This window comes from Streptomyces sp. NPDC002698, from assembly GCF_042888945.1.
Lineage (GTDB): Bacteria > Actinomycetota > Actinomycetes > Streptomycetales > Streptomycetaceae > Streptomyces.
On the sequence record NZ_JBIAQM010000018.1, the window covers coordinates 1 to 56,574 of the forward strand.

The following is a 56,574-nucleotide window of genomic DNA, read 5'->3' on the forward strand; positions in this document are numbered from 1 at the left end:
TACCGCAGCTCACGTGTCTCCACCCCGCCAGCCTAACCGGGACGACCAGGAGCGATACCCGGACGGTATCGCCGTCCACCCAGTCGGTCTTGGACGCCCTGCCCGGCGGGGGAGAAGTATCGATGTCATGAGTGAGACGAACACCGTGAACCATCACAAGGTCGCGCTGGTGACCGGGGCCAACAAGGGCATCGGGTACGAGATCGCCGCCGGGCTCGGCGCCCTCGGCTGGTCCGTCGGAATCGGCGCGCGGAACGAGGAGCGGCGCGAGGCCGCTGTGGACAAGCTGCGCGCGGCCGGAGCCGACGCGTTCGGCGTGCCGCTGGATGTGACCGACGACGCTGGCGTGACAGCGGCGGCTCGGCTGATGGAGGAGCGGGCCGGGCGGCTCGACGCGCTCGTCAACAACGCGGGGATCACCGGCGGCGGACCGCAGGAGCCCACCACGGTCGACGTGAACCGGGTACGGGCGGCCGTGGAGACCAACGTGATCGGCGTCATCCGCGTCACCAACGCCCTGCTCCCCCTGCTGCGCCGCTCGCCGTCGCCGCGGATCGTGAACGTCTCCAGCAGCGTCGGCTCCCTCACGCTCCAGACCACGCCCGGCGCCGAGATGGGCCCCATCGCCATCGCCTACGCTCCGTCGAAGACGTTCCTCAACGCCGTCACCGTGCAGTACGCCAGGGAACTGGCCGGCACCCACATCCTGATCAACGCCGTCTGCCCCGGCTACGTCGCGACCGACCTCAACGGCTTCCGGGGAGTGCGCACCCCCCAGCAGGGCGCAGCCGCCGCGATCCGGCTGGCCACCGTATCGGCCGACGGGCCGACGGGCCGCTTCTTCGACGACGAGGGAGAGGTGCCCTGGTGACGCGTGTGACCAGGATCGATAGTTGGCATTTTGGTACAGCGCAGGTCACAAGGAGTGCCACCACACTTGGGCATCCAATCCAACTAGGGGGTGTCCGGCGGATCAAGGTCGGAGCCATAAGGCGTTGGACTGCGACCCCCCGCTGGCCGCTCTGCACCGCCGGGTGTGGGAGGCGGTCGCCTCGGACAGCCCGCCAGAGACCCTCCATCCCTTTCACGCCCCGGGGCGGTGGAGCCCGCACGTCACTCTCGGCCGGACGCGGCGTGCCGGTGCCTTCGCCGGTCGGCGGGTGCCCGAACTGCTGCCGCCACCGCCGCTGTCGGCCCAGCTCACCACTCTGCGCAGCTATGACACCGAGTCGGGCGTAGTGGAGATGCTGGAGCCCCGTCGCTGAAAGGTGCCGTCCCGGCGTGGGTGGCGGATCCCGCCGTGCCTGGCGTGCACCTGTCTGCTGACAATGACTGGGGGCGTCCGCCGGCACACGTCGTCGTCGCCGTACTCAACGAATGAACGGAGGACACCTTGGCCACCGCCACACGTCTCCTGGGCCGGTTCGACGGGACCGGTCGCCCATGAACCGTGTCCTCGGCTCCGGGAGACGGCCGTCGCGGCTGCGTTTCGACGGCTGGATCGCAGGCCTCGGCACGGCCTCCGGGACGCGCGTCGTGCTGGGGCACTGGCCCCGGTCGCCGTTCGGTCCTTTCAGCGACGTGATGCTCGAGCGGCCCGACGGGGAACGGCTCCTGCTGGCCCCCACCCGTGAGACGGCGGACTTCATCAGCGGGACCTACACCTTCGACACCGTGCTGGTCGTTCCCGTCGACGTACGGGCCGAGGGCGACATCTGGACCGTCGCCGCGGGCTCCCTCCACCTGCGCTTCACCACCGGGCGGCGTGGACTCCTGGGCCTCCTGCTGCGCGCGGTGCCCGGCGTGATCAGCCGCCGTCCGGCGTGGAGCGCGCTGACCGACCTGCCCGCGCGTGCACTGTTGCGCGGTGTACGCACGCGTGGCAGCGCGGGCGGTGGCCGCAGGGAGTGGTACGGCGCCCGTGATCTGCGGCCCATCCGCACGGTGTCGGCAGTCTTCGAGGACACGGACCTTGGCACGATCGCACCGGTCGCAACGCCCGTACGGTTCGGTTTCGGCTCGGTGCCACGGTCTCCCGCGCTCACGCGGGTCACGACGACAGTCGAGGTCGGTCCGGAATGAGGACGCTCGGTCAGGGAAGGGGGCGTGCTCCCTCGGGGGTGCTGCCAGAGTTGTTGAGACCGTCTGCCGGACAGGTAGCGGAGCGGTGGATGCATGGGCGGACTCAGGCATGCAGGGGGCCTGTCAATGAGTTCTTGGATGCGGCCGTCGAACGTCCGGCTTTTAGATCAGCTCGACATCGAAATCGTCCGCTTCCTGGAAGGCGGGGCGCCCGGAGGCGGGGGCTGTTCCGGCCCGACACCGTGCGCACCTGGATGCGCGGCGGGGGCACGCCCCACCAACTCGCGCCACGGCGCGAGCAGCCGCTCGGCGAGGTCGGGTCGGCCGACAGACAGCGCCCGCACCGGCTCAGCGGCTGGACCCAGCAGCCCGACCAGGTCCTCGTCCGCGTACGCGTGCAGCGTCGGCCACGACACCACCGGCAGGCATCCCCGGCCTCCCCGTGCGCGGCGGACACCAGGCGGCACAGCCGCGCCCGCCCCTACAGACTCTGCGCCAGCAGCGGCGGCCCCTGCACGTGCGCGCCGCCGCTGCGGGTGACGTTGCCGGCGTCCGTGAACGACCAGCAGCGGGAAGTAGGCGTTCGTGACGCCGACCTCGGCGTCGCCCCGCTCCCGGCGTCACCCGGCTCCTGGTGGTGGAGTCAGTCCGAACCGCTCGACGATGCCGGGGAGCCAGGCGGGCCGGCCCAGCTCCACTCCGTACTTCTCGGCAAGTCCGGCGACCGCGTCGGGCTCCGGCGGGCCGGCGGACACCAGTTCCGCCAGTTCGCGGAAGAAGTGCTCGAACCCGGCCGGAGTGATGATCTCGATCATCCGGGCCGGGACGGGCCCGGCGTTCCACATCGTGTGCAGCTCGCCGCGTGGCTTCGTGATGTACCCGCCGGGGCCGAGGACGGTCTCGCGGTCTCCGGAGCGGAAGCCAATTTCGCCCTCCGTGACGATCGAGTACTCGTCCTCGCGCGTGTGCAGGTGCGGCGGCACGAGTGCGCCGACAGGGAACGGGTGTTCCACGACCGACAGCGCGCCGTCGGTGTCGGCGCCCCAGAGTTTGAAGACCACCCCGATCGCTCCGATGTCGACCTCGGTACCCTCCCCGGGTCGCACGACGGTGAGCGGAGGAACCTGCGGTTCGGCCATGGCGATCACTCCTCGGCGCGAGCGCTCTCGCATGTCGAGTCACACCCCTGTCCTCCGAACGAGTGTCCAACGCCGCTCGCGGGCCCGCAACAATTGATCGGACGCAGAAACGCCGACGGGCCGCGGGGCAGGGTTTCCCCATCGCCCGGCAGCCCGTCAGACCGCGGTCATCACGCGCGGACGTACGACCCCGACACGGTGATGATCTGCCGCCTCGGTAGCACCCTCGGCGTCGCCGTAGACGCGGCCGACGTTCGACAGCGCGGCACCGTTCGAGCCGGTCGTCACCCGCAGGCGGTCGATCTGCGTGCCGTCACCGCTCGCGCAGCTAGGTTCTGTTCGGCGGATCATGTGATCGCCTCGCGTGGACCATTGTGCTGGTCGTGGGGCGGGGCGATCTTACGAACGACGAGTGGGTGCAGCTTGCCCCACATCTGCCGAAGTCCGGGCGCCGGGGTGGACGTTGGATTGATCACCGGACGGTGATCAACGGGATCCTGTTCCGGGTCCGCACGGGTGTCCCGTGGCGGGACCTGCCGGAGCGGTTCGGGAGCTGGAAAACCGTGTACGAACGCCACCGCCGGTGGTCGGCGGACGGCACCTGGGAAAGGATCCTCCAGGCCGTCCAGGCCGAGGCCGACTCGCAGGGGCGCATCGACTGGAGCATGGTGAGCGTGGACTCCACCTCGTGCCGGGCCCACCAGCACGCTGCCGGTGCACCGCGCAGAACACCCCGTATCCCGAAACGGAGATCAACGCCCCGGCAGCACCGCCCCGACGAAGGACTCGGCCGGTCCCGTGGCGGTCTGACCTCCAAGATCCACCTTGCCGGGGAGGGCAGCCGCCGTCCGCTGGCCTTCCTGATCACGCCGGGTCAGTGGGGCGACAGCCCGCAGCTGGTACCCGTCCTCGAACGGATCCGGGTCAAGCACCCCGGCGGTGACCATCCGCGCACCCGCCCCGACCACCTGGGCGGCGATAAGGCGTACAGCTCTCGCCGCAACCGCCGGTACCTGCGCAGACGGCAGATCAAACACACCATCCCGGAACCGAAGGACCAGCGGGCCCACCGCCGACGCCGCGGCAGCCGAGGAGGCCGGCCCGCTGGCTTCGGCAAAGAGATGTACAAGCGCAGGAACGAGGTCGAGCGCACGATCAACCGACTCAAGCACTCCCGGGCTGTGGCAGCGCGGTATGACAAGCGCGCCTACGTCTTCCATGGCACCGTCACCGTTGCGTCGATCCGCCTTTGGCTCAGGCCGTGATCAGTCGGATTCCAGAGCGTCGGCCCGCTTCTTGAGGTCCTCTGCAATGTGGTCCCAGTCCGGGCCGTGCATCCACAGATTCTCAGCAGCCTCCCGCAGCAGTGCCGGTTCGTCCGGCCGTTGCAAGAGCACCAGTCGATAGGCCAGATTCCGGATCCAGACCGGCAGGTAGCCGTCCGCCACGTGCGGGCAGAGTTCACGAAGCATGGCAAGGATCGAATCCGCGTCGGCGAACGTCAGCTCCTCGACGAAGTAGTGCTCCCCGTGTTCGAGCCCGCACTCCGGCGTGGGTCGGTACTCGTCTCTGTAGAGACATCGGGCGTGCTCCGTCAGGGTGCTGTGCATGGCCTGGAGCCTATGCCGCCATGATCCGCCGGACAGAACCTAGGCCGTGTATCGAAAGTGGATCAAGGTGAGGGTGTGGTCGTGGTTCGGGGCCAGGGTGCCCTGGCTGCGGCCGTAGCGGCAGGGCGCACGCCGCAGTAGCCCGTCGTCCTCCGGCGTCGCGTTCCCAGTAGGCGGACGTTTTTGTGGGGGCCAACGGCAGGAGGCGGATGCCTGCGGCTCCGTCGAGGAGCATGGCGGTGCCCGCTGCTGCGGTCAGGGCCTTGCGGTATTCGGCGGCCCGGCTGGAGAGCACGAGCGGCTGCCTGGTCGGTAGTACCTGGTTGATGGAGTGCAAGGCTTGGGCGCGCAGGCTTTCGGGAAGTTCGTCCAGGCCGTCGAGGATGGGCGGACCGTTCCGCCCGTCGCCCGGACGGAACGGTCCTGCTCGATCGCTCGAAGTCCGGAGGTCGTTCCTCCGTCTGGACCGCCGTTCAGTCACCCCCGGCGCCAGTGAGGATCCGGAACTCCGCTTCCGCGTAGCCGGGTTCGCCCTGCCCGTCATCAGCCCTGCGCCCGCGTGCGACGACGCTGCCCACCCAGCCGAGAAGGAAAGCCGTCGGTATCGACACCACACCAGGAGTTTGCATCGGATACCAGTGGAAGTCGTTGTGCGGGAAGAGCGCGAAGGGCGTGCCGGAGACCGCCGGTGAGAACACATTCAGTCCGATGGAGGTCGCGAGGCCGCCGTAGACGGTCCACAACAGCCCGGTGCGGTTGTACCGCTGCCAGAAGAGGGTGTAAATGACGGCGGGCAGCACCGAGGAGGCCGCGACGGCGAGTGCGAGGGAGGAGAGGAAGTTCACGTTGTAGCCCTGCGAGAGGGTGGCGAGGACGATGCTGAGGATGCCGACTCCCGTCCCGGACCAGCGAGCCGACCGGATCTCGCGCACTTCCGTGAGCCGGCCGCGGCGTAGTGCGTGCGCGTGCACGTCGTGGGCCAGCGCAGCGGCCGCCGAGAGCACGACACCGGCGACCACTCCGAGGACCGCGACGAACACCGCGCACGCCACAGCTGTGAACAGAGCGCCCCCCGCAGCGTTCGTGGTGCCCCCTTCCAGCCCGCCGGCCAGCAGCAGCAGTGACATCTGGCCCTTCGGGTCGACCGCGGTGATGGTGCGGTCGCCGACCAGAGCGGCCGCGCCCAGCCCGGCGATCGCTACGAGCAGGCAGAAGACGCTGATCGCAGTGAGGGCGTACCGGGAGGCACGGCGCGCGGCCGCGCCGTCGGCAACGGAGTTGATCTGCGTGATCATGTGCGGCATCACGGCAAGGCCCAGCACGACGGTCAGTTGGGTGCCGAAGAAGTCGAGCCGTCCGGCGGGGTCTTGGCCCAACTGAAGCCCGGAGTGCAGATAGACGTCTGGGCGCCCGCTGCCGCGCGCAGCGGCCGCGAGCAGTGCGTTCACGTTCCAGTGGAAGCGGTGCAGTACGAGGACGGCGACCGTGGCCACCGCGCCGAAGACGATGACGACCTTGAGGATCTGCACGACGCTGGTGCCCCGCATGCCGCCCAGCACGGGGTAGCAGATCATCAGCGTGCCGACGAAGACGATGCAGGCCTTCTGCGCGCCAGGGTTTTCCAAGCCGATGAGCAGGGCGGTTGCGCTCCCCACACCCGACAGCTGCACCACCAGGAAGGGCAGCGAGACGGCGAGGGTGGCCACCGCGGCCGCGATCCGCGGCGCCGCCCCGGGCATCCGCAGTGCGAGGATGTCGCCGATGGTGAAGCGACCGGCATTGCGCAGCGGCCCGGCGAGTATCAACAGCACACCGAGGGCGAGGCTGGTGCTCAGCACGAGGACCAGGCCGTCATAGCCGACGACGGCGACGAGTCCGGTGGTGCTCAGCAGAGTTGCCGCCGATATGTAGCCACCCACCAGGGCGATGGCGGCCTGAAACGGCGTCAGTGATCGATGGGCGGCGTAGAAGTCGGCGACCTCGTCCCGCTCGGGTGCGGCCAGCACGCACAACAGCAGCGAAAGCCCGGCGAACGCCAGAAACGAGACTAGAACGGCCGTTTGCGCGCCGGAGGCGAGGAAGCCGGCGCCGGGCCCCTCGAGAAGCGTGACCTCGCTCATCACCACGTCATCCCCGCCCGTCCCGTCGGATCGACCGGCCGGCTGCGGCCTCGCGCGTGGAGACCGCCTTGCCCTCGTGCCGTGTCTGCGCGGGCCCGCAGGAACTTCGCGCGTGTGTCGCAGCGCCGAGTGGAGAACCGGTCGTACCGCCAGGCGGTCACCAGCAGCAGCACTGCCTGCAGAAGGCCGAGGCCCATGCCGGGAGTGAGCGTGCCCGCGATCTGCCACGCCGGAAGTCCGTCTGACGAGCAGTCGATAAGTAGGGCGAGAGCGAATACGGCTCCGTTGGCGATCACGAAGCGTCGCCGCGATCGTGCGGCCAGGCGGCGGAGCCTGCCGAGTTCCGGACCGTCAGCCGTCAGGTGCTCCTCCGAAGGGAACGCCGCGGACGGGTTGACGGGGTGGTGCGAGAAGGACATACGGGTGTCCCTTCACGTGAGGAGTCTGTTCGGTTGTTGTCTGCAATGTGGAGCCGGCTCAGGGTCGACAGCCGGACGGAAGCCGCGATCGTTCGTCCGGGCGGGAACGGATCGTGAAGCCGGCACGCAGCAGCCGCAGTGGATCAGCCGCTTGTCGAGGAACCGTTGAAAGAGGGCAGGAGTTTTCGCGCGGCCCTCGGCGCCCACACCGAGAATCGTTACGTTGAGTATCGATATCTGGAGGTGGAGGGACAAGGCTCTGGCAGGAGATTTCCGAAGAGACTGGCGGGACCCGTGAGGCGTGAGCTGTCAGGCGTGTCGGCCCGCAGAGATGATCAAGGATCCACAGGTCAGGGCAAGGGCTGGCAAGCGCAGCCACGCCAGGTGCGCCCCTCGAGGCTGGGACGAGGCGGAACCCGGTACGGCACGGAGCAGCAGGTCCTGCGCATCCTGCCCTGGGAGGCTCATGTACCGGCCCACGCGTACGGCCCGTCCGCCGTCAGCCTCACGGAGAAGGCGCACGTACCGGCTGTCGAGCGCCGCTTGTACGGTCATCTCGGCGGCGGCCGGTGGCGCGGGTGACGTCTTCGTCCGGCGCTTCGGCGTTTCCGGGATCGGCGGGTGTCCGGCGTCGCCAGAGCCCTCGTGGGGACGGGCACCAGCGCGGTCTCGGGCATGTGCCACGCTCGGCCGCAGAACCGGCCGTGCCCCCTACCTCGGACTGCTGGCCGCCACGGCCTTGCGGGAGCGAGGTGGCGAGGTGACGAGGTGACGAGGTGACGAGGTGACGAGGTGGCTCAGCATGTCGCACGCCTTGTTCATCTGCCACCAGGTCCGACCCGCGGGCCGGCGGTTCACCGCGCCTCCGCTCGGAGGAGCTCGAGAGCGCAGTCCGGCTCCATCTGGCTTCCGGCTCCGCCGCCTGGCTCGTCGACCCCCTCCTCGGCAAACCTGGTCGGCGTCGTCGGGCCAGGGCGGCCGACTGGGCCCTGCGCGCGTTTCGAACACATCGTGATCGCCAGTTCAGCGCGTACGTACGCCTCGTCGCCATGGCCCTCATCGCCCACACACCGCCAGAGGAAAAGAGCGGGGTCTCTGACACAGGCCAACTGGCCCGCCGGTGCGGGACGCCACCGACGACGCTGATCACCGCAATCCAGCTGCCGGTTGAGCACTGCGCGCTCGCGGCATGGACGCTTGCCCCCCCCCAACGGGCGACCTCGCGTGGATCACAACTCCGGCAAGCGAACAGATCAGACGGCTTGAGGACGAGTCTGTCCCCGAGCACTTCGGACTTCCCATCCTGAACTGGAGGCTGCCCGAGCCGCGAACCGTAACCGGACCCGATCCCTGGACCGGCGCGGGCGTCCTGCTGCAGCAAGGTCCATCACGCCGCCCGGAACCGTGTGATCGGGGTGGGTGCTTGCCGTCACGTCAGTCGGCTTCTCATTGTGTCGGGCCAAGTACTTCGTCGGAGCTTCGGGACTCTGTGCGCGGCTGTTGGTTGAGCCTGTGGCGTTCGACGGAGGATCGTCGGTTGACCTCCTTGCGGGCCCGCATGATGTTGCCCAGGGGCGCGTGCTCGGCGGTGACCCGCCAGGGCGTGAAGGACAGCGCGTCCATCTTCTCCAGCCCCGAGGCCGGGTCGAGGTCGCGCCGGACCACCGCGGCGGCGAAGGGCGGGTCGGGGGTGATCCGCACCTTGGTGATGTAGTCCCCGTGCCGGACCGCGCCCATCGTCCAGTAGCTCGACAGCAGCAGGTTATCGCCGTGATGGCGGTCCTGTGCTTCGTCCTCGGACTGAAACTGCTCGGAGACGGCATCGGCATCCTCACCTCCTGACAGGCCTATCGGGTGGGGCGTGGCCACTACCGCTTCAGCTCGCTCCGAGCAGATCCGCGGCCCTTTCTCCGATGACGATGGCGGGGGCGTTGGTGTGGCCGCGGATGATCGTCGGCATGATCGATGCGTCCGCAATCCGCAAGCCCTCTGTCCCTCGTACGCGAAGTTGCGGATCCACGACCGAGGCATCGTCGCTGCCCATCCGGGCTGTTCCGACCGGGTGGTAGAGAGTATGGGCGTGATCGGCCAGCGCGAGGGCGTCACGCCGGTGACGGGACAGGAGCTCGCCCCCCGGGGGCATGAGGAAGCGGCCCGAGGACAGCCCCCGGGCAGTGAGCCGCTCGATGATCTGCTCGCAGACGTCCAGCCCGGCCGTCATGGCCGCACGGTCGGTCCCGCCCGCGTCCGTGAGGTAGCGCGGGTCGATAACCGGCTTGTCGAGAGGATCCGGTGAGGCAAGTTTGATCGATCCGGTGCTCTGGGGCCGGAGGAGGATCGCACCCACCGTGACACCGTGTCCGGAGGGCTTGACGAGACCTTCACCGATGAACGGCACCGGGGCGAAGATGATTTCGAGGTCGGGGAGTTCGAGTTCGGGGCGGCTGCGGACGAAGCCGTATGCCTCGCCGACGTTCGAGGTGAGCATTCCTCGGCGGCGGACGAGGTAGTTCAGGAGTTCGCGGGGCCGCTCGGCGGAGAACAGTGTCCTGTCCGGCACGTCGACGGCGAGTCCGGAGATGAGGTGGTCGGTGAGGTTGGCGCCGACCTCAGGGGAGTCCACGAGGACGTCGATTCCCCGTTCGCGCAGGTGAGTGGCGTCGCCGATCCCGGAGAGCATGAGCAGTTGCGGGGTGTTGACCGCGCCCCCACTGAGTACGACCTCGCGGTGTGCCAGCACCTTGCGTGCGACACCGCCGGTGACGTACTCGACTCCGACGGCGCGGCGGCCCTCGAAGAGGACGCGGGTGACCTGCGCGTCTGTGATGACGTGCAGGTTCGAGCGGCTGCGGGCCGGCTTGAGGTAGCCGTCCGCGGTGCTGAACCGGGCTCCGCGTCGCTGGCTCACCATCGTCTGCGAGAAGCCGTTGGGCGTCGCTGTGTTGGCGGGCTCGACGGTATGGCCGAGCTCCTTGGCGGCGTCGAGGAAGGCGGCCGTGTGCGGGTTCGGGTTGCGCTGCGGCTCGATGTTCATAGGACCGGAGCGTCCATGGTCCGGGTCGGTGGCGCCTGCGGTCCTTTCCAGGCGGCGGAAGTAGGGCAGCAGGCCCTGCCACGACCAGTCCGGCCCGCAGAGGTCGCCCCACTCGTCGTAGTCGGCGGCGAACCCGCGCACCCACATCATGGCGTTGATCGATGAGGATCCGCCGAGCATCCGGCCCCGGGGCCAGTAGACGGGGCGCCTGGAGAGTTGGGTCTGCGGAACCGTCGTGTAGTCCCAGTCGAGTTCGGTCTTGAAGAGCTGGGAGAAGGCGGCGGGTATGTGAATGGCCGCCTTCCTGTCCGGGCCGCCCGCCTCCAGGAGTGCCACCGAAACCGTGCTCTTCTCGGTCAGCCGGCCGGCGAGAGCGGCTCCGGACGATCCGGCTCCGACGACGACGTAGTCGACGCTGTCGAGCGAGGTGCTCATCGGTCCCCCTCGATCGTGCGGGCATCCGCCGTACCTGCGTCCCCTGTCTGCGTCACCGGTCGGCTGAGGGGGTCCCCGTGCGTGTCCCGGAGCTCGCGCTTGAGGATCTTGCCGGTGGCGTTGGTGGGCAGGATATCGAGGAACTCCACCAGGCGGGGGTACTTGTAACCGGCCATCTCTTCCTTGCACCAGGCGGTCAGTTCCTCCTCGGAGAGCACCGCTCCAGGGGTGAGGACCACGCAGGCCTTGATCTCCTCGCCGTGCCGCTCGTGGGGTACGCCGATGACGGCCACCATGGACACGGCGGGATGCGTGAGCAGCACTTCCTCGATCTCCCGGGGGTACACGTTGAAGCCACCGCGGATGATCAGGTCCTTGGCACGGTCGACGATGTAGTACCAGCCTTCGGTGTCCCGGCGTGCGAGGTCGCCGGTGCGGAACCAGCCGTTGCGCATGACCTCGGCGGTCGCCTCGGGCCGGTTGTAGTAGCCCTTCATGATGTTGTGCCCGCGGATGACGAGCTCGCCGACCGCGTCGGGCCCTGTGACCGGGGTCCAGTCCTCGGCGACCAGGTCCACCTCCACGCCCCAGACCGGACGTCCGATGGAGCCTGGCCGCACCTCCTCGCCGGGGGCCGAGAAGGTGGCGGCCGGGCTGGTCTCCGACAGGCCGTAACCCTCGCGGATCGTGACCGAGAACCGCTCGCCGAACCGCCGGTGGATCTCGACCGGCAGCGCCGAGCCTCCCGAGCCGGCTATCCGCAGGTTCTTGGCTATCTGTGGCAGGTCCACATCGGGCGCGTCCGCTTCGAGCAGGGCCCAGTACATGGTGGGGACGCCCGCGAAGAAGGTGACGGCATGGCGCTGCATCAGGGCCAGGGCCGATCGTGCGTCGAAGCGTGGCAGCAGCACCAGAGTCGCACGTGAGGCGAGGCCGGCGTTCATCTGCACGACCTGGCCGAAGGAGTGGAACAGCGGAAGGGCGATCAGATGTACGTCGTGCTCGACCTCGCCGAACAGCTTGTGACAGGTCAGCACATTGAGCGTCACGTTGGAGTGGGTGAGCTCGGCGCCCTTGGGCAGGCCGGTGGTGCCGGAGGTGTACAGGATGACCGCCGTGTCACCGGGTTCGGTGGCGACCGTCTCGAAGGTGGTGCTCTGGCCCGTCAGCGCGGCCGTCAGCGTCTGGGCGCCCGTGATCGGGGACTCCAAAGCGGGGGCCGCGGTCATGACGAAGAAGTGCTCGCAGCTCTCGGTGTTGCCGAAGCCGGTCCAACCCTCCTGGCCCAGTGGGAGCCCGGGGGTGCCTTCGAAGCAGAAGTAGGCCTTGGCTTGCGAATCCTTCAGGTGATACGTGATCTCCCGGCTCTTGAGCAGCACGTTGAGCGGGACGGCCACCGCACCGGCCTTGAGGATGCCGTAGTAGACGACGGGGAACCAGGGAACGTTCGGGCAGGACAGTGCGACCTTGTCGCCGGGCTCGATGCCGCGCGAGCGCAGCAGGTTGGCCACACGGCAGGCGGCGGCGTCGAGTTCGGCGTAGGTCAGCTGCTGGTCGCCCAGGACCACCGCGGCGCGGTCGGGCACGGCACGGGCGCTGCTTTCGAGCATGGCGGCGAGATTGAGCATCGGATCTCCGTAGGGGGGTGGTGGGGCGGGGTCAGCCGCGCAGCGCAGAGGCGAAGATGGCGGGCAGTTTCAGGAGGCCGGGCGCGGCGGTGAAGCGGGTGACGAGTTCCACCGTGGCCAGCGCCGTCCGGTTGGTGACGAAGTACGGCGGGCGGGGGGACAGCGACGGGTCGCCCGTGACCAGACCGCGCGGGGCGGGCGTGAAGGGTGCGCGCAGCACGGTCTTCTCGATGTCCTCGAGCATGAAGGCGTTGTGCACGAAGCCGATGCCGCTGCCGATGTCCTGGGGGGTGTGGCCGGGGAACGCGCCCCAGGGAGTGAAGCCGAGGAGGAAGCCCACCGCCGACCAGCAGTTGACGCCCAGGGTGCCGTACCGCAGTCCGGCGACGGCCTTGTCGACCGCTGCCCGGTGGGTCTTCTCTGTCCCGGGGTGGACGATCAGGGTGGCGCCGAGGGTCCCGGGGAGGCTGTCGTTGGCGAAGTCGACGGCGTGGCCGAGAAATTCGGCCGGGGTGTCGCCGGGCAGTCGTACGACGCCGAGGGCGCTGCCGAAGACTTCTCCGGTGATCAGGACGTCGTCGTGGTCGGTGATGTCGGGGACGAGGACCCGGCAGCTGTCGCCGTGGGTCTCGGCCTTCGGATGGGCCGCCAGCACAGCGGACAGGCGCTGCTCGGCGCCCGGGTAGTAGTCGGTGCGCGGCGGCAGTGCGCGCAGCACCCGCCGGATCTCGTCCAGCAGTCGCTCGGTGCCGTCCCACTCGCGGGGCAGGACCAGGATCTGGCTGGCGATGCAGTTGTGGCCGGAGTTGTTCATCTTGCTGGTGACGATGTGCTCGGCCTGGTAGCGGAAGTCCGCCGCGCTCCAGGGGCCGGGGGTCACGATGCAGGGGCTGACGCCGCCCAGCTCGCTGGTGAACGGCTTGCCGATCAGCGGCGTGTCGTCGCGGCGGCGCTCGCCCGCCTGCTCGTCGGTGCCCCACACGATGGCGTCGTGGGTGCGGTCGCTGCCGGTGACGTGGATGGCGTCGACGCCCTCGTGCGCGGCGAGGTATCCGCCCTCGGCCGCACCTCCGTCGACGAAGCGCACCCAGCCGCGCGCGACGAACTCGGCGAAGACGTGCTCGAAGTGCGGGCGGAGATAGGCGTTGACCGGGTTCATCTTCGCGACGACGACCTGGCCCTCGGCGTAGAGCTTGTGCAGGATGTCGAGCGCGGTGATGGCGGCGACGTTCCCTGCACCGAGTACCAGGGCCACCGCGGGACGACCCGGCCGGCCCCGGTACTCCCCTGCGGCGCGGCTGCGCGCCTGCTCCACGGTGATGCCGGGCCGAAGCCACACCTGAGCCGTGAAGCCGTTGAGCAGCAGCCTGTCCCAGCCGGTGGCGGGGAAGACGTCGACGTGGGTACGGCCGTCGCGGGCTCGCACGGCCTTGGCGTCGACCGGGTCCTTTCCCGCGGCGATGCGCCGTAGTACGTGCAGATATGCTGCGGCGTTCTGGACCAGGGCCCACGGCCCGCCGATCCAGTCCTCGGCGGCCCATGGGGAGGCGGGGTCGTAGCCCTTGGCGCGGGCGCCGGCAGCGGCCAGGTCGGCGGCGCCGGAGGTCAGGCGGGGGAGCAGGCGCTCCAGCAGGGCGATGCGTTCGGTGAGCGGGGTGGCGGACCAGGACACGGCGCCGATGCGCAGTTCGGCAACGGCCTGGTCGAGGCAAGAGGTGTCGAGGGCGCTGGGGTTCACGTCATTCCTCGTGGAAGGTGGATTGATGGCGGGCGGGGGCCGTGCGCTGTGCGAGGGGCGGCGGACCCCGCCCGGGGGACACGACGGTGTCGCGTCGTCAGGCCGGGAGCAGGCGCGCGTCGCGGTCCGGGTCGATCAACGTGACGGCGGCGCTGCCGCCCAGCAGGAGCAGAGCACCGGTGATCATGACCGCGTACCGGTAGCCCCCGGCTCCATGCGCGTCCACGAGGTGCCCGATCAGCGTCGGGGCGATCAGACCGGCGGTGGTCACCACGGCGTTCATGATGCCGAGTGAGCCGCCGCGGCGGTCGGCCGGCACCAGTTCCACGACGGTCGTGGCGGCGACGCTGCCCATCGCTCCGGAGAGTGCGACTCCGGTGACGAAGAGCACGACGGTCACGGCACCGGCCGGGGCCCACGGCAGGGCCAGGCATGCCGCCGCGCCGATGAGCATGAGGATGCCGCCGACCTTGCCGCGGGCCCACCGGCTTGCGGTCCCGCGGCGCAGCAGCCATCCGGTCAGGCCCGCCTGTCCGAGCACCACGATGCCGCTCATGCCCCACACCAGCATCAGCAGTTGGGCGGAGGTGGTCGAGGAGTAGCCCAGACCGTCTTGGAGGTAGGACGGGAGCCAGACCAGGGCGAAGGCGATGACCCAGTAGGTGCCGAAGTAGGCGATCGTGGCACCGATCCAGGTACGGGTCGCGAGGATCCGGCGGTACGGCGTCCTGCAGGCTGCCGGGCCGGTTGCGGTTTCGGCGCCCTGAGCAAGGGCGGGTGAGTCGGTCCCGTACCGTCCCTCTCCGCCGAAGGGGATCCACAGCAGAGCCCACACCACGCCGGCGACCGCCACCACGGCGACGGCCGAGCGCCATCCGTGGTGGTGGATCACCCAGGTCAGTACGGGAGCGGCGACGAGGACCCCCAGGGTGATTCCCAGCACGATGAGTGCCCCGGGCAGGTTGCGCCGGTGGTTGGGGAACCAGGACAGGGTGGCCTGCTGGGCCACGGGGAAGGCGGGCCCCTCGGCGGCGCCGAGGAGGACGCGAGAGGCGATGAGCACCGCGAGCCCTCCGCCCAGGGCCAGTGGTGCCTGGGAGACGGACCACAGGAGGGCCATCGCCAGCAGCAGCCACTTGGGCCGTATGCGGTCGGCGAGCAGTCCCACCGCGGCGCCGCAGATCGAGAACAGCAGGAAGAAGGCGCTGCTGGCGAGCCCGAAGGCGGATGCGGACAGGCCGAGATCCTTGCGGATCGGGTCGGCCGCCAGGCCGAGCACGGACTTGTCGGCGAAGTTGATCATCATGAGGACCACGAGCAGAGCGGTGACGACCCATGCGCGGAGTCGTGGGTCGCTCGCGGTCTTCGCAGGATCGGCGGGCACAGCTGGTACGACGTCGGTGTCGGTCACAAGGGCTCCGCGGGAGACGAGCGGGACGGGGAGGGCGGGCGAGGGGCCCTGCAGCCCCTCGCCCGTGGGCGTACGGTCCGGCGCCGCTCAGGAAAGCGGGACGCCGGCGATCGCGATGCGCTCCATGACGCGGCGCTGCGGGTAGTAGTCGTTGATCGCGTAGTGCTGGGTGGCGATGTTGTCCCAGATCGCGACGGAGCCCGGCTGCCAGCGGAAGCGCACCTGGTACTCGGGGATACGGGCCTGCAGGACGAGCTCGTCGAGCAGGTCGCGGCTCTCGTTGTCGGACAGGCCGACGATCCGGGTGGTGAAGGGCTCGTTGACGTAGAGCAGCTTGCGGCCGGTGCGCGGGTGGCGGACGACCACCGGGTGCTCGACGGGCGGCAGGGCGTCCCGGAAGGCGGCGATCTGGCTCTCCGTCATCATCGCTCCCCAGCTGGGCACCCAGTCGTGCACAGCGGTGAGCCCCTCGATACGGGCCTGCGTCTTTGCTGAGAGGTTGTCGTACGCGGCAGCCATGTCGGCCCACTGGGTGTCGCCGCCCGCGGGCGGGACCTCGACGGCACGCAGGATCGAGCCCAGGGCGGGCGCGGCCATGAAGGAGTGGTCGCTGTGCCAGATGTTCTCGGTGCCGATGGCCATGGCGTCCTTGGCCAGACGGGAGACGCCGGCGGTGTCTCCCTTGGGGAAGAAGGGGTTCACCTCCGGCTCGCCCCACAGGCCGGAGAGTGCGAGCTGGGACTGCGGGTCGAAGGCGTGCTGGTCACGGAAGAAGATCACCTTCCACTCCAGCAGGGCCTGCTTGAGCTCCTGGGCGAGGTCCTCACCGATCGGCCGGGACAGATCGACGCCGTCGATCTCGGCACCGATGTGAGGGGTGAGCGGACGGATACCCAGGTGCTGGTACTCGACCTGGGCCCAGCCCGGCGCGGTGCGCTCCAGCACACGCTTTCCGTAGTGCATCAGGGGCTTGTCGAGGGCGGGGGCGGGGGCGGTGACGACGCTGTCCATGGGCACTCCGAGGCGACGATCGGCATTTCGTTCCTGGGAGTATCGTTATTCGGGCATGGTCTGGCAAGGGCTTGACAGCACCGATGCGAAACGAGAGTGTCCGGTGTGGTCGACGCGGTCAGGACGCCGAACCGACGGCGCGCGCCACAAGATCCACCAGGGCGTCCACGAGCCTGGAGTCGGGCATCTCCTGCTCGCCGATCAGCCGGAACAGCAGCGGTGCCGCCACCAAGGTGGCCGCGGCCCGGACATCGGTGCCGGGCTGCACGTCGCCGCGGGCGATCCCGCGCTCGAGGACGCGCCTCGTCTCGCTCGTGATCCGCTCGGTGTACTCCGCGTACTGACCCCGTATCGCGCCCGTCTCGGCCGCCGCTCCGATCAGGCCCGCGATCAGCCGGTCCGACCCCGGCAGCCGGTAGGCCTCCAGGCGAGCGGTGAGCACGAAGTGCAGCTCGGCACGGAAGCTGCCCAGATCGGGCACTGCCAGGACGCCGATGCGGGTCTCCGCAGCGGCGATGATGAGGTCCTGTTTGGTGGGCCATCGCCGGTAGATGGCGGGCTTGCTCACCCCGGCCCGTGCCGCAACGGCATCCATCGTCACCGCCCCGATCCCCTGCTCGGTGACCAGGTCGACGACCGCGTCGAGGACGGCCCCGGTGGCCCGCTCCTCCCTCGGTCGCCCCGGTCCCCTTACTCTCCCGCGCGGTTGCATACCCACCATGCACAGAGCCTACGATCTCGCGGACATCATCTCCTCCGTATCGCCCTCGCACGCCGCCCGGTCCCGGAGACCAAGCAGTGCGGAACGACGGGCATTGGATCGCAACCACTGCTCGCGGAGGCCATCACCGAGCCCTATTTCGCCAGGGCGACACCGCCCGCGCAGGCCTTCGCGTCGATTTGCGGGACGTCGAACACCTCGACATCCCGTTCGAGCCGAGGGGAATTCCCGACTGTCATAAACCTGTCCAAAGGCAATGCTGTTGCCTTTGCTGTAGGCGTACTGTGCTTGGCAGTGGGTCCCGGGGGTGGTTCGGGTGGCTGCGAGCGTGTCCGACTTATCGGGTCTTGGCCTGTTGACCTAGGTGTATCCGCCCGGTTTGGTGGATCGGGTGGCGGCGTGCGGTCGCGCCGAGCGACGTCAGCGGCTGCTTCCGGCACGGCTGGTGGTGTATTTCGTGCCGGCGTTGGCCCTGTTCTCGCCTGTCCCGTATCTGGAAGTGATGCGCCACCTCGTCGAGGGCCTGCGGGGCTTGGGGCTGTTGGGCAACTGGCGTGTTCCGGCGAAGTCCTCCCTGTTCAGGGCCCGGCAGCGGCTGGGCTCCGAACCGCTCGGGTGCTGTTCGCCACGACCGCGAAGCCGATGGCGACCGAGGCGACACCCGGCGCGTTCTGGCGGGGCCTGCGGCTGCTGGCCGTCAACGGCACCTGCTGGGACGCCGCGGACAGCGAGGCCAACGAAGCTGCTTTCGGGCGTCCGGGCAGTGGCCGCGGGTCGGGCCGGAGTGCGTTTCCGCAGGTGCGGATGGCCGCGTTGGTGGAGATCGGCAGTCATGCGGTGCTGGACGCGGAACTGGCCGACTGCCGCACAGGGGAAGTCACCCTGGTGAGTCGCCTGCCGCGTTCGGCCGGCCCGGGTCAGCTCGTCCTGGCCGACCGTGAGTTCCTCGGGGCCCTGTTGTGGCGGGCGTTCACCGCCACCGGCGCTGACCTGCTGTGGCGGGTGCCCGCCAACCATGTCCTGCCGGTGATCAAGCAGTTCCGCGACGGGTCATGGCTCTCCCACATCAGAGCGAGCAGTGGGCCGGCCCGCCAGGAACCGGTCGTGGTCCGTGTCCTGGCCTACCGGCTCAAGGATCAGGCCGGTAAGGGCGAAAGCGACGATTATCGCCTGCTCACCACCCTGCTGGACGCCCGCCGGTATCCGGCCCGGCAACTGGCCGCGCTCTACCGCGAACGCTGGGAGATCGAGTCCGTCTTCGCCGAGATCAAAACCCATCAGCGTGGTGCACACGCGTCGTGCTCAGCAGCAAAACACCCGACGGCGTTTGCCAGCAGATCTGGGCACACCTGCTGGTCCACCACGCCCTGCGTGAACTCATGCTGAGAACAGCCGCCACCCGTGGCCTGGACCCCGACCGCATCTCCTTCACCGAGACCCTGCGCTCCGCCCGGCGCAGCGTGACCGTCACGCCGGGCAGTTTTTCCCCTGACCTGCTGGTCAGGGCACTGGTGATGCTGGAGCAGGACCTCCTGGAACGGCTCCTGCCCGTCAGACGGCTCCGCGACCAGCCCCGCGCCGTGAGACGCAAGATGTCCAACTACCACCTCAAACGACCTGAACACCGTGCCTGGCCACAGCCGACCCGCACCGGACCTCAAGCCGTCCTCATCACAAGACCCCCACCCACAAACCCGTAACGCAACGGCATTGGGGTTAACCTCGCGCTTTCGCGAGCGGGGCTGCACGAGGGGTGATCAGGGGAGCGAGAATAGCCGCTGACCTGGAACGATGAGATTTTCCTAAGGTCCGTTTCGTCGTCAAGAGAACTGCACTCCTCAGGTGAAGACGCGTAGAGGGTCTTGTACCCGCATGCCCCGCCGGGGGCGGTGGGTCGCGGGATAGTCCCCCAGCCCGGTGCCGTACTGCTGGTTGAGACCGCGCGCAAGGCAGGCTGGACGCGGCGCCGTCGGCGGCGCTTCAGGGCCCCTATGTCCGCTGGGTCCGGGTGCGCAACTGGTCAATCTCGGCGAGTACACGGTCCACATGCGGGCGCACCTGTGCCTGCAACGTCTCGCTCCATCTCTCGTCGGAATAGCCGCAGTTGAGGTAGAGCTGCCTTGCGTACTCAAGGGCGGGGCGGTACTCGGGCGGGAGTTGGGCCAAGGCCCAGTCGGCGGCGGCGTCCTTCGATCTGATCTGGCCGGTGGCGAGTGTGGTCCAAATGCGGGCGAAGGTCAGCAGGACGTTGCGGGTGTCGTCGTCCAGGCTGTCGACCAGGCCAGGGATGCCCGCCACGCTCGCGTGGACCAGGTCGGCGTGCGAGACGGGGTCGAGGACCTGCGCCGGGCGCGGGCCGGTGAGGGGGTGGTCGCCGGCAACCGCCATGGTGATCAGCAGAGCCAGATCGGCCATCGGCTCCGGCCGGGGGACCTTCCCAGCCTCGTACTCGGCGCGCAGCCATTCGCCGTACAGGAAGTCGCAAGTCGGCGGGTACCGCCACGGCCGGACCTCGGACTGGACGACCACGGTGAGCTCGACCGGGCGGACCTTGTTCCGTGAGCCGGAGATCCCGAGCAGTCCACCAAGGAGCGCCCGTCGCTCCTGCTCGTCCATCCGCCGCCGGGAGACGACCAGGACGTCCACGTCGCTGGCCGGCTTGAGGCCGCCGAGCACAGCGGAACCGTTGAGATAGGTGCCGATGACCTCCGAACCGAGCACACCGCCGACCAGCCCGACAATCTCCTGAATCTGGTCCACTGCACCAGTGTCTCTGGTCGTCCGGGCCGACCGCACACCATTAACCGCGGGCTGTCGCGGAGGGAGTTCGTGCAGGTCTTGACCAAATAAGGGGAGAGTGCTTCTGAACTGCAACGATGGGACTTCTCTAGGGTCCTGTCGGCTGCAACGAAAGAAGCACTCTCCAGTTGAGCAAGCGTATCGGCTCCTACCCGCCTGTCCGCGTCCATGGCAACGGTGGCGGGGTGGTCTCACAGGCCGGTGGGGTGCCGCTGGTGGAGACCGTCCGCAAGACCGGTCTGGACACGGCGATATCAGCGGCGCTGATGCCCTGGCGCAAGCCGCGGACGGTGCATGATCCTGGCAAGGTGCTACTGGATCTCGCGCTGGCGATGGCGCTGGGCGGGACTGTTGGTCGGACGTGGCCGTGCTTCGGGCCGAGCCCGCACTATTCGGGCCGGTAGCCTCCGACCCCACCGTCTCGCGCCTGGTGGACGCCCTGGCCGGGTGTGACCAAGCTCGGTAGTTGGCACCATGCGACGTTCGCAACCTGCGCTGATGCCAACCGGCTTCAGCAACCAGAGGTCCGGAATCAGCGAGATAGTTGGCACTTTGGTACAGCGCAGGTCACAAGGGGTGCCGCCCTCCACTCGTGAGGCTGAGCGTAGGTATGTCCCCTCCTCAGGTGGCCGAGGACAAGCGCATCGGCTCCGTCACCGACCCCGTTCAGTGACCGGCGGCTATCCACTCCTCCAGATGGGGAGCTTCCGTCCGGACGCTCGTATCGCTGCCGTGCCCGGTGCGGACCTGTGTGCCGGGCGGCAGGGTGAGGAGTCGGTCGCGGATCGAGCGGATGATGGTGGGAAAGTCCGAGTACGAGCGCCCAGTGGCTCCGGGACCGCCCGCGAACAGAGTGTCGCCGGTGAATACGGTGCCGAGAGTCGATGCGTACAGGCAGATCGATCCCGGTGTGTGGCCGGGGGTGTGTACCACCCGCAACTCCGTTCCCGCGACGTCGATGCGCTGGTCATGGGACAGGTAGCCGTCAGGGCTGTGCTCGGGATGGGTGTGCTTCCACAGCAGTCGGTCGTCGAGGTGCAGGAGGATGGGAGCTCCGGTGGCTTCGGCGAGCGCCGGGGCCGCGTTGACGTGGTCGTTGTGGGCGTGGGTGCACACGATGGCGGTCAGGCGCCGGTCGCCTACGGATGCCGCGATGGCATCGGCATCGTGGGCAGCGTCGATCACGATCGCCTCGTGGTCGTCACCGACGATCCAGACGTTGTTCTCGACGTCCCAGAGGCCGCCGTCCAGGCTGAAGGTGCCTGAGGTTGTGAGGCGTTCGATGCGGACCCCGGTCATCAGAAGATCACCACCGAACGGAGGACATCGCCCTTGTGCATGCGGGCGAAGGCGTCTTCGACCTCGTCCAAGGTGATCGTCTCGGTGACGAAGGAGTCGAGGTCCAGGCGGCCTTGGAGGTAGAGGTCGGTGAGCATGGGGAAGTCGCGGGACGGCAGGCAGTCGCCGTACCAGGAGGACTTGAGCGCGCCGCCTCGTCCGAAGACGTCCAGCAGCGGCAGGTCGAGTTGCATGTCGGGGGTCGGGACGCCCACGAGGACGACGGTGCCGGCCAGGTCACGGGCGTAGAACGCCTGTCGGTAGGTTTCCGGCCGCCCGACGGCTTCGATGACGATGTCGGCGCCGAATCCGCTGGTGAGCTGGCGGATGGCCTCCACCGGATCGGTGTCGAGCGCGTTCACGGTGTCCGTGGCGCCCATCGTCCGAGCCGTCTCGAGCTTGCGCTCGTCGATGTCCACGGCGATGATCTTCGCGGCGCCGGCCAGTCGGGCACCGACGACGGCTGCGTTGCCGACGCCGCCGCAGCCGATGACGGCGACGGTGTCGCCTCGGCCCACTCCTCCTGTGTTGATTGCCGCGCCAATGCCTGCCATGACCCCGCAGCCGAGCAGCCCGGCGGCGGCCGGTGAGGCGGCCGGATCAACCTTCGTGCACTGGCCGACAGCTACAAGGGTCTTTTCGGCGAAAGCGCCGATGCCGAGGGCAGGTGACAGTTCGGTGCCGTCGGTGAGGGTCATCTTCTGGCGCGCGGTGTGCGTATCGAAGCAGTACTGCGGGCGTCCGCGTCGGCATGCGCGGCAACGGCCGCAGACCGCCCGCCAGTTCAGGACGACGAAGTCGCCCGGCGCCACGTCGGTGACTCCGGTGCCGACCGCCTCCACGATGCCCGCCGCCTCGTGTCCGAGAAGGAACGGGAAGTCATCGTTGATGCCGCCTTCGCGGTAGTGCAGGTCGGTGTGGCAGACGCCGCAGGCCTGCACGCTTACCACCGCCTCGTCCGGCCCTGGATCGGGCACGACGATCGTCTCGACGCGCACCGGCTCGCCTTTGCCGCGGGCGACGACGCCGCGTACGTGCTGAGGCATGGATGGATCCTCTCGACTGTCTGTCTGTGTGGGAGGTGATGCTCGGGTTTGCGACGGACGGTGGTCAGCTCACGGGGCGCACGCGTACGGGGAGCGCTGCGAAGGAGCGCAGGGTGTTGTTGAGGTGTCGGCGCGGTTCGCCTGCGAGCTCGACGCGTTCCACCCGTCGAGCCAGGGCCGTGAGGAGTGCTTCGGCTTCCAGGCGGGCTACGTGCTGGCCTACGCATTGGTGGATGCCCATGCCGAAGCCGACGTGTCCGGATGGATCGCGGGTGAGGTCGAAGCGGTCCGGGTCGTTCCAGCGGGCCGGGTCACGGTTCGCCGCGCCGAGGAACATGAGGATCTTGGATCCCTCGGGGACGAGGGATCCCGCGATCTCGACGTCGGTCGTGGCGGTGCGGAAGAAGGTCTGGACGGGTGACTGCCAGCGCACCGCCTCATCGAACGCCACGCGGGCCAGTTCGGGGCGTTCGCGGAGCCGCTGCCATTCGTCAGGGTGGCTGGCGAGGGCGTAGAGGGTGGCGGCCAGGCCATGCACCGTCGTGTCGACTCCGGCGGTGAGAAGGGAGCGTACGACCAGCGGTGCCTGCTCGTGGGTGAGGTCGCCGCGGTCGGCAGCGGCCCAGATGCGGGCGCCGAATCCGTCGTCGGTGAGGGCTTGGCGGGCGCACTGGGCGTTCACCCAGGCGGACAGGTCGGCGGCCCTGCGAGCATCTGCCTGCACGAGGGCGTTGACGGGGCCGAAGGCATTGAAAGCCATGTTGCCGTAGGGCAGGAGGTTGTCGCGGCCGTCGGGTCCCAGTCCCACGGCATCCGGGAAGACGCGCAGCGGGAATGCTTTGGCTAGCGCTTCAAACGCGTCGAAGTCGGTTCCCTGGGTGTCCAGGACGGTGTCGACGAGGTCGTCGGCTATCGGCTGCCATGCCGCACGCAGTCGGCGCAGTGCTGGTGGGGCGAGTATCTCGCGCAGGACGCGGCGCGGTGCGTCGTGGTGCGGTGGGTCGGCCTCCAGCAGCAGGCTCGGAGGCCGCCAGGGCTTCGCATGGCGGAAGTTGGCCAGTCCCACGCCGGCGGCGGACTGGAACGTCTGCCAGTCGACGAGGGCCGCGTGCACTTCACGGTATCGGGCGAGCGCGTAGACGTCGTAGCGGGACAGCCGCACGACGGGACCTGCTTCCCGGAGGGCGTGGTGCAGGGGTTCGGGCGTCGTGAGGTGTTCGGTGGCGAACGGGTCGGCGTCGCTCGTGGGCGGTTCGACGGCGACGGCGGGTGCTTCGGTCATGGCGGCTCCAGCGAATGCGGCTCGGGAAGGGACGGGTCGTGGCTCAGAGGTCCAGGACCAGGCGGGCCGAACGGGAACGTGAGACGCAGGGCAGCATGCAGTCGTTGGCGGCGCGTTCGTGTTCGGCCAGCACCGAGTCCCGGTGGTCCGGGGTGCCTTCCACGACCGGGGTGAGGCAGGTGCCGCAGGTGCCGTGCTCGCAGGAAGACAAGACGTCCGCACCTGCCCGCCGCACGGCTTGGAGGACGGTGACGTCGGGGGTGACGGTCACCGTCCGCCCGCTGCGGCGCAGTTCGACCTCGAAGGGCCCGTGGTGCACCGGCTCTGTCAGGGCCTTGGCTGTGAATCGCTCGGTCCGCAGGCTGTACGTGGGCCAATGGGAACACGCTGTCTCAACGGCAGTGAGCAAGGGCCCAGGTCCGCAGCAGTACACCTTGGTTCCCTCATCCGGTTCGCTCAGCCAGGCCTCCAGGTCGAGGAGTCCGACCTCGTCTTGGGGGCTGATGTGGACGCGGTCGCCCCAGGAGGATGTGAGTTCCTCGAGGAAGGCCATGGACGCTCGGCTGCGGCCTCCGTACAGCAGTTGCCAGTCGGCTCCGGTCACGTCGGCTTGGTGGATCATCGGCAGCAGAGGAGTGATGCCGATGCCGCCCGCGATGAACAGGTAACGCTCGGCGGGCGCCAGGGGGAAGTGGTTGCGCGGCCCTCCGACTTCCACGAGGTTCCCGGGCATGAGCTGATCGTGGATGTAGGCGGAACCGCCCCTGCCGGGGGCTTCACGGAGGACCGCGATGCGGTAGGCGCGCGGGTCCCATCGGTCGCCGCACAGGGAGTACTGGCGAGTCGCACCGGTCGGGAGAATGAGGTCGATGTGCGAGCCGGGCGTCCAGTCCGGTAGCCGTGTGCCCTCGGGATGCGCGAGGGTGAGTGACACGACGCCGTCGGCGACAGGTTCCTTGTCCTGCACCCGCAGCGTCACGGTGGAGAGGTTCTGCTGCAGCGGAGCGGTGGGCAGCAGGTTGTGTACGACCACGTTGTCGCCTCCCGTCTGTGGAATGCAGGAAGCATGCGCGGGGGCACCGTCGGACCGCGACGGCATTCTCGTTCAGTGAGAGACCGACTTCGCGGAGATGTCATGCGGCCGTCGCATCGCCGTCACATGCCTATGGAGCGTCCTGTGTCCCGCGTCCGGCCAGCGCGCGGGAGATGCCTCGGGCGGCGGTCCGTACGACGGGGACAACGGCCTGGGCACCGGCCTCATTGGGCACGATGACCGACAGCGCCGCGATCACCGTGCCGTCCGCACCGCGGACGGGCGCGGCTACGCCGAGGGCCTCCGCGTGGACGTAGCCGGGGCAGTACGCGTAACCCTGCTGCCGGATCTCGGCAAGAACCGCGCGCAGCTGTGCCGGTGTGGCTGGTGTGACCGGTGTGTACGCGATCAACGGGCTGTCCAGGATCCTTTGTTTGAGGTCACTGGGGCCGTGGGCGAGGAGCACCAGACCGCTGGAGGAGGCGTACAGAGGAAGGCGCCCGGCGATCCGGGTGTAGTTGATCACCGCGTGTGGTGCGGAGAGCCGTTCGAGGAAGAGCACGTCGTCGCCGTCGAGGACGCCGATCTGCACGTGGTGGCCGACGACGTCGTGGACGCCTTCCATGAACGGCATTGCGTGATCGCGCAGGGAGAGAGTGGGGGAAGCACGCGTTACCAGCTCCCACAGCCGCACGCCGATGCGTACTTTGCGGTCGGAGTCCCGGCTCAGGAAACCGTGCGCCACGAGCTCGGCCACGAGGCGGGAGACCGTGGCCACGTGCAGGCCGGTTCGACGGGCGATCTCGGAGACCGTCAGCGCCGGCTCGTCCTGGCTGAACGCTTCGAGAATGCGAGCTGCCCTGGACAGCACCGACTCCTGATGAGGTGTGTTCATGGCGAACCGTCCTGGTGGTCTCCCGGCCGGGGGTGTCCGTTTCTGCGTCTACTCGTACGCACGGTCCATGGCAGCCAGTGCGTGAGCGATGTCCGTGGTGCCTGCGAAGAGGGCGTGCACCTGCTCGAAGTGTGTCTGCTGCACCTCTGAGTTGGGCCATCGCTGATCCATGAACGGTACCGTCGTTCCGTCCTTCTGCCGCCGTGCCACCTCCGCGACGGCGGGATCGACGGAGAAGGAGTTGTTGGGCAGAGCAGGCAGCGTCGCTCCGGACCGGTTGTACAGGTTCTGGCCCCGTTCTGATCCCAGGAAGTCCACGAACACCAGTGCCGCTTTGCGGTGGGGGGTCTTGGCGTTGAGCCCGTAGGCGGCGGAGACGGCGCCAGGTATCCGGGTTTCATCCGGCTGATCCGTGGCGGGCAGGGCCGTCATCCGAAAGTGCATGTCCGGGGCCGCGGAACGCAGAGTGGCAAGAGTGCTGGCGACCTGGACCACTCCCACTGCTTTCCCGTCGGCTACTTGGTCGAGGGCATTCTCGTAGCTGGTTTTGAGCGGAGCGGGGCTGAAGCAGCCACGATCGCGCATCTCCAGGTACTTGGCCATGGCCTGGCGCCATCCCGACCGGGCGAAGGTCTCCTTGCCGGACTCCATCTGCGTGTCGAAGTCGGGGTCGTGGGCGTACACCGTGGTGGCGACCAGTGTGTAGTCGACGAGCTGGGTGACCCATGGGGTCTGGTTGCCCAGTGCGAAGAGCACCTTCCCGTGCCGGCGGGCGGTTTCGCACAGGGCGAGGAGGCCGCTGTAGGTGGTGGGCCGGGTTCCGCCGATGGCCTTGAGCGTTTCCGCCGAGTAGATCGCGCCGATGGCGCTGAAGGTGACAGGTACCAGGTATGTACCGACGTTGCCGTCGGTTACAGGTCGCATGCTGTCCGGGATCCGGCCGGCGAAGAAGCGCAGGCTGAGTGCTTCCAGGAAGTCGTCCTCTTCCAAGGCCAGGACGGAGGCAGGATTGCCGCTGCCGGGCCAGACGGTGAAGACATCCGGCGCGTTGCCTGCCCGAAGCTGCTGCGGAAGCTCCTTTTGCAGGGTGTTGGTGTCGGCGTAGCTGACGCTGACGTGGATGCTGGGGTGGCTCCGGTGGAAGGCCGCGACGACGGCCTGCATCGAAGCCTTGTCGGTGATGTTGGCCCTGACGGACACCTCGGTGTCCGAGGTGTCACTGCCGGCTCCGATGACGGAGCAGCTGGTCAAAAGTGCCATGCTCAACGTCAGGGATGCGGCGAAGCAAAAGGGTCTCGGTCTGCGGGACACGGGCGGGCTCCATGTAGTTGTGGAGGCGGAGTTCGACGAGCCGGAATGACAAAGGCGCGTCACGCCGTGGCGAGGAGGCGGACGGCGTGACGCGCCGGCTGGGACTGCGTCAGCTGATGGGCACGGCTCGCTGCGCGGTCAGGTCGCGGGAACTGTGCGCAGTGGCGAAGGTGTACGTGCCGGGGACAAGCGCCCAGGCGCCTGCCTTCCAGATGGTGAGGTTGTCCAAGGGAATGGTGACCGTGAGCCGCTGGGAGCCAGCCGGGGCCAGGCTGATTTTGCGGAACGCGACGAGCCGCTTCGGCTCGGCGGCGGCAGCACTCGGCAGTGCGGCATAGACCTGCACGAGTTCCGTGCCCTTGCGTGAGCTGGTGTTGGTGACGGTCACGCCCACCGTCACTGTCTTGGCGCTCTTGTCGTAGGTTGCCTCGAGGGAGCCGTGGGCGAAGGTGGCGTATGACAGGCCGTGGCCGAAGGGGAAGCGCGGCTGCTGCCCCTTGCTGTCGTAGTAGCGGTAGCCGATGGCGATGCCCTCGTCGTAGGAGACGGCTCCGTTGCTGCCGGGGTAGGCCGCGGGTGTGGTGCCCGGCCCTTGGGTGGCGTCGGCGGGGAAGGTGACGGGCAGGCGGCCGGAGGGGTCGCTGTCTCCGAAGAGGACCGCGGCCAGCGCCGTGCCCATGCCGCGGCCTCCGTACCAGGCTTGGAGCACGGCCTCGACGTCGCCGAGCCAGGGCATGGAAACGGGACCGTCGGTGTTGAGGACGACCGTGGTGCGCGGGTTGACCGCTGCCACGGCGGCGATGAGCTGTTCCTGATCACCGGGCAGGCCGAGTGCCAGGTGGTCCATGTCCTCTCCGGCGACCCGGTTGACGAAGACGACGGCCGCATCCGCGGCGCGCGCCGCGTCGACTGCGGCGGGTATCAGGGAATCGGGCTGCCAGCCCAGCGTGAGCCCGCAGGTACCGGCGTCTGTGGTGGCGTTGGTGTAGGTCACCTCGATGGTGACGGCCTTTCCGGCGGTCAGCGCGGCGGTGCCCTGGAGGGGGTAGTCGTAGGGGCCGAGGAAGAATCGGCGGCTGTGCCGGGCGCCGGTGGCGACCGTGGTGCCGTTGATCTTCAAGGTGGCGGTTCCCGCGGCGAGCAGGGAGAAGCGGTGCAAGCCCGTGGTCGTTGGAACCAGGGTGCCGGTCCACTTCGCGGACCACACGTCGGGCAGGTTGTCCACGGGAGCGGAGGTGAAGTCGATACCGGTGTCCGTGCGGGTGGTGAGCGGGGTGCCGGAGGCGTCTGCTCCCGAGTAGTAGGTGGCGGACAGGCCCGGGGTCCCGGCGCCGTTGCGCAGCACGGTGGAGGGCACCGCGGTCAGGGGGAGATCTCCCTTGGTGCCCTGTGCGTGCGTGACGGTGACGGCGCTGCCCGCGCGGGCGCGGATGGCGTCCAGGGGGGTCGTCCATGATCCCGGATCGACGTAGGTGGAGCCGCCCACGCCGGTGAAGACGTCCCTGCCGGCCGGACCGATGACGGCCAGGGATTTCAGAGTGGTCGGCAACGGCAGTGCGGCGGAGCGGTTGGCCAGAAGCACCAAGGAGGCGACGGCGCTCTCGTGGGCGAGGTCCTGGTGGTCCTGGGTACTGACGTCGGCCGCCGGAGTGGGCACGGGATGATCGAAGAGGCCGTTCGCGTACATCGTGACCAGGATGCGTCGGGCTGCGTCGTCCAGCCGAGTGCTCGGTATCGCACCGCCGGTGAGTCCTCCGGCGGGGATCTTGACCGCGTAGGGGCCGAGTCCGGCGAGGTCCATGCCGGCTCGCGCGGCGGCGACTTGGTCGTCTCCCGCCCAGAAGTCCGGCACGGTGTAGCCCTGCAGTCCGATGGTCTTCTTCACGTCGTCGAAGAGGGCGGGGCTCTGTGTCGCGAAGGTCCCGTTGATCTTGGGGTAGGCCATCATGACCGAGGTGGTCGGGGCGGCTGTGACAACGCGGCGGAACGGCGCCTCGTACAGTTCGTGCAGTGCGCGGTCGGAGACCTTGGTGTCTGTGGAGAAGCGGTTGGTCTCTTGCGTGTAGGCGGCGAAGTGCTTGACCGTGGCTGCGACGTTCTGGCTCTGTATGCCGGTGGTGAGAGCCGCGCCCAACTGGCCGGCCAGCAAGGGGTCCTCGCCCATGCCTTCGGACTGCCGGCCGGAATGCCAGGTCCGGGTGAGGTCGATGGTGGGGCCGAGGAGGTTGTTGTAGCCCTTGGCCCGGCCCTCCGCGCCGATCGCCGTGCCGATGCGTGCCGCCAGGTTGGCGTCGAAGGTCGCCGCCTGCGCGACCGGAACCGGAAATGCGGTCACGCCCTGCTCGCCGCGCAGACCGGCCGAGGCATCCACCATGGTCAGAGCCGGAATGCCGAGGTGGGCGACGGTCGCGAAGTCGCACCGGACGAGCGCTTCCTTCTCGGCTGCTGTCATGCGGGCGAGCATCGCGTCCGCCTGGTCCTGCGGTGTCGCGGAGGGCGCTGCGGCGGCCGCGTCGGTCATCAGGGGAGCCATGCTCAGCCCTATTGCGGTGAGGGTGGCGGCAGACAGAAACGTTCTTCTTTTCACGGCGGCTCTCCGAAGGGGGGACGGATATACGCACACAGAAAAAGAGGGGGCCGGCCGATTGGGTCAGGTTCACGGCCGGCCCCGGTTCGGGGAAGGGAGACGGATCCCTGCGATGTTCCCAGAATCGCCTGCTTGCCTACCGAGTCCCGCGGCAGCAGTAGCGGCGATGGAGTGGGGATTTCTGTGTTGCGTACGCTTGTTGAACGGACAAACTAGAGGGCCCACCCAGAAGGGTCAACCCTTTTGGCAACCACACAACAGAAATGTCACTGACCAGCACACTTAACGCTCAAATTGAAATGCGCATGTGAAATTTCAATGTGAAACGAGCGGTCGACTCGAGTCACCATAAGGCGTATCGATGGACGCCATCGACCAGGCGAATGATGAAGCCCCAATGAATGCCAAAGAGAAACAGTCCGGCGCCGCAAGCGGCGCCGGACTGTTTGGAATCGATGAATGTCTTTCAGGCTGTTTCCTGCAGGAGTTCCCAGGAGTCGAGGTCATGCTTCCCTGGCCCGACGTGGACTGGCGGACACCCTGGTAGCCGCACGACGCCCGAGCAGCCGTCCGGCACGACGGCATGGACGTGCATCCGGCCTTCGGCGGTCGTCTCCCACGACAATGCCGCAGCGCCGTAGGGCGTTTCGTGGCGTGTCCGCGCCCAGGTGATACCGCCGCCGGGCCGCGGTTGGAAGACGAGCTGCCGGTAGCCGGGCCCGGCCTCGGCTATGCCTCCGACGACGCGGTGGAGCCAGTCGGCGACGGCTCCAAGGGCGTAGTGGTTGAAGGAGGTCATTCCGCCGGGATTGAGGGTGCCGTCGGGGCGAAGGCTGTCCCAGCGCTCCCAGATGGTGGTCGCGCCTTGCGTGACCGGATAGAGCCAGGATGGGCATTCGGTCTGGGTCAGCAGGCGGTAGGCGACGTCGAGGTGACCGGTGTCTGTGAGTGCGTCACAGATCACCGGCGTCCCCACGAATCCCGTGGCGATTCGGGCTTCATCGGCGAGGACCAGCTCTGCCAGCCGTGCGCCGGCTGCGCGGCGTTGCGGCTCGGTGAGGAGGTCGAAGGCGATACCGAGTGCGTAGGCGGTGGGGCTGTCGCTGGTCATGCTGCCGCCGGGCAGTACGTACCGGTGGCGGAAGGCGGCCGCTACCTCTTCGGCCAGTGCGGCGTATCGCTCGGTGTCCCGCTTCATGCCCAGTTCGGCTGCGGCCAGGGACAGGTGACGGGCGGAATACGCGAAGTAGGCCGTGGCCACCAGGTAGCGGTCCGTGCAACCTGCTGCCGGGTCATCCGGCGGAGCGGCGGGGTCGAGCCAGTCACCCAGCTGGAATCCGGTGTCCCAGAGGCGAGCGGGGCCGGCAAGCCGTTCGACGAGGTCCACCCATGCCTTGGCCATGGCGTAGTTGCGGCTCAGGATCTGAAGGTCGCCGAAGCGCCGGTACAGGGTCCAGGGGGTGAGCGTGGCGACGTCTCCCCAGGCGGCGCCGGGCTGGATCGGTGTCCACATCGGCTTGCCGGGGATGACGGGAACGTACCAGGGGATGGTGCCGTCGGGAAGCTGCTCGAGCTCGACGTCGGTGAGCCACGAGTCCAGCATGCCGGCGCAGTCGTAGAGGAAGCTCGCGGTCGGGGCGAAGACCTGAAGGTCGCCCGTCCAACCCAGGCGTTCGTCGCGCTGGGGACAGTCGGTGGGGATGTCGACGAAATTGCCGCGCATGCTCCATACGACATTTTCGTGGAGCCGGTTGATCAGCGGATCGCTGCATTCGAACCAGCCCGTACGGCGCATGTCTGTGTGATAGACACGGGCCGTCACCGACTCCTGGGTCAACTCTCCTGGCCAGCCGCTGATTTCGGCGTAGCGGAAGCCGTGCAGGGTGAACCGGGGCTCCCACGTGTACGGACCATGCCCGGAAAGAATCAGGGTGTCGGTGGAGTACGCCTCGCGCAGGGGCTGAGTGGCCAGTTCTCCGTCCTGGAGCACCTCGGCGTGGCGGATGGTGATGGTGGTGCCGGCGGGTCCGTCGGCGGTGAGGCGGAGACGGCCGACGAGGTTCTGGCCGAAGTCGAGAAGGTGTCGGCCGTCGGCGGTTCGTGTGATGGCGGTGGGGGCCATCTCCTGGGTGCAGCGAACGGGTGGGCCCTGGGGGGCGACGAGTGTGCGCGGGTTCCGGTTGCCGAGCCGTACGGGGGTCCACTCATCGTGCCGCTCAGGCGTGATGGTCGCCCAATGGGGGTCGTCGAGCCGGGCGTCGAAGTGCTCGCCCTCATAGAGGCCGCTGCTGGCGATGGGGCCGGTGGCCGCCGTCCAGGTGGCGTCCGTGGCGATCACCGCTGTGGTGCCGTCGTCGTAGGTCACTTCCAACTGAGCGATGAGAGCTTGGTCATCGCCGTAGATGTTTCGGGTACCGCCGTCGAATCCGTATTTGCCGCGGTACCAGCCATCGCCGAGCCAGGCTCCGATCACGTTGGCGCCGGTGCCGAGGTGGGCGGTGACGTCGTGGGTGCGGTAGCGCAGGCGGTGGGGGTAGACCGTCCAGCCTGGGGCGAGGGTCTCGCTGCCCACCCGGAGTCCGTTGATCTCCACCTCGTACAGGCCGTGCGCGGTGACGTAGAGACGGGCTCGGGTGATCGGGCGATCGAGGTGGAAGTCTTTGCGGACCCGGGCCGGACGGCGTTCGGCGGCCGGATCCTCGGTCCATCCGCAGCCGACGGGGACGGCACGCCAGTCCGCTGGATCGAGCAGGCCGGCTTCCACAGCACTGGGCTCGCTCCAGGCGGAAGGAGCCACGGCTCCATCCGTCCAGACCCGGACTCGGACGATCACGTTCTCACGTGAGGTCAGCGGTTCATCGGGCCAGGGCACCAGTACCTGGTCGCTGCCTTCGATCCGACCGGTGCCGCGCTGACGGCCGGCCCGTTCGAGCCGGACCTCGTACGCCTGCTGGCTGCCGGAGCCGGGGGGAAGCTTCCAGGTCAGTCGCGGGGTGGCCGTACCGATGCCGAGGCCGTCCGGGAGGTGTTCGAAGGAGACCGGGGCGGGTTGGGGGGTCGACAAGGGGAACCTTTCTTCACGTGCGGGAGCGGGTGGGCTTCGGAGGTCAGCCCTTGAGCGCTCCGGAAGTGAGGCCCTTCATGACCTTCTGGTTGAGGAAGAGGTAGATCAGGAGGGTGCCGAAAACGTTGAGACAGATGGCGGCGAACAGGGGGCCGTACTGGGTGGCGCCGAAGTCGCCGGTGAAGTTGAGCAGGCCGACCTGGACGGTGCGCAGGTCCTGGCTGTTGGTGAAGGTGAGGGCGATCAGCAGGTCGTTCCAGATGAAGAAGAACTCGACCAGGCCGACGGTCAGGAGTGCGTTGCGGACCATCGGGACGCTGATGGTCCAAAAGGAGCGCAGGATCCCGGCGCCGTCGATCGTGGCGGCCTCGAAGAGTTCACGGGGAACGGACTTGTAGTAGGTGGCCATCATGAAGACGGTCAGGGGCAGGCCGGTGCCGGTGTAGGTGAGAATCAGCGGCCACAGAGTGCCGGACAGGCCGGTCTGGAAGTACACCGTGAACAGGGGAAGCAGGATCATCTGCGGTGGCACCATCATGCCGGCCAGGAAGACCAGCAGGGTCAGGTTGCGTCCCTTCCACACCATGACCTGGAGTGCGAAGCCGGCGGCCGCTCCCAGCAGCAGGATCAGGGCCAGCGCCGGGACGACGGCGAGCAGGCTGTTGCGGACATAGAGGCCGATGTGGCCCGTGGTCCACGCTTCGGTGTAGTTGCCCCACTCCCACGTGGTGGGCAGGCTCCAGGTGGAGTGGTTGAGGTAGTCGTTGTTGGACTTCAGTGAGGTCAGGAACATCCAGACGAGCGGGTAGATCTCGATGACCAGCAGCAGGGTGACGACGATCTTCACCCACACCTTGCTGAGCTGGACGCGCCGCCGGGGCCGTCCGGAGGCGGCGGACGGTTCGCGGTTTGCCCGATGCGCGTTGGCCTTCACAGGGGTGTCGATGGCCATGGTTGTCAGCTTTCCGTGAGGTCGCGCCGTGAGACGCGGAAGACGACCAGGCTCACCAGCAGGCACACCACGGTGAGCAGCACGGCGATGGTGCTGCCGTAGCCGTAGTCGCCGTAGGAGAACGACGTCTGGAACATGTACAGGGTCAGTGGCGTCGTGCTGTTGCCCGGGCCGCCGTTGGTGAGCGCGACGATGGAGTCGAAGGCTTTCAGCGTCCCGTTGATGCTGAAGATCAGAGATGACATGAGCACGGGCAGGGACAGCGGCAGCACGATGTGGCGTACCAGTCGCAGACCGGTCGCTCCGTCGAGGCGGGCGGACTCGAGGACTTCCTCGGGGATGTCGACGAGACCGGCGAAGAGCAGTACGGCGTAGAAGCCCATGGAGCGCCAGATGTCCATGACGATGAGGACCCAGAAGGCGCTCGAGGAGCTTCCGAAGAAGTCGATGGAGTCGATGCCCACCGCGTTCAGCAGCGAGTTGACGGGGCCGGTCTGTGGCGCGACCTGGAAGAACTTCTGGAAGAGCAGGCCGACGGCGACCGTGGGCAGCACGACCGGGAAGAACACGAGGGTTCGCACGAGCGCGGAGGCGCGCTTGAGGAAGAAGACGTAGAGCAGGGCCAGGAGGTAGCCCGCGACCACCTGGCCGGCGGTGACGACGACGGCGTACTTGAGGGTGAACCACAAAGCCTGGCGGACGGCCGGATCATCGAGAAGACGGGAGAAGTTGGCGACACCGTTGCCGGTGAAGCCGTCGATGGAGTTGCCCTTGGTGAAGGAGTAGCCGAGCGACCACACCATCGGGACGAGCATGATCAGGGAATAGACGACAAGCGCGGGACCGAGCAGGATCGCGACCGCCCTGCGGTCACCGAGTACGCGGTGCATGAGTGGTATCCACTTCGATGACGATGAGGAGTTGTGCCCAGTGGGCGCGGGGGCGGCGCGCTGTTGGCGCGTGCGGCGTCAGGCACGCCGCCCCGGTCGGCTCACTGAGCGGACAGCGCGTCCTGGACGGTCTGCATGAACTGCTTGGGGCTCATGCTTCCGCTGACCAGGCCCGCGGCGTTGGTCTGGCTGACCGTGGTGGCCTTGGTGCCGAACAGGGCCTCGAACCACAGCACGTTCTGCTTGGAGGCGCTGATGGTGTCGCGTACCTGGGTGGTGACCTCGTTGGCGTCGGTGACCGGGGTGTTGACCTTGAAGCCGGAGATCGAGCCGTGGTCCTTGAGGGCCTTGCTGCCGTAGTTCTTGGCGATGCAGGAGACCCAGGCGCCGGTGTTCTTGTCGAAGGACTTGGCGCCCAGGGTGATACCGAGGCCGACGTTGGACGGGTACTGGTCGATGGAGCCCTTGCCGCCGGACACGGCCGGGAAGGGCATGAAGCCGACGTTGCCCGCGCCGATCTTGTCCTGCTTGGCGTCCGCGATGTTCGCCAGCGCCCAGCTGCCCATGTAGAACATGGCGGCCTTGCCGGTGAGGAACTGGTTCATGGCGGTGTCGTAGTCGATGGAGCCGACGCCCTTGCCGAAGTAGCCCTTCTTGCCGAGTGCGGCGATCTCGGTGGCGGCCTTGACGTACTGCGGGTCGGTCAGCTTGGCCTTGCCGTCGGCGACGTCCTTGAGTGCGTCCGGGCCAAGACTGCGGTAGAGGTAGCCGCTGATGAGGCGGGTGAGCGGCCAGCCCTGCTGCCCGGAGGCGGAGAAGGGCTGGATGCCCTTGGCCTGGAGCTTGGCGGCTGAAGCGACCAGCTGGTCCCAGGTCCCGGGGACCTTCAGGCCGTTGGCCTCGAAGATCTTCTTGTTGTAGAAGACGCCCTCGATGTTGTACTCGTACGGCAGGACCTCCAGCTTGCCGCCGTACAGTGCCTTGATCGTCGACACGGCGGCCGGCTCCAGCTGGTCGTCGACTCCCAGCTCCTTCAGCTTGGCTTCCAGGTCGGCGATCTTCCCCGACTTGGCGAGCTTCTGGGTGAGCGCGGGGGCGTTGCCCGCAGCGAACTGCACCGGCAGGGCGCCCTGCCCGGCCAGCAGCTGCAGCTTCTGGTCGAGGCTTGCCTGGGGGACGGTCTCCACCTTCAGAGGCAGCGCGTCGTTCGCGGACTTGCACGAACCCTCGGAGAGGCTGGTCAGGGCCGTCTTGACGGTGGTGTTCTCGGTGACACTGAGGTAGCTGAAGTTCTTCGGCGCCGCCGCGGTGCCACTCCCGCTGCCGCCGCATGCGGTGGCGAGCAGCGCCATGGAGGCCGCGCCGGCCGTGAACAGGCTCAGACGTGTGCGCCGAGCGCGGATCGTGCGAAGGGACACGGGTGACTCCCAGAGGTTGGAGAAGAAGCGAGATGTGAGGCGGAAGGCGCGAGGACGGCGCCGAGAGCGACAGGCGGCCGCGCCGCGGTGGAGTTCGTAAAACGTTCTCCATATCGAGTGGGCAACACCCTGCACCTGTCACCCGACTCCGTCAAGACACGGAGCTGTAACACCAGGGATTTCAGTAAGAGACTTGACGCTGGGCGTGTGACATCCTGTAAACCGTTACACCAACGACCACGAGAACCGGAGTGCGGGCGATGGACGGCGCTGCAGAACCCAGGCAGAACAAGCGCGTGACGATCACCGATGTCGCCCGGCACGCAGGCGTGTCCACCGCGGCCGTGTCCAAGGTGCTCAACAACGCCTACGGGGTGAGCCCGGCCATGCACGAGAAGGTGCAGGCCGCGATCACCGCGCTCAACTACCGCCCACACGCGGCCGCCCGTGGCATGCGCGGGCGGACCTACACGATCGGTGTCCTGCTGGACAACGTCCGCAACGCCTTCTTCGCCGACATCCTGGACGGCATCCGGGATGAGCTGCGCCATTCCGATTACACCGTGCTGATCGGAGCGGCCGGGTTCGACGGCCAGGACCAGGCACGCACCATCCGTTCCATGGTGGACCGCCAGATGGACGGCCTGATCCTCATCGCGCCGAGCACGCCCCGTCCGGAGGTCCTCGCCACCGCTGCGTCGACGCCCACGGTCGTGATCGGCCATGACGACGCCGCGGACAGCCACGACTCGGTCGTGGACGCGGACGATGTCGGCGCCGGCCTGGTGGTGGACCATCTGGTCTCCCTCGGCCACCGCGACATCGCCCTTGTCTCGGCGTCCGGAGCCAAGACGGGCCAGTGGAAGAGGACACCCGAGATCGTGCTCGCCTCCGGCTACATGGAGGCCATGCAGCGGCATGGTCTCGCCGACCACGCCCAGGTGCACCATGCCGCGTACTCCGACGACGGCGGTTTCAAGGCCGGCATGACCTTGTTGACCGCGGAACGCGCCCCCACGGCCATCATGACCGGTGCAGACGTCGCGGCCCTGGGCATCTACCGCGCCGCCCACGAACTCGGCCTGCGCATCCCCGAGGATCTTTCCCTCGTCGGCTACAACAACACGGCCCTCGCGGCCCTGGCCCCTGTCCAGCTGACCAGCGTCGACCAGGCCGGACACACCATGGGCTCGACAGCCGCGCGCCTTCTCATCGAGCGAGTCGAAGGCCGCCGAGACCGGGCGATCCGCACCACCATGACCCCGCGTCTGGTCGTGCGGAAGAGCACGGCAACGCCAGGAGGCCGGTAGACCGTGGAACGGACGATGCCCACCGTGCCCGCGGCCCGGCGCGAGCCACCGCGACGCCACACCACAACCTCCCGGGAAGCCGCAGCCCGACGCAGAGTGGGCATCAAGGACGTGGCTCGGGAAGCCGGCGTCTCGCTCGGCACGGTGTCCAATGTCCTCAACCGCCCCGACATCGTGGCCTCTCCGACCCGGCAGCGGGTCCTGGACGTCATAGACGCCCTGGGATACGTGCGTTCGGACGGAGCGCGCCAGTTGCGCGGCTTCACCTCTAGGCTCGTGGCCGTCCTTGTCCTCGATCTGGCCAATCCCTTCTTCACCGCGCTGGCCGCCGGTGTCGAGCAGGCCGCGCTCGAGGCGGACCTCGGTGTCATGGTGTGCACGACTGGTCGAGGACCGGCCGACGAGGCCCGTCACCTTTCGCTGATCACCTCGCACCGGGTCCGCGGCGCGGTACTGGCCTCCGGAGACGGCACGGGACGCAGGGTGGCGGGCTTCCGTCGCAACGGGGTGCCGTACGTCATCGCGGACCAGAACGCCCCTCAACCGGGGGCATGTTCGGTCGGCATCGACGACGTCGCGGGAGGACAGGCCGCTGTACGCCACCTGATCCAGCAGGGACACCGGTCGATCGGCTACGTCAGTGGACCCGACCGTCTCCAGCAGGTTCGGGACCGGCGCAGGGGGGCCGCCATCGCGGTCAACATGGCCGGTCTTCCGGCGGAGTCGCTTCGGGACCTGCCGTGCCCGGCGCTCACCGTGAGCGCCGGCAGAGACGCCGGGCACAGGATCCTCGGCCTCAGAAAGCGCCCCACCGCTGTCTTCTGCGCCAACGATCTGCTGGCGCTTGGCGTGATGCAGGCACTGTACGAGGCTGGTCTGCGCGTGCCGGAAGACATCGGAGTGGTCGGGTACGACGACATCGAGTTCGCCGCGTCCGCTGTTGTTCCGCTCACCTCTGTGCGACGACCGGCCCTCACGTTGGGCCGGGAGGCGGGCCGGCTGCTCCTTGAGGACACCGCCGAACCCGCCGCGCACGAGCACACCCACGTCGTGCTGCAGCCGGAACTGGTCGTGCGCCGGTCGACCATGCGGACGCCGGCGCGGTGACCCGTCAGGGTCAGATGCTTTCGGGAACATGCTGAGGCAGCGTCTTCGGTGATCGGCGCGTCAAGGGAAGCAGAGCGGCCGAGACCAGCATCGTGAGCAGGCCGAGCAGCACGACGGCCGAGGCCAGCGTTCCCAGCACATCCTTGGCGGCCAACAGGGCAAGCGGGCAGGCGAATTCGCCGAGGAAGAAGGCCGCGGTCCACAGGCCGGTGCCGCGGCCGCGGTCGGCGAAGTCGAGCCGGGACAGTGCCATGGTCAGCAGGGAGGGAAGAAGCAGCCCCGTTCCGACGCAGTTGACGACGGCGCCGACGATGAGAAGGGCGACGTGGTCCGTCGCTCCCATCAGCACGAAGCCGAGGGCGCACAGGAGGAAGAGGACCGGCATGCGGCGGCGGGGCCGATCGGTGAGCCGGGTGAAGATCACCGAGCCCGCGACGGTGGCAGCGCTGGCCAGCGCCGTGACCGCGCCCACCACGCCGGTGGACCGCACACCCAGGTCGTCCATGAGATAGGACATCTCCACGGGCACGGTGTAGAAGACCACCGCGCCGAAGACGGTCAGCAGGCAGATCCCCGCCATGCGCCGCAGCGGGAAGGGGTGTGGGTCGGCTGCTGTCGGCTCAGCCGTCGCAGTTGGAGCGGGCAGCACCCTGGCCATCACCGGAGCGAGCAGCACGCCGACGACGTACAGCCAGAAGGGTGCTCGCCAGCCGATCGAGCCGAGGGCCCCGCCAAGGACGAAGAAGAGTGTGGCGGACGCCGATGCGCACATGGTCTGCAGGGCGAGGTACCGGTCGCGGGTGCGTCCGCTGTAGTAGTCGCCGATCAGCGTGGTGCAGCAGGTCATGATGGCCGCCTCGGCGACGCCCACCAGGACACGGCTGATCACGATGCCGTAGAGCGAGCCCAGCCACAGGGGGACGGTGCCGAACAGTGCGTACAGCACGGTGGATATGACCAGCAGGCGCTTGCGGCCGAGCCGATCGACGAGAACACCGGCGAACGGGGCGAGCACGGCCAGGGAGAGGGCCGGGACGGTGAGCACGAGCGGGACGAGGGCTGCACTGCCCGGGACGTGCCGGAAGGCGTCCTGCATGCGTGGCAGGACCGGAGCGATCAGGACAGCTCCCAGGATCGGCAGGCAGCTGCCGGCCATCAGCAGCACGGCGGGAAGCCTGCCTCTGACGGCCGGATCCCCCGCGTGTTCGGAAGCGGGCAGGGCAGCGGAAGCGGGCATGGCGACACTCCGTGGGACGTTAGGGAGGGAAGAGCGCCGTGTCGCGGACCGGGCCGGATGCGTGCGCTGGCGGCCCGGCGGTCGGCTGATGGGCGCGGTGGTGTCCCACGACTATGCGTTCCGGGTCTCGGCCTGCCCACCCCTCACGTCATCCAAGTTGCTGATGCCCTCGATCCATCGTGTGGATGGTGATGTCGCGTCGGGCTTCAGCGACTTCCCGCCCGGTGGGCCGGTTACAGCCGGTGATTCAGAAGTCCCGTTCAGCCCCGGGGCGCCAGACGGGCTCCGACACGCGCGGCGGTCTCACGCAGCCAGATGTGTGCCGCGTCATGTGTGTGCACCGGGTGCCACCACAGCGCCTCTCTCAGCGGTACGGCTTCGTAGGGCGGCTCCACCACACGGACGGCGGCGATGGGTTCCATCATCCGGGCCATACGCTCCTGGACCAGCGCGATGCGCCGGGTACCTGCGACCAGCAGCGGCAGCGACTGGAAGCTGTCGACGGAGACCTCGACCCGCGGTTCGATCCCGAGCATGCCGAGCTGGCGTACTGCTGGGGCGTCATACGTTCGCTGGTAGGTCACCCAGGGAAGCCGGGCTAGGTCTTTGCGGGTGAGGTGGTCGTCGACGCTGGGGTGGTCCCGCGCGACGAGAAAGACCCAGCGGTCGTCGTAGAGGTCGGTGGCGGGGAAGTCGCTGATGACACCGTGCGGCATGAACAGCCCGTCGCTGGCGCTCAGCAGGGTGGCGGTGTCGTCCACCACGGTCGTCGGGGTCTGGGAGAAGCGCAGCCGAATCCCGGGAGCCTCCTCATGGATCACACGAGCCAGCTCGGTGCCGAAGATCGCCACGGCGTAGTCGGACGCCACCAGCTTGAATTCCCTGTTCTCCTTGGCCGGGTCGAAGTCGGCCTGGCTGGCGAAGAGACGTTCCAGCACGTCATAGGCGGTCGAGGTCCGGTCCAGTAGGACCTGCCCCAGCGCGGTCAGCTCGTAGTGGCCGCCGACCCGAGCGAGCAGGTCGTCGTCGAAGTGCCGGCGCAACCGGGAGAGGGCAGCGCTCATCGCGGGCTGGCTGAGGCCGACACGCTGCCCGGCACGGGTGACGTTGCGCTCCTCCAGCAGGGCGCGCAGAGCGACGACGAGATTGAGATCCAAGCGGGCCAGGTTCATGAAAGTCCCTCTAGAGAGCGATGCCGATCCGGAGCCATCCACTAGATGGATGAATATCATCCACAGAATCGATTTCCCTGATCGGTGCTGCGGGGTCCAGATTAGTCGCACTGCAATCAGGAGGACATGTCCGTGAAACCTGAATCCGCGTCCGCACTCTTCGCCGGACCTTTCGCCCTCGCGACTCTCTCGGCCCCGGACGGGCCCCGCTTCCCCGCTCTCGTCATGCCGGACGGCAACGCTCTCGACCTTCGGGCCGCACTGGGTGACGAACAGCTGACCGTGCTGAGCCTGCTGGATCGCTGGGACAAGACCCTGCCGCAGTTGCGCGCCCTGGCCGCCGACACCGGCGTCCGCCGCACGCCGATCACGGACCTTCACGTCCATGCCCCGGTCGAACCGCGCCAGGTCTTCCAGTCCGGTGCGAACTACCGGCAGCACGTGATCGACCTGCACGTCGCCCACCGTGCCCCCGGCGATGACCGGTCCGAGGCCGAACGACGCGCGGAAGCGGCCGAGATCATGGACCGGCGGGCTACCGAGGACCTGCCGTACGTGTTCATCGGCCTGCCCAGTGCGATCACGGGACCCTACGACGACGTCGTGCTGCCCGCCTGGGCCGAGAAGCCGGACTGGGAGCTGGAACTGGCGGTCGTGATCGGTCGCCCCGCGTACCAGGTGTCCGTCGCGGAGGCATCCGCGCACATCGCGGGCTACACGATCGCCAACGATCTGACCGACCGGTCGACCGTCTTCCGCAGGGACATGCCGCAGATCGGCACGGACTGGCTGCGCAGCAAGAACGCGCCCGGCTTCACGCCGCTCGGCCCGTGGATCGTGCCCGCAGAGTCGATCGCCCATCCTGACGACCTGCGCGTGACGCTGAAGCTCAACGGCGAAACCATGCAGGACGAATCGACCAAGGACATGATCTTCAAGGTCGCGCGGATGGTGTCGTACGCCTCGCAGACAGCGCACCTCCTCCCGGGTGATCTTGTGCTCACGGGCAGCCCGGCCGGCAACGGCATGCACTGGGGCCGCCTCCTGCGCGACGGCGATGTGATGGAGGGCTCGGTCACCGGGCTCGGCGTCCAGAGCACCCGCTGTGTGGCGGAGGCGAAGGCATGACGGCCGTCGATCCCCGCGATCCGGAAGGCGCGATCGCGCTGGCGGCCAAGACATACTCCAACTGGGGCCGCTGGGGCGAGGACGACCGGCTCGGCACACTGAATTTCCTGGACGAGGCAAAGCGCCGCGAGGGTGCCGGGCTCGTCCGGCGCGGGGTCAGCTTCTCCCTGTCGCAGTCCTTCGACATGAACGGCCCGCAGAAGGGCTGGCGGCGGCGCACCAACCCGGTGCACACCATGCTGGACACCGGCACCGATGCCGCGCTCGGGCACCAGGGGTTCCCGCACGGCATCGGCGGTGCCGACGACGTGATCGCCATGCCGCTCCAGTGTTCCACGCAGTGGGACGGGCTCGGGCACATCTTCGATCACGGCAAGGCGTGGAACGGTCGTGCGGCCGAGAAGGTCGTCACCTCCGACGGTGACCTGGTCACCGGTATCGAGCACATGGCGCCCCATGTCGCCGGACGCGGTGTGCTCCTGGACGTGGGACGGATCGTGGGCACCGCGGGCGAGTTGCCCGACGGATTCGCCATCACCGAGGAGCACCTGGCCGCCACCGCGGAAGCACACGGTGTGCGCGTGGGACGCGGCGACATCGTGCTGGTGCGCACCGGTCAACTCGCGCGCGCACGCCGCGACGGGTGGGGCGAGTACGCGGGCGGCCCCGCGCCTGGCCTGTCTTTCACCACGGCGGGCTGGCTCCACGGCACCGAGATCGCGGCGATCGCCACGGACACCTGGGGCTTCGAGGTCCGTCCCAACGAGTTCGAGAACGCCTTCCAGCCCCTGCACCAGGTCGCGATACCCAACATCGGCCTCCTCATCGGGGAGATGTGGGACCTGGAAGCCCTGGCCGAGGACTGCGCCGCGGACGGGGTGTACGAGTTCCTGCTCACCGCCGCACCCCTGCGCATCACCGGCGCCGTCGGTTCCCCCGTCAACCCGATCGCGATCAAGTGACGCGCTCAGCAAGGGAGTCCTCCATGAGCACAGCCCGCACGGTCCTGGTGATCGGAGGTGGCGCCGCCGGGAACGCCGTGACCATCCTGCTGCGCCGCGCCGGTCTGAGCGTTGACCTGATCGAGGCGAAGGACGACTGGAACGCCACCGCCGGTTCGGGCATCACTCTGCAGGGCAACGCCTTGCGCGTGCTGCGCGAACTGGGCGTGTGGAAGGAGGTCAGCGCATCCGGATTCGGTTTCGGATCGGTTGGCATCACCGCTCCCGACGGAACGGTCCTGCACGTCGCACGTGACATTCGGACCGGTGGCGACGACCTGCCCGCCACCGTCGGCATGCAGCGTCCCCAGCTGCAGCGCATCCTGATCGACGCCGTCCGTGCCAGCGGCGCCTCGGTGCGCCTCGGCATCCGGGTCGAACATCTGGAGCAGGACGACACCGGTGTGAGCGTTCGCTTCACCGACGGCACCGAGGGCCGCTACGACCTGGTGATCGCCGCCGACGGGATGGGCTCCACCACCCGTACGGCCATCGGCATCACCGCCAAGCCGGAACCCACCGGTATGGCCATCTGGCGTGTCGCCGTCCCGCGGCCTGCCGGCGTGACCCGCACGGATCTCGCCTACGGCGGCCCCGCCTACATCGCCGGCTACTGTCCGACGAGCGACACCACGATCTACGCCTACGTGGTCGAGGCCAATCGCGATCGGGCGTCGATCCCGCCGGAGTCCTACGCCGACGAAATGCGTGGCCTCGCCGCCGCTTACGGGGGATTCTGGCCGGAGATCACCGAGCACATCACCGATCCGGCGAAGGTCAACTACACCTGGTTCGACCGGATGCTGGTCGAAGGCTCCTGGCACCGGGGCCGTGTGGTCCTGGTCGGTGACGCCGCCCACTGCTGTCCGCCCACTCTCGCGCAGGGCGCCGCCCTGTCCCTGGAAGACGCGTGGGTGCTCTCGCAGCTGCTGACCAGCGCCGAGGTCTGGGACGACGCGCTCTTCCAGGCGTACTACGACCGGCGGATCGCCCGCGTCCGTCCGGTGGTCGAGGCGTCCGTGCAGATCGGACAGTGGCAGCTCGACGGCGTACGCGACGCGGACGTACCCGGTCTGATGGGCCGCACGATGACGATGCTCAGGGAACTGCCGTGACCTCACCGACCGTCGACGTCCATGCTCACGTACTGCTGCCCGAGGTCGAATCCCTCGTCGACGGCCTGCCCGGACTGGCGACGGCGAGAGCGCTGGATGCCCGGCGCAACGGCCCCGCGGCGCTCGCGGTCAGCGGCCCCATGGTGCGCGAGCGCATCCCGCAGCTCACCGACCCGGCCGCACGGCTGGCCGCGATGGACGCCCAGGGCGTGGACGTCCAACTCGTCAGCCCCTCACCCTCGCACTACCACTACTGGACGGACGAGGAGACGGCCGAGAAGCTGTACCGGCTGGCCAACGAGGCAACGGCCAGGCACTGTTCAGCCGCTCCGCACAGACTGCGCGGCCTCGGGCTGGTGCCGCTCCAGCACCCGGACCGCACAGTGGGGGCGCTCGATCACGCGCTGGAGCAGGGCCTGGCCGGGGTGGAGATCTCCAGCCACGCTCCGGGCCTGGAACTGTCCGACCCGGCCTACGAACCTTTCTGGTCGCGAGCGGAGGAGACCGGCGCCGTCATCTTCCTGCACCCCTTCGGATGCACGCTGGATGAGCGCCTGGACCAGTGGTACCTGTCCAACACCGTCGGCCAGCCCACGGAGAACGCCGTGGCCCTGTCGCACCTGATCTTCTCGGGAGTGCTCGACCGTCACCCGGGGCTGAAGGTGATCGCCGCCCACGGCGGTGGCTACCTGCCGACGCACATCGGCCGCTCCGACCACGCCTGGTCCGCCCGCACCGATGCGGCCGCCGGCTGCGCCCATCCGCCCAGCAGCTATCTGAAACGGCTGTACTTCGACTCGCTCGTGCACGACCCCTCCGTCCTGCGAGAGCTGGTCCGGGTCGCCGGGCCCGACCGTGTCCTGCTCGGCTCCGACTTCCCCTTCGACATGGGCACGAAGGACCCCGTGGGTGCGCTGCGCGCCGCACGTGTCTCCGAGGCCGACTTCGAGGCCATCCGGGGCGGAACCGCCTCCGCCCTGCTCAACCTGACCCTGTCCTGAGGAGGAACCCTCATGAGCGCACGACTGCTCACCCATCTGCGGCACGTCGACCTGGCCGTGCCCGACTACGACAAGCAGCTCGACTTCTACGCGGGTGTCTGGGGCCTGACCAAGGTCGCCGAGGACTCCGGGATCTCCTTCCTCGCCGCCGAGGGCTCCCCCGAGCAGTACGTCATCAGGCTGCGCAAGGCCGAGGAGAAGCGCCTCGACCTCGTCTCCTACGGCGCCGCCACATCGGCTGACGTGGACACTCTCGCCGAGCAGCTCCTGTCCGGTGGCGTGCAGTTGATCACGCAGCCGGGCAAGGTGGACACGCCCGGCGGCGGTTACGGCTTCCGCTTCTTCGACGTGGACGGCCGGACCATCGAGGTCTCGGCCGACGTGGCGGTACGGCAGCACCGCAGGATCGAGGAGAAGGAGTCGATCCCGGTCAAGCTGTCCCACGTCGTGCTCAACTCCCCGGATCTGGAACGCACGAGGGAGTGGTACGAGCAGCACCTCGGCTTCCGGCTCTCCGATTCACTCAGCTCGCCGCACATGGGCGAGGTCATGCACTTCATGCGGATCTCCAACCAGCACCATTCGATGGCGCTGGCGAAGGGACCGCACGCTTCTCTGCACCACGTCTCGTTCGAGATGCGTGGCATCGACGAGTACATGCGCGGCTCCGGCCGGGTGATCCGCGCCGGGTTCAAGAAGATCTGGGGCCCCGGCCGCCACATGGCCGGCGACAACACCTTCACGTACTTCCTCGACCCGCACGGCAACACCGTCGAGTACACGACCGAGCTGGAATGCCTGGACGAGGACACCTGGCATCCACACGTCTACGACTTCTCCCAGCCCGAGGTCACCGACCAGTGGGGCACCGCCAACCCGATGAACGAACTGGTCGCCAAGGAGTCCTTCAACGACCCCGACCGCGGCTGCTTCGTCGCCCCGCCGGTCTGATCCCTCTCCGAACTCCCGGGGCGCGGCAGCCTGTCACCTGCCCTGACACACGGCGCCGCGCCTCGGGCCCAGCCCAGCCAGGAGCTGCTCATGCGCTTCGCCTCCTACGAACACCGGCATCAGCCCCGCGTTGCCGTCCTCGACGACGACGGCGTGCTCTATCCCGTGCCCGGCGTCCGTTCGTTGACCGAGATCATCAGCGCCGGGGACGGTCTCCCGGCGCTCCTCGATCTCGGTGCCGCCACCCTCGACGTCCCGGCCGGCCCGCACGTCTCCCAGGTACGCCTGTTGCCACCGCTTCGGCCCGCCTCCGTACGGGACTTCGTCACGTTCGAGGAACATGTCGAGGGCGTACGCCGCTCGGTGGAGGGAACAGGCGGCGTGCCCGAACAGTGGTACGCCGCGCCCACCTTCTACTTCACCAACCCGCACGCCATCTACGCGTCCGGCGACGACATTCCGATGCCGCCGGGCTCCGCGGTCCTCGACTTCGAACTGGAGGTCGCCGCGGTCATCGGCCGCCAGGGCCGCGACCTCACACCCGACCGGGCACGCGATCACATCATCGGTTACACGGTCTTCAACGACTGGTCCGCACGGGACCTGCAGTCGGCCGAGATGAAGGTGGGACTCGGCCCGTGCAAGGGCAAGGACACCGCCACCACCCTCGGCCCGTACCTGGTCACCGCCGACGAGCTCGAGCGGTATCGGGACGAGGAGGGCTTCCTGAGGCTGGCTCTCACCGCTGAGGTCAACGGCGAGGTCGTCGGCAGGGATCTGCTGTCCAACATGAGCTGGACGTTCGAGGAAATGGTCGCTTACGCCTCCCGCGGCACCCGGGTCGTCCCGGGCGACGTACTCGGATCCGGCACCTGCGGAAACGGCGGCTGCCTCGCCGAACTGTGGGGCCTACGCGGAGAACAGACCCCGCCCCCGCTCAAGCCGGGCGACACCGTCACGCTCACGGTCGAGGGCATCGGCACCGTGTCCAACACCGTCGCCCCCGGCCCTGAACTCATCGCCCTTCCCTTCGGCCGACACCGCTCCCGGGAGAGGCCGTGAGCGACCTGCACCCCAAAAGGCTGCTCGGCAAGGTCGTCGTGGTCACCGGAGCGGCCCGCGGCCAGGGAGCCGCCGAGGCCGAGGCACTGGTGCGGGAGGGCGCCCGCGTCATCGCCACCGACGTCGCATCCGCCGAGGGCTGTCGTCGCCTCGATGTCACCAACGAGAAGGACTGGGCGGAACTGGCCGCCGAGCTCGAGGAGGCGTACGGGCAGGTACACGGCCTGGTGAACAACGCCGGCATCACCTGGCGCGCCCGCATCGGCGACGTGCGCCCAGACGACCTGGCACGGGTCCACGCGGTCAACGTGACCGGCCCGCTGCTCGGCATCCAGCACCTCGCCCCGCTCATGCCGCCCGGCGCATCCATCGTGAACGTCGGATCCTCGGCGGCTCTCACCGCTCATTACCCGGTCGCCTACACGACCAGCAAATGGGCCCTGCGCGGCCTGTCGAAGACCGCGGCCACGGAACTCGGCCCACGCGGCATCCGCGTCAACACGATCCACCCCGGCTACATCGAGACCGAGATGACCGCCTCCGCCGCACCGGCCTTCCGCGCCGCCAATATCCGCGAGACCCCACTCGGGCGCACCGGCACCGCAGCCGAGGTGGCCCCGCTGGTCGTGTTCCTCCTGTCGAACGAATCGTCCTTCATCACCGGCACGGAGATCGCCGTCGATGGCGGCCTGACCGCGCACGGCGGCGTGAAGTCCGTGTCGGACGCACTCCGTGGGGAGGCCGACGCGTGAAGCGGCTTGACGGCAAGGTGGCCTTGATCTCCGGGACCGGCAGCGGTCAGGGCCGGGCCGCAGCACTGCGTTTCGCGGCCGAGGGCGCGCTCGTCGTGGGAGGCGACCTGCTGCACGAGCAGGCACTCGAGACACGGCAGCTCATCGCCCGCGAAGGCGGGACCGCCCTGGCCACCGGCCCCTTGGACGTCACCGACGAGCAGTCCGTCTCGTCCTGGGTCCACGAAGCCGTGGACGCATTCGGCGGCATCGACATCGTCTACGCCAACGCAGGCGCCGTCCGCTTCGGACCGGTCGACAGCCAGCCCTACCAGGACTTCGCCTTCACCATGCGAGCCGAACTGGACTCGGTGTGGTTGACCGTCCAAGCTGCCTGGCCGCACCTGCGGCGCAGCCACGGCTGCATTCTCACCGTCGGCTCCACCGCGGGACTCACCGGCTCACTCACCAACCAGCGAACCGCGCACTCCGCTTCCAAAGGGGCCGTCATCGCGCTGACCCGCCAACTCGCCGCCGAAGGCGCTCCGCACGGAATCCGCGCCAACTGTGTCAGCTCCGGCGTGATCGACACCGCCGGTTCCCGCGCCACCCTCCTCGCCGACGACCACCCGATGCGCGCCATCGCCCGCCACATCCCGCTCGGCCGCGTCGGACGTCCCGACGACGTCGTCAACGCCGCCGTCTTCCTCGCCTCCGACGAAGCCGCCTACATCACGGGGGCCAACCTCGTCATCGACGGTGGCTGGTCCGCCGTCCTGCCCGGCGCGAGCCCAGAAGGGACTCCCTCAGCATGAACAAGGTCCGAGCGAGCGCCACCGAAGCGGTCGCCGACGTCCCCGACGGCGCCTCGATTGCCGTCGGCGGCTTCGGCCTCAGCGGCGTACCCGATGTCCTCATCCGCGCCCTGTACATACACGGCGCCAGCGACCTGAAGGTCATCTCGAACAACTGTGGCGTCGACGACCGCGGCCTCGGCATCCTCCTCGCCGCGAGCCGCATCAGCCGGGTCACCGGCTCTTACGTTGGCGAGAACAAGGAGTTCGCCCGGCAATACCTGTCCGGAGAGCTCGAGGTCGAACTGGTGCCACAGGGCACTCTGGCCGAGCGCCTGCGGGCCGGCGGCGCCGGTATTCCGGCCTTCTACACCCCAGCAGGCGTCGGTACGCAGGTCGCCCAGGGCGGACTGCCCTGGCGGTATGGGCCCGATGGCTCGGTCGCCGTGGCCTCCCCGCCCAAGGAAACCCGGGACTTCGGGGGCCGCACACACGTCCTGGAACACAGCATCATCACCGACTTCGCTCTCGTACGGGCCTGGCGCGGTGACCGTCACGGCAATCTCGTCTTCCGGAAAGCCGGAGCCAACTTCAACCCGCTGGCCGCGATGGCCGGCCGCATCACGATCGCCGAGGTCGAGGAACTCGCCGAGCCGGGCGAGCTGCGCCCCGACGAAATCCACCTGCCCGGCGTCTACGTCCAGCGGATCGTGGCGCTCACCGCCGCGGAAGCCGCCGACAAGAAGATCGAGAAGAGGACGGTACGTTCCTGATGGCCTGGACCCGCGACCAGATGGCCGCCCGCGCCGCCGCCGAACTCACCGACGGCTCCTACGTCAACCTGGGCATCGGCCTGCCGACGCTGATCCCCGGTCACCTGCCGGCCGGCGTGCATGTGGTCCTGCACTCGGAGAACGGCATCCTCGGTACGGGCCCCTACCCCACGGAAACGGAGGTCGATCCCGACCTCATCAACGCGGGCAAGGAGACCGTCACCGTCCTGCCCGGCGCGAGCTTCTTCGACTCCGCCCTCTCCTTCGGCATGATCCGAGGCGGCCACATCGACACAGCCGTGCTGGGTGCCATGCAGATCTCGGCGCGGGGCGACCTCGCCAACTGGATGATCCCCGGCAAGATGGTCAAAGGCATGGGCGGAGCCATGGACCTCGTCCACGGCGCCCGCCGGGTCATCGTCCTCATGGAACACACCGCCAAGGACGGCAGCCCCAAGATCCTCAAGGAATGCACCCTCCCGCTCACGGGAGAACAGTGCGTGCACCGTGTGATCACCGACCTCGGAGTCCTCGACATCACCCCGGACGGCCTCGTCCTCGTCGAAACCGCTCCCGGCGTCACGATCGAGGACATCACCACCCGCACGAATGCTCCCCTCCGCGTGGACAGCACCACCGCTGTCTGCTGACGCGCGCTGCGTCGTCTCCTGGCTTAGGGCGTGCAGCTCTGTCGGCGCGGACGTCTGAGACTCGACACGGTTCGGGACTCCCTGCGACCAGAATCTGCACCTCGGCGTCTCCGTACGCACAATCATTGAGTAGTTGGCACGAACGCGCAGCACGCCGGAACCTCAACAGCCCTGAGGAAGCAACAGGTCAGCCGCCTCGGACAGGCTGCAAGCCGGGCCCGCTACCCTCAGGTCCGCGCCCTGTGTACGGTGCCAACTATCCCGCTTTTGTGCCAACTAAAAAGCTTCGTCACATCACGCTAGCGCCGCACCCGTGGCATCCCCAGTCCGATCCACGAGATGATCTCCCGCTGGATCTCGTTGTTGCCGCCGCCGAAGGTGAAGATCACGGCCGATCGGTAGCCGCGTTCGAGTTCGCCGTGCAGGACGGCCCCGGCGGAGCCCTCCTTGAGGACACCGGGGGCCGCGACGATCTCCATCAGCCAGGCGTACGCGTCCCGGCGCGCCTCGGAGCCGTACACCTTGACGGCGGAGGCGTCCTGCGGGGTGAGCGTGCCCTCCTGGACGGCGTTCACCATCCGCCAGTTGAGGAGTTTCATGGCGTCCAGCCTGGTGTGCGTACGGGCCAGGAGGCGGCGCACCCAGGGCAGGTCGACGACGCGGCGGCCGTCGGCGAGTTTGGTCTCCATCGCCCAGCGCTGGACGTCGTGCAGGGCGCGGATGGCCATGGTGCCGTGCGCGGCGAGGGTGACGCGCTCGTGGTTGAGCTGGTTGGTGATCAGCCGCCAGCCCTTGTTCTCCTCGCCGACCCGGCGTGTGGCGGGGACCCGGATGTTCTCGTAGTAGCTGGCGGTGGTGTCGTGCGAGGCGAGCGTGTTGATGATGGTGCAGGAGTAGCCGGGGTCGGAGGTCGGCACGAGGAGCATGGTGATGCCCTTGTGGGGCGGGGCGTCCGGATCGGTGCGGACCGCGAGCCACACCCAGTCGGCCGTGTCGCCGTTGGTCGTCCAGATCTTCTGGCCGTCGACCGTGTAGTGGCCGGTCTCCTCGTCGCCCTCCCGCACGGCCTTGGTCCGGAGCGCGGCGAGGTCCGTCCCGGCGCCGGGCTCGCTGTAGCCGATCGCGAAGTCGAGTTCGCCGGAGAGGATCTTCGGCAGGAAGTACGACTTCTGCTCCTCCGTGCCGAACCGCATGATCGTCGGTCCGACGGTGTTGAGCGCCATCAGCGGCAGCGGTACTCCCGCCTGGGCCGCCTCGTCGAAGAAGATGAACTGTTCCATCGGGCTCAGGCCCCGCCCGCCGTACTCCTCGGGCCAGCCGACCCCGAGCCAGCCGTCCGTGCCGAGGCGTCGGATCGTCTCGCGGTAGAAGCGCTTCTGCGCCGCCGGGTCGCCGTAGCGCGCGTAGGCGTTGTCCGGTACCAACTCGGCGAAGTAGAGACGTAGTTCGGTCCGCAACCGCTGCTGCTCCGGCGTGTATTCGAGATGCACGGCGCCTCCTGCCTCCCCGGGCCCGACCTGACGGCGCACACCGTAGAACGTGTTTCAGAAATTGGGAATGCCGATGACACCGGCGAGACGGATGCCGGAGCCGCGGCGCGGGCGAGGGGTGGTGCGACGCATGCGAGGGGGCGGTGCCCGGTCGTCCGGGCACCGCCCCCTCGTGCGGGCCGGATTCCCCGGCCGTCGCGGAATATCGTGGCTCGTACGTTCCCCGTCGCCGTCAGTGGCAGGGGAAACCGAGCAGGTGGCGGGCGTCGTGGACCCACTCGTGGACGTTCTCGCCGGAGACGAGGGAGGTGGCGCCCTGTTCGGCGCCGACGAAGTAGAGCAGGACCAGCATCAGGATGCCGAAGAAGGCCGCCCAGGGGGCGATCGCGCCGATCGGCAGCTTGGCGGGAACGACGGTGGGGGTGGCGGTCGGCTGAACGACGGACTGCGCCATGGGGCAGAACCTCCTGGGGAACTCGCGTCCCGTCTCGGTGGTGCACAGGACGACAGTCACGGGTCTGACTTGCCCGTGTCCGTCACCCCTGGCAGGGGTGACGTGTACCGGGCTCACAGTGGCGCGACCGTGCCGGATTTCCACCGGGCTTCCGCCGAACCGTCGTCGATATCCACGTGACCGTACCGCGAAGCCGTATCCCGGCCAAGAGCGCACACCCCCGCGCACTGTGCGCCCCACCACTCGTGGAGCATGGCCGGCAGGGCGGCAACCACCCTACCGGGCCGAGGGGTTCGGCTCCGGTCACGGTCCACGCCGTACGAGCCGGGCCCGTACAGCGCGAACTCGACCCGTACAGCAAGAGAACTCGACCCGTACAGCACGAGCCGGGTCCACGACACATGAGAGCGATGGCATGACCAGCCGAGTGTTCTTGATCTCCGCGGCGATCGGCGAGGCGCTGCGCGAGGCCCGCTTCGACGACGGTGGCAGTCCGGTGGACGCGTCGGGCCTGCGGGCCGCCCGGTCGGCGGCCGACGCGGGTGCCGTTCCGGCGGGCGGGCGGCTGTGGGTCTCCCCCACCGTGCGGTGCCGGCAGACCGCTGAGGCACTCGGACTCGAAGGCGCCGTCGAGGCAGCGGAGTTGGCCCCTCTCGACGTGGGCCGCTGGCGCGGGGCGACGCTGGCCGAGGTGAGCGCGAAGGAGCCGGAGGCGGTGGCGCGCTGGCTCGCCGATCCCGCGTCGGCGCCGCACGACGGCGAGTCGGTGCGGGCGTTCTGCGACCGGGTGGCGGAACGCCTCGACGCGGCGGCGGGCCTCGACGGCCGAACCGTCGCCGTGGTGGAGCCCGAGGTCGTACGGGCCCTGGTGGTACGGACGCTGGGGGCACCCGAGCCGGCGTTCTGGCGCGTGGACGTACCGCCGCTCACCGTCACGGAGTTGAGCGGGCGCGCGGGGCGCTGGAACCTCCGCGCCGGACGCCCGCTCGACGGGCGGGCCTGACCCGGGCGGCGTACGGACTCAGCGCAGCGTGGCGATGAAGTCCGTGCACGACCGGGCGCATTCACGGCATTTCCGCGCGGCGGCCTCCGACCCTGGGCATGCGTCGAAGGCCTCGGCGCACTCCAGGCATACGTCCCTGCACCACTCCAGCTGAGCGCGGACGTCCCGCTCGTTCCGACCCGGGTGGCGGGACAGCACATGGCAGGTCGCCTCGCACACCTCCGCGCACAGAATGCCCGAACGCCGCGCGGTCTCCTGCCTCTTCGGCCCGTCGGGATCCATGAGACTCGCGCGCAGCGCGGAGGTCCTGGCGCATTCCGCACAGGCACGGGCGCACTCGAAGCGGTCCTCCAGGAACCGGAAGAGCTCCTGCTGTGAAGTCGTCGTCGTCACAACAGCCGGGTAGCCGGAGGGAGTCGGTTCAAACAGCGCGAATCCGGACCCTCACGCTCCGGCCGCCTCCCGGGAGATCTGCTCGAACTGCGCCCCCATCGCCTCGGAGAGCGCCTGCGCCGCCGACAACGGGCGGACCATCACCATGAGTTCGTCGATGCGTCCGTCCTCGTCGAAGTGCAGGAAGTCGCAGCCGTTGATCTCCTTGTCGCCGACCTTGGCCGTGAAGACCAGCGCATGGTCACGGCCGTCGGCCCCGGCGATCTCACGGACGTAGCGGAAGTCGCTGAAGACGCGCCAGACGCCGCGCAGGATGGCGGCGGTGATCGGCTTGCCCGGGTACGGCTTGAAGGCGACGGGGCTGGTGAACACGACGTCGTCGGCCAGCAGCTCCTCGACCGCGTCGAGGTCTCCGGCTTCCACGGCCTTGCGGAAGGAGTTCATTGCGACCGCCTCTCTTACTCAATTAATTGATTAGGTGCGGATAAGATTAGTCCTGTGGGCGGAGGCCGTCTAGCCTTGCGGGATGGCATTGCGCAACGCGGTACTGGCCTCGCTCCTGGAGGGCGAGGCGTCGGGCTACGACCTGGCCAAGGGGTTCGACGCCTCGGTGGCCAACTTCTGGATGGCGACCCCGCAGCAGCTGTACCGGGAACTCGACCGGATGGAGTCCGAGGGGCTCATCGAGGCCCGGCTCGTGCAGCAGGAACGGCGGCCCAACAAGCGGGTCTTCTCGCTGACCGGGGCGGGGCTCGAAGCACTGGCCTCCTTCACCTCCGGGCCCGCGAAACCCACCGCGATCCGCGACGAGCTGATGGTGAAGGTGTACGCGCTCGACATGGGGGACGCCGACGCCGTCCGGGTGGCGATCGCCGAGCGGCTTGAGTGGTCACGCGCCAAGCTGGCGCACTACGAGCGGATCGGCGCACGCCTGCTCGACGGGCGCACCGAGGACGAGTACCTCGCCGGGGCGGAGCGCGTCGGCCCGTATCTCACCCTCCTGGGGGGACGCGCCTTCGAGCAGGCGATCATCGAGTGGGCGGAGCGGGCCCTGCGGGTTCTGGAACAGCGGGCGTCGGTCGCGGGCTGAGCGGGGCCTCATCGCACCAGCCCGATCGCGGGCCGGACCGGACCGGACCGGACCGGTTCGATCTCGTTCCGGTCGGTCCGATTCAGCCTGGTTCATACTCATTCGATCCTGTTCGGTCTCGTTCGGTGTGGGTGGGTCCGAATGGGCGCGGGTAGGTCTGGATCGGTACGGATGGGCCCGGTCCGGTGCGCGACGGGTCCGGTGCGCGATGGTTCCGGTACGGGATGAGTCCGGTACGGGATGAGTCCGGTACGGGATGAGTCCGGTACGGGACGGTTCGAAGGAGGGCGATCGTGGTGCGTGCGCTCGGTGTCGCTGTCGTGGGGTTCGGCTGGATGGGACGGGTGCACACGCGGGCGTACGCCCGCGTACTCCACCACTTCCCGAGGCTCGCCCTGCGTCCCGAACCGATCGCCGTCGCCGACGAGGTGCCCGGCCGTGCCGAGGAGGCCGCCGCGCGGTACGGCTTCGCCGGCGCCGTACGTGACTGGCGGGAGATCGCCGCCGATCCGCGCGTGGAGGCCGTGAGCATCACCGCGCCGAACTTCCTTCACCGTGAGATCGGTGTGGCCATGGCCGAGGCCGGCAAGCACATCTGGATCGAGAAGCCGGTGGGGCTGACCGCCGCCGACGCCCGGGCGGTGTCGGGCGCGGTGGCCGAAGCCGGGGTCCGGGGCACGGTCGGCTTCAACTACCGGGGCGCCCCCGCGGTCGTGGCGGCCCGCGAGCTGATCGCCTCCGGCGGCATCGGGGACGTGACCCACGTGCGCATCCGTCTCTTCAGCGACTACGCGGCCCATCCGGAGGGAGCGCTGACCTGGCGCTACGAGCGGGAGCGCGGCGGCAGTGGTGTCCTCGGCGATCTGGCCTCGCACGGCGTCGACCTGGCACGTTTCCTGCTGGGCGAGATCGAGGCGCTGGCGGCGGACACGGCGGTCTTCGTGCCGGTGCGGGCCCGGCCGGCCGGGGCGACCGCGGGGCACGCGCGCGCCGCGGGCGGCGAACCTGCGCCCGTGGAGAACGAGGACTACGTCAACTGCCTGCTGCGCTTCGTCTCCGGCGCGCGCGGCGTCCTGGAGGCGTGCCGGGTCTCGGTGGGCGAGCAGAACAGCTACGGGTTCGAGATCCACGGCACCAAGGGCGCGGTGTCCTGGGACTTCCGCCGGATGGGCGAGCTCGGCGTCAGCCGGGGCACGACGTACCAGGACCAGCCGGTCAGCACCGTGTACGTCGGTCCGGAAGCCGGTGACTACGCCGCCTTCCAGCCGGGCGCGGCGAACAGCATGGGCTACGACGACCTCAAGGTCATCGAGGCGCACACCTTCCTACGCTCCATCGCCGACAGCAGACCGTACGGTGCCACGCTGGTCGACGCGGTCCGCAGCGCGACGGTGCTGGACGCGATGGCGCGCTCGGCGGCGTCGGGCGCGTGGGTGACGCTGGAGTCGTGACCCGCCGGACCGTCACCGGGTGGGTCGGGGCCGCGTAGGCGCACCGCCCGTCGCCCGGGCGTCCGGCCTCTCCGCGCAGCCCGTCGACGCGGCCCACGGCAGGCCCTGACTCCCTCGGACCGAGGTCCCCGTCGTTCCTGTGCGGCGCGGCCGGGGCCGCGCCGCTCGGGTCATCCGGTTCAGCCGCCCAGGACGGTGTTGCCGGTCACCGTGCCGCCGGTGCCGTCGACGGTCACCACGTGCCGTACCCCATCGGGGCCGACGACCACGATCCGCCAGGCCCGGCCGCCGCCCTGCTCCGTGACCGGCGCCAACGACTCGACCTTGCCGTCCTTGACCGCGGAGGCGGCCTTGTCCACGGCGTCCGCCGCGGAGAGCGAGGGCAGCGGGGCCGGAGCCTCGCCGAGCGACAGCTCGGGGCCGTCCTCGCCGTTCCGGATCCGGCCCTCGCGCTGCCTCGAGCCGTCGTGCCCGTCACGGCCTTCGGACTCGGCCCCGAACCCGCCACGCCACTCGTGCGCGCCGGCGGGCACTGTCCTGTGCTCCCCTCGGCCGTCCTCCTCGTGGTGGTGGATCGCCGCCGCGGCGACGCCGCCGCCGATCACCACCGCGGCCGCCGCGCCGGCCACGGCCCAGCGCGCCCCGCGGCCGCCCGGCAGGCGTCTGCCGGCCGGCTTCGTCCCCGTCGTACCCGGACC

The 56,574-nt window shown here is 68.8% G+C and carries 52 protein-coding genes, 2 pseudogenes and 1 riboswitch (1 of these 55 only partly in view); of the genes and pseudogenes, 23 read left to right on the top strand and 31 right to left on the bottom strand.

All coding sequences use genetic code 11. The annotated features are described in order from the left end of the window. Nucleotides 1–127 precede the first annotated feature (127 nt). From ACFYW9_RS24130 to ACFYW9_RS24140, 3 genes are all read left to right on the top strand, one after another. Entirely contained in the window at nt 128–871 is a 744-nt protein-coding gene (locus ACFYW9_RS24130) for an SDR family oxidoreductase (RefSeq protein WP_389153920.1), read from the top strand. Between the two features lie 124 nt (nt 872–995). Continuing rightward, nucleotides 996–1,265 (top strand): hypothetical protein, encoded by a 270-nt coding sequence (locus ACFYW9_RS24135; RefSeq protein ID WP_389153923.1) that lies wholly within the window; start codon nt 996–998, stop codon nt 1,263–1,265. A gap of 178 nt (nt 1,266–1,443) precedes the next feature. Next, nucleotides 1,444–2,082: a hypothetical protein gene (locus ACFYW9_RS24140; RefSeq protein ID WP_389153926.1), complete on the top strand. Its 639-nt coding sequence runs from the start codon at nt 1,444–1,446 to the stop codon at nt 2,080–2,082. Nucleotides 2,083–2,702: 620 nt separating this feature from the next. Here ACFYW9_RS24140 and ACFYW9_RS24145 read toward each other — a convergent pair. Both ACFYW9_RS24145 and ACFYW9_RS24150 read right to left on the bottom strand, forming a co-directional pair. Then, on the bottom strand, nt 2,703–3,221 hold the full coding sequence (locus ACFYW9_RS24145; protein WP_389153929.1) for a cupin domain-containing protein: 519 nt from the start codon (nt 3,219–3,221) through the stop codon (nt 2,703–2,705). Between the two features lie 156 nt (nt 3,222–3,377). Continuing rightward, complete coding sequence (locus tag ACFYW9_RS24150) at nt 3,378–3,572, bottom strand: hypothetical protein (RefSeq protein ID WP_389153932.1); 195 nt, start codon at nt 3,570–3,572, stop codon at nt 3,378–3,380. A gap of 32 nt (nt 3,573–3,604) precedes the next feature. Between ACFYW9_RS24150 and ACFYW9_RS24155 the strand changes: the two genes are divergently transcribed. Next, complete coding sequence (locus ACFYW9_RS24155; protein WP_389154296.1) at nt 3,605–4,486, top strand: IS5 family transposase; 882 nt, start codon at nt 3,605–3,607, stop codon at nt 4,484–4,486. Here ACFYW9_RS24155 and ACFYW9_RS24160 read toward each other — a convergent pair whose 3' ends face one another. The 10 genes from ACFYW9_RS24160 to ACFYW9_RS24205 form a co-directional block, all read right to left on the bottom strand. Further along, the gene (locus ACFYW9_RS24160; protein ID WP_389153935.1) at nt 4,487–4,831 is read right to left on the bottom strand and encodes a hypothetical protein; all 345 of its coding nucleotides are present in this window, start codon (nt 4,829–4,831) and stop codon (nt 4,487–4,489) included. It lies immediately after the preceding gene. Between the two features lie 473 nt (nt 4,832–5,304). Continuing rightward, nucleotides 5,305–6,951, bottom strand: coding sequence for a cation acetate symporter (locus ACFYW9_RS24165; protein WP_389153938.1), 1,647 nt, complete (start codon nt 6,949–6,951; stop codon nt 5,305–5,307). Beyond that, nucleotides 6,951–7,370, bottom strand: a complete 420-nt coding sequence (locus ACFYW9_RS24170) for a hypothetical protein (protein ID WP_389153941.1) — start codon at nt 7,368–7,370, stop codon at nt 6,951–6,953. The genes ACFYW9_RS24165 and ACFYW9_RS24170 overlap by 1 nt, the downstream gene beginning before the upstream one ends. A gap of 1,446 nt (nt 7,371–8,816) precedes the next feature. Beyond that, complete coding sequence (locus ACFYW9_RS24175) at nt 8,817–9,239, bottom strand: hypothetical protein (RefSeq protein ID WP_389153944.1); 423 nt, start codon at nt 9,237–9,239, stop codon at nt 8,817–8,819. Nucleotides 9,240–9,246: 7 nt separating this feature from the next. Further along, nucleotides 9,247–10,839: a GMC family oxidoreductase gene (locus tag ACFYW9_RS24180; protein WP_389153947.1), complete on the bottom strand. Its 1,593-nt coding sequence runs from the start codon at nt 10,837–10,839 to the stop codon at nt 9,247–9,249. Then, on the bottom strand, nt 10,836–12,467 hold the full coding sequence (locus ACFYW9_RS24185; RefSeq protein ID WP_389153949.1) for a long-chain fatty acid--CoA ligase: 1,632 nt from the start codon (nt 12,465–12,467) through the stop codon (nt 10,836–10,838). The genes ACFYW9_RS24180 and ACFYW9_RS24185 overlap by 4 nt, the downstream gene beginning before the upstream one ends. A 31-nt stretch (nt 12,468–12,498) precedes the next feature. After that, nucleotides 12,499–14,205, bottom strand: coding sequence for an aldehyde dehydrogenase family protein (locus ACFYW9_RS24190; RefSeq protein WP_389153952.1), 1,707 nt, complete (start codon nt 14,203–14,205; stop codon nt 12,499–12,501). Nucleotides 14,206–14,302: 97 nt separating this feature from the next. Next, entirely contained in the window at nt 14,303–15,616 is a 1,314-nt protein-coding gene (locus ACFYW9_RS24195) for an MFS transporter (RefSeq protein ID WP_389153955.1), read from the bottom strand. An 87-nt stretch (nt 15,617–15,703) separates the two neighbouring features. Continuing rightward, on the bottom strand, nt 15,704–16,627 hold the full coding sequence (locus tag ACFYW9_RS24200; RefSeq protein WP_389153958.1) for a TauD/TfdA dioxygenase family protein: 924 nt from the start codon (nt 16,625–16,627) through the stop codon (nt 15,704–15,706). A 118-nt stretch (nt 16,628–16,745) separates the two neighbouring features. Then, on the bottom strand, nt 16,746–17,348 hold the full coding sequence (locus ACFYW9_RS24205; RefSeq protein ID WP_389153961.1) for a TetR/AcrR family transcriptional regulator: 603 nt from the start codon (nt 17,346–17,348) through the stop codon (nt 16,746–16,748). A 391-nt stretch (nt 17,349–17,739) separates the two neighbouring features. On the opposite strand from ACFYW9_RS24205, the pseudogene ACFYW9_RS24210 reads away from it, so the two are divergent. The 3 genes and pseudogenes from ACFYW9_RS24210 to ACFYW9_RS24220 all read left to right on the top strand — a co-directional run. Next, nucleotides 17,740–17,901: pseudogene (locus ACFYW9_RS24210) on the top strand (transposase domain-containing protein); the annotation flags it as partial. Between the two features lie 62 nt (nt 17,902–17,963). Continuing rightward, nucleotides 17,964–18,734, top strand: coding sequence for an IS4 family transposase (locus ACFYW9_RS24215; protein ID WP_389153964.1), 771 nt, complete (start codon nt 17,964–17,966; stop codon nt 18,732–18,734). Next, entirely contained in the window at nt 18,728–19,048 is a 321-nt protein-coding gene (locus tag ACFYW9_RS24220) for a hypothetical protein (protein ID WP_389153967.1), read from the top strand. The genes ACFYW9_RS24215 and ACFYW9_RS24220 overlap by 7 nt, the downstream gene beginning before the upstream one ends. A gap of 289 nt (nt 19,049–19,337) precedes the next feature. On the opposite strand, the gene ACFYW9_RS24225 is transcribed toward ACFYW9_RS24220, so the two are convergent. Then, nucleotides 19,338–20,108: an aminoglycoside adenylyltransferase family protein gene (locus ACFYW9_RS24225; RefSeq protein WP_389153970.1), complete on the bottom strand. Its 771-nt coding sequence runs from the start codon at nt 20,106–20,108 to the stop codon at nt 19,338–19,340. 167 nt (nt 20,109–20,275) lie between these two features. Between ACFYW9_RS24225 and ACFYW9_RS24230 the strand changes: the two are divergent. After that, nucleotides 20,276–20,592: pseudogene (locus ACFYW9_RS24230) on the top strand (transposase); the annotation flags it as partial. A gap of 221 nt (nt 20,593–20,813) precedes the next feature. On the opposite strand, the gene ACFYW9_RS24235 reads toward ACFYW9_RS24230, so the two are convergent. The 11 genes from ACFYW9_RS24235 to ACFYW9_RS24285 all read right to left on the bottom strand — a co-directional run bounded on the left by ACFYW9_RS24235 (nt 20,814) and on the right by ACFYW9_RS24285 (nt 35,963). Further along, a complete protein-coding gene (locus ACFYW9_RS24235; protein ID WP_389153973.1) occupies nt 20,814–21,446 on the bottom strand; it encodes an MBL fold metallo-hydrolase in 633 nt (210 codons plus the stop codon). Beyond that, entirely contained in the window at nt 21,446–22,531 is a 1,086-nt protein-coding gene (locus tag ACFYW9_RS24240) for an S-(hydroxymethyl)mycothiol dehydrogenase (protein ID WP_389153977.1), read from the bottom strand. The genes ACFYW9_RS24235 and ACFYW9_RS24240 overlap by 1 nt, the downstream gene beginning before the upstream one ends. A 64-nt stretch (nt 22,532–22,595) precedes the next feature. Beyond that, nucleotides 22,596–23,813, bottom strand: coding sequence for a cytochrome P450 (locus tag ACFYW9_RS24245; protein WP_389153980.1), 1,218 nt, complete (start codon nt 23,811–23,813; stop codon nt 22,596–22,598). 43 nt (nt 23,814–23,856) lie between these two features. Next, on the bottom strand, nt 23,857–24,846 hold the full coding sequence (locus ACFYW9_RS24250) for a PDR/VanB family oxidoreductase (RefSeq protein WP_389153983.1): 990 nt from the start codon (nt 24,844–24,846) through the stop codon (nt 23,857–23,859). Between the two features lie 130 nt (nt 24,847–24,976). Further along, nucleotides 24,977–25,741 (bottom strand): IclR family transcriptional regulator, encoded by a 765-nt coding sequence (locus tag ACFYW9_RS24255; RefSeq protein WP_389153986.1) that lies wholly within the window; start codon nt 25,739–25,741, stop codon nt 24,977–24,979. A gap of 48 nt (nt 25,742–25,789) precedes the next feature. Next, entirely contained in the window at nt 25,790–27,001 is a 1,212-nt protein-coding gene (locus ACFYW9_RS24260; RefSeq protein WP_389153990.1) for an ABC transporter substrate-binding protein, read from the bottom strand. Between the two features lie 160 nt (nt 27,002–27,161). Continuing rightward, entirely contained in the window at nt 27,162–29,585 is a 2,424-nt protein-coding gene (locus ACFYW9_RS24265) for a glycoside hydrolase family 3 C-terminal domain-containing protein (protein WP_389153993.1), read from the bottom strand. 520 nt (nt 29,586–30,105) lie between these two features. Then, the gene (locus ACFYW9_RS24270; protein WP_389153996.1) at nt 30,106–32,703 is read right to left on the bottom strand and encodes a family 78 glycoside hydrolase catalytic domain; all 2,598 of its coding nucleotides are present in this window, start codon (nt 32,701–32,703) and stop codon (nt 30,106–30,108) included. Between the two features lie 43 nt (nt 32,704–32,746). Beyond that, nucleotides 32,747–33,655, bottom strand: a complete 909-nt coding sequence (locus tag ACFYW9_RS24275; protein ID WP_389153999.1) for a carbohydrate ABC transporter permease — start codon at nt 33,653–33,655, stop codon at nt 32,747–32,749. Nucleotides 33,656–33,660: 5 nt separating this feature from the next. Further along, nucleotides 33,661–34,545, bottom strand: coding sequence for a carbohydrate ABC transporter permease (locus tag ACFYW9_RS24280; RefSeq protein WP_389154002.1), 885 nt, complete (start codon nt 34,543–34,545; stop codon nt 33,661–33,663). 101 nt (nt 34,546–34,646) lie between these two features. Further along, nucleotides 34,647–35,963 carry an ABC transporter substrate-binding protein gene (locus ACFYW9_RS24285; RefSeq protein WP_389154005.1) on the bottom strand — a complete coding sequence of 439 codons (1,317 nt, stop codon included), beginning with the start codon at nt 35,961–35,963 and terminating at the stop codon, nt 34,647–34,649. Between the two features lie 296 nt (nt 35,964–36,259). Here ACFYW9_RS24285 and ACFYW9_RS24290 point away from each other — a divergent pair, with 296 nt between their 5' ends. Both ACFYW9_RS24290 and ACFYW9_RS24295 read left to right on the top strand, forming a co-directional pair. Further along, nucleotides 36,260–37,273 carry a LacI family DNA-binding transcriptional regulator gene (locus ACFYW9_RS24290; protein WP_389154008.1) on the top strand — a complete coding sequence of 338 codons (1,014 nt, stop codon included), beginning with the start codon at nt 36,260–36,262 and terminating at the stop codon, nt 37,271–37,273. 111 nt (nt 37,274–37,384) lie between these two features. Continuing rightward, nucleotides 37,385–38,380 (top strand): LacI family DNA-binding transcriptional regulator, encoded by a 996-nt coding sequence (locus tag ACFYW9_RS24295; RefSeq protein WP_389154013.1) that lies wholly within the window; start codon nt 37,385–37,387, stop codon nt 38,378–38,380. A gap of 10 nt (nt 38,381–38,390) precedes the next feature. Here ACFYW9_RS24295 and ACFYW9_RS24300 read toward each other — a convergent pair whose 3' ends face one another. Together ACFYW9_RS24300 and ACFYW9_RS24305 are read right to left on the bottom strand one after the other, a co-directional pair. After that, nucleotides 38,391–39,617, bottom strand: coding sequence for an MFS transporter (locus ACFYW9_RS24300; protein WP_389154016.1), 1,227 nt, complete (start codon nt 39,615–39,617; stop codon nt 38,391–38,393). Between the two features lie 260 nt (nt 39,618–39,877). Then, entirely contained in the window at nt 39,878–40,789 is a 912-nt protein-coding gene (locus ACFYW9_RS24305; protein ID WP_389154019.1) for a LysR family transcriptional regulator, read from the bottom strand. A gap of 126 nt (nt 40,790–40,915) precedes the next feature. On the opposite strand from ACFYW9_RS24305, the gene ACFYW9_RS24310 reads away from it, so the two are divergent. The 10 genes from ACFYW9_RS24310 (at nt 40,916) to ACFYW9_RS24355 (ending at nt 49,995) form a co-directional block, all read left to right on the top strand. Continuing rightward, complete coding sequence (locus ACFYW9_RS24310; protein WP_389154022.1) at nt 40,916–41,917, top strand: fumarylacetoacetate hydrolase family protein; 1,002 nt, start codon at nt 40,916–40,918, stop codon at nt 41,915–41,917. After that, on the top strand, nt 41,914–42,879 hold the full coding sequence (locus ACFYW9_RS24315) for a cyclase family protein (protein ID WP_389154025.1): 966 nt from the start codon (nt 41,914–41,916) through the stop codon (nt 42,877–42,879). The genes ACFYW9_RS24310 and ACFYW9_RS24315 overlap by 4 nt, the downstream gene beginning before the upstream one ends. A 23-nt stretch (nt 42,880–42,902) precedes the next feature. Beyond that, complete coding sequence (locus tag ACFYW9_RS24320; protein WP_389154028.1) at nt 42,903–44,033, top strand: FAD-dependent oxidoreductase; 1,131 nt, start codon at nt 42,903–42,905, stop codon at nt 44,031–44,033. Further along, nucleotides 44,030–45,034 (top strand): amidohydrolase family protein, encoded by a 1,005-nt coding sequence (locus ACFYW9_RS24325; protein WP_389154031.1) that lies wholly within the window; start codon nt 44,030–44,032, stop codon nt 45,032–45,034. Before ACFYW9_RS24320 ends, ACFYW9_RS24325 begins: the two co-directional genes overlap by 4 nt. 12 nt (nt 45,035–45,046) lie before the next feature. Continuing rightward, complete coding sequence (locus tag ACFYW9_RS24330; RefSeq protein WP_389154034.1) at nt 45,047–45,985, top strand: VOC family protein; 939 nt, start codon at nt 45,047–45,049, stop codon at nt 45,983–45,985. 90 nt (nt 45,986–46,075) lie between these two features. Beyond that, nucleotides 46,076–47,047: a fumarylacetoacetate hydrolase family protein gene (locus ACFYW9_RS24335; protein WP_389154037.1), complete on the top strand. Its 972-nt coding sequence runs from the start codon at nt 46,076–46,078 to the stop codon at nt 47,045–47,047. Further along, nucleotides 47,044–47,799: an SDR family NAD(P)-dependent oxidoreductase gene (locus tag ACFYW9_RS24340; RefSeq protein WP_389154040.1), complete on the top strand. Its 756-nt coding sequence runs from the start codon at nt 47,044–47,046 to the stop codon at nt 47,797–47,799. Before ACFYW9_RS24335 ends, ACFYW9_RS24340 begins: the two co-directional genes overlap by 4 nt. Beyond that, nucleotides 47,796–48,593, top strand: a complete 798-nt coding sequence (locus ACFYW9_RS24345) for an SDR family NAD(P)-dependent oxidoreductase (RefSeq protein ID WP_389154043.1) — start codon at nt 47,796–47,798, stop codon at nt 48,591–48,593. The genes ACFYW9_RS24340 and ACFYW9_RS24345 overlap by 4 nt, the downstream gene beginning before the upstream one ends. After that, nucleotides 48,590–49,345 carry a CoA transferase subunit A gene (locus ACFYW9_RS24350; RefSeq protein WP_389154046.1) on the top strand — a complete coding sequence of 252 codons (756 nt, stop codon included), beginning with the start codon at nt 48,590–48,592 and terminating at the stop codon, nt 49,343–49,345. The genes ACFYW9_RS24345 and ACFYW9_RS24350 overlap by 4 nt, the downstream gene beginning before the upstream one ends. Beyond that, nucleotides 49,345–49,995, top strand: coding sequence for a CoA transferase subunit B (locus ACFYW9_RS24355; RefSeq protein WP_389154049.1), 651 nt, complete (start codon nt 49,345–49,347; stop codon nt 49,993–49,995). The genes ACFYW9_RS24350 and ACFYW9_RS24355 overlap by 1 nt, the downstream gene beginning before the upstream one ends. A 299-nt stretch (nt 49,996–50,294) precedes the next feature. On the opposite strand, the gene ACFYW9_RS24360 is transcribed toward ACFYW9_RS24355, so the two are convergent. Then, on the bottom strand, nt 50,295–51,485 hold the full coding sequence (locus ACFYW9_RS24360) for an acyl-CoA dehydrogenase family protein (protein ID WP_389154052.1): 1,191 nt from the start codon (nt 51,483–51,485) through the stop codon (nt 50,295–50,297). A gap of 232 nt (nt 51,486–51,717) precedes the next feature. Further along, nucleotides 51,718–51,939: a CbtB-domain containing protein gene (locus ACFYW9_RS24365; RefSeq protein ID WP_351865410.1), complete on the bottom strand. Its 222-nt coding sequence runs from the start codon at nt 51,937–51,939 to the stop codon at nt 51,718–51,720. 37 nt (nt 51,940–51,976) lie between these two features. After that, nucleotides 51,977–52,138: riboswitch (cobalamin riboswitch) on the bottom strand. 216 nt (nt 52,139–52,354) lie between these two features. Between ACFYW9_RS24365 and ACFYW9_RS24370 the strand changes: the two genes are divergently transcribed. Next, entirely contained in the window at nt 52,355–52,942 is a 588-nt protein-coding gene (locus tag ACFYW9_RS24370; RefSeq protein ID WP_389154056.1) for a histidine phosphatase family protein, read from the top strand. Between the two features lie 18 nt (nt 52,943–52,960). On the opposite strand, the gene ACFYW9_RS24375 is transcribed toward ACFYW9_RS24370, so the two are convergent. Continuing rightward, complete coding sequence (locus ACFYW9_RS24375) at nt 52,961–53,335, bottom strand: ferredoxin (protein WP_351865415.1); 375 nt, start codon at nt 53,333–53,335, stop codon at nt 52,961–52,963. Nucleotides 53,336–53,386: 51 nt separating this feature from the next. After that, nucleotides 53,387–53,779, bottom strand: coding sequence for a nuclear transport factor 2 family protein (locus ACFYW9_RS24380; RefSeq protein ID WP_151468855.1), 393 nt, complete (start codon nt 53,777–53,779; stop codon nt 53,387–53,389). Nucleotides 53,780–53,861: 82 nt separating this feature from the next. Between ACFYW9_RS24380 and ACFYW9_RS24385 the strand changes: the two genes are divergently transcribed. After that, nucleotides 53,862–54,425 (top strand): PadR family transcriptional regulator, encoded by a 564-nt coding sequence (locus ACFYW9_RS24385; RefSeq protein WP_389154061.1) that lies wholly within the window; start codon nt 53,862–53,864, stop codon nt 54,423–54,425. A gap of 293 nt (nt 54,426–54,718) precedes the next feature. Further along, nucleotides 54,719–55,876 (top strand): Gfo/Idh/MocA family protein, encoded by a 1,158-nt coding sequence (locus ACFYW9_RS24390; protein WP_389154064.1) that lies wholly within the window; start codon nt 54,719–54,721, stop codon nt 55,874–55,876. Nucleotides 55,877–56,055: 179 nt separating this feature from the next. Here ACFYW9_RS24390 and ACFYW9_RS24395 read toward each other — a convergent pair whose 3' ends face one another. Next, on the bottom strand, nt 56,056–56,574 hold the 3' portion of the coding sequence (locus ACFYW9_RS24395) for a hypothetical protein (protein WP_389154067.1). The gene runs 69 nt beyond the window's last position; the window shows 519 of its 588 coding nt (coding positions 70–588); its start codon lies beyond the right edge, outside the window; its stop codon occupies nt 56,056–56,058.

Coding starts and splice junctions, on each gene's coding strand:
- ACFYW9_RS24130 (WP_389153920.1), top strand. CDS start 128: ATGAGTGAGACGAACACCGTGAACCATCACAAGGTCGCGCTGGTGACC.
- ACFYW9_RS24140 (WP_389153926.1), top strand. CDS start 1,444: ATGAACCGTGTCCTCGGCTCCGGGAGACGGCCGTCGCGGCTGCGTTTC.
- ACFYW9_RS24145 (WP_389153929.1), bottom strand. CDS start 3,221: ATGGCCGAACCGCAGGTTCCTCCGCTCACCGTCGTGCGACCCGGGGAG.
- ACFYW9_RS24150 (WP_389153932.1), bottom strand. CDS start 3,572: ATGATCCGCCGAACAGAACCTAGCTGCGCGAGCGGTGACGGCACGCAG.
- ACFYW9_RS24160 (WP_389153935.1), bottom strand. CDS start 4,831: ATGCACAGCACCCTGACGGAGCACGCCCGATGTCTCTACAGAGACGAG.
- ACFYW9_RS24165 (WP_389153938.1), bottom strand. CDS start 6,951: ATGAGCGAGGTCACGCTTCTCGAGGGGCCCGGCGCCGGCTTCCTCGCC.
- ACFYW9_RS24170 (WP_389153941.1), bottom strand. CDS start 7,370: ATGTCCTTCTCGCACCACCCCGTCAACCCGTCCGCGGCGTTCCCTTCG.
- ACFYW9_RS24180 (WP_389153947.1), bottom strand. CDS start 10,839: ATGAGCACCTCGCTCGACAGCGTCGACTACGTCGTCGTCGGAGCCGGA.
- ACFYW9_RS24185 (WP_389153949.1), bottom strand. CDS start 12,467: ATGCTCAATCTCGCCGCCATGCTCGAAAGCAGCGCCCGTGCCGTGCCC.
- ACFYW9_RS24200 (WP_389153958.1), bottom strand. CDS start 16,627: ATGGACAGCGTCGTCACCGCCCCCGCCCCCGCCCTCGACAAGCCCCTG.
- ACFYW9_RS24205 (WP_389153961.1), bottom strand. CDS start 17,348: ATGGTGGGTATGCAACCGCGCGGGAGAGTAAGGGGACCGGGGCGACCG.
- ACFYW9_RS24220 (WP_389153967.1), top strand. CDS start 18,728: ATGCTGAGAACAGCCGCCACCCGTGGCCTGGACCCCGACCGCATCTCC.
- ACFYW9_RS24235 (WP_389153973.1), bottom strand. CDS start 21,446: ATGACCGGGGTCCGCATCGAACGCCTCACAACCTCAGGCACCTTCAGC.
- ACFYW9_RS24240 (WP_389153977.1), bottom strand. CDS start 22,531: ATGCCTCAGCACGTACGCGGCGTCGTCGCCCGCGGCAAAGGCGAGCCG.
- ACFYW9_RS24245 (WP_389153980.1), bottom strand. CDS start 23,813: ATGACCGAAGCACCCGCCGTCGCCGTCGAACCGCCCACGAGCGACGCC.
- ACFYW9_RS24255 (WP_389153986.1), bottom strand. CDS start 25,741: ATGAACACACCTCATCAGGAGTCGGTGCTGTCCAGGGCAGCTCGCATT.
- ACFYW9_RS24260 (WP_389153990.1), bottom strand. CDS start 27,001: ATGGCACTTTTGACCAGCTGCTCCGTCATCGGAGCCGGCAGTGACACC.
- ACFYW9_RS24265 (WP_389153993.1), bottom strand. CDS start 29,585: ATGGCTCCCCTGATGACCGACGCGGCCGCCGCAGCGCCCTCCGCGACA.
- ACFYW9_RS24275 (WP_389153999.1), bottom strand. CDS start 33,655: ATGGCCATCGACACCCCTGTGAAGGCCAACGCGCATCGGGCAAACCGC.
- ACFYW9_RS24280 (WP_389154002.1), bottom strand. CDS start 34,545: ATGCACCGCGTACTCGGTGACCGCAGGGCGGTCGCGATCCTGCTCGGT.
- ACFYW9_RS24300 (WP_389154016.1), bottom strand. CDS start 39,617: ATGCCCGCTTCCGCTGCCCTGCCCGCTTCCGAACACGCGGGGGATCCG.
- ACFYW9_RS24305 (WP_389154019.1), bottom strand. CDS start 40,789: ATGAACCTGGCCCGCTTGGATCTCAATCTCGTCGTCGCTCTGCGCGCC.
- ACFYW9_RS24310 (WP_389154022.1), top strand. CDS start 40,916: ATGTCCGTGAAACCTGAATCCGCGTCCGCACTCTTCGCCGGACCTTTC.
- ACFYW9_RS24315 (WP_389154025.1), top strand. CDS start 41,914: ATGACGGCCGTCGATCCCCGCGATCCGGAAGGCGCGATCGCGCTGGCG.
- ACFYW9_RS24320 (WP_389154028.1), top strand. CDS start 42,903: ATGAGCACAGCCCGCACGGTCCTGGTGATCGGAGGTGGCGCCGCCGGG.
- ACFYW9_RS24330 (WP_389154034.1), top strand. CDS start 45,047: ATGAGCGCACGACTGCTCACCCATCTGCGGCACGTCGACCTGGCCGTG.
- ACFYW9_RS24335 (WP_389154037.1), top strand. CDS start 46,076: ATGCGCTTCGCCTCCTACGAACACCGGCATCAGCCCCGCGTTGCCGTC.
- ACFYW9_RS24350 (WP_389154046.1), top strand. CDS start 48,590: ATGAACAAGGTCCGAGCGAGCGCCACCGAAGCGGTCGCCGACGTCCCC.
- ACFYW9_RS24355 (WP_389154049.1), top strand. CDS start 49,345: ATGGCCTGGACCCGCGACCAGATGGCCGCCCGCGCCGCCGCCGAACTC.
- ACFYW9_RS24365 (WP_351865410.1), bottom strand. CDS start 51,939: ATGGCGCAGTCCGTCGTTCAGCCGACCGCCACCCCCACCGTCGTTCCC.
- ACFYW9_RS24370 (WP_389154056.1), top strand. CDS start 52,355: ATGACCAGCCGAGTGTTCTTGATCTCCGCGGCGATCGGCGAGGCGCTG.
- ACFYW9_RS24380 (WP_151468855.1), bottom strand. CDS start 53,779: ATGAACTCCTTCCGCAAGGCCGTGGAAGCCGGAGACCTCGACGCGGTC.
- ACFYW9_RS24385 (WP_389154061.1), top strand. CDS start 53,862: ATGGCATTGCGCAACGCGGTACTGGCCTCGCTCCTGGAGGGCGAGGCG.